Genomic DNA, 57671 nt, shown 5'->3' on the forward strand with positions numbered 1-57671 from the left:
CGAAGGGCTTTTCAGGGTTGCCGCTACTCTTCGAGCGACCTGCTGATACACTGCGTTGGCACCTTTGGCACGGCAAAGTGATGACCGCCGCGACAATCCTCAAGGTTCTTCAGATCGATTGCGATCGTCTGCACGCCGAAACCCGAGAATTACGAGAAGCGGCCAAGCGGGTCAAAGCCCGGTGCCAGGACCTCTATTCCTACCTTGCGAACAACTTCGACGCGCTCGTAGACTACGGCCATCGACACCGGAATGGCCTCGCAGTTTCGTCGTCCCGGGCAGAAGGCTGTGTTGATGACATCGGCAACACCCGCATGGGCAAGCGGCGGCGCATGAGATGGTCACCGCGGGGCGCGCAACGGGTTGCCGTCACTCGGGCCGCTGTCCTTGACAGAAGGCTAGGCGTCTCAAAGCGGGCCGCTTAACCACCAAGTTTTGCCCACTCCCAAACCGTCGGCGGCATGGCTCAAACCGTCTATCGCGGTGTCGAACGGGCGCGCTCCCGCTTCATTCTGACGATGGCCGCCAATAACCTGGCCCGACTGCCCAGATTGCTGGGAGCATGAGGCGGAAGCACGCCGCCACGTGGGCGCCTCAGACCCGTCGACAGGTGTGAAGATCACCAGACCGGCACCGTTGAAGGGACAGCGTTCCGGATCAGCGACTAATTCAGCAACCTGTTAAGGATGGAGTTGGGCTTTGCCACTTGCGACGTGGCGAAGCAGCGCTGACGGTGGATGATCGGCGGGATCGCCACCCATGCGGTAACCGACCGGAGCTTCGAGACCGATGCCAAGTTGTTCGCGGGCTGGCTCTGGCCGGCGAAGATGCCAAGCCTGCGCAATTCTCTGCATCGTCAGCACGAATGCCGCAGCTTCCGGCTATCTTCAATTTGCGACACGCCACATCCGATATCGCCCCTGCCCGGTCATCTCGCGGATCAGGCCGCTCGCTTCCATCCAGGCAAGGTTGCGCTGGACGGCGGTGCGGCTGGCCCCGGTCAGGGCCTCGGCCATTGGGGCAGAGACGAGGGGCCATTCGGTCAGCGCGGCGCGCAAGGCTGGGGGTGTCTTGCCCGAGAGCGGGACCATTGCAGCTTCTGCCCTTGCCGCCCATGCTTCGATATCGTCGAGGTGCCGCATTGCGGTCAGGCATGCGGTTTCCATCCCGTCGAGCCAGCGGGCGAGACGGTCAGTCGGCGAGCCACCGGCGCGTAGCCCCCCTGCCCCGCCCATGGCCAAAGGCGCAAAGATAGCGCCCCTGCCCTCGCTGGCCGCGATCCGCGTCGCCGTGACCGCCGCTTCCATCTGCTCGCCGTGCTGCCCAAGGCCAGCAAGGCTCCAGAGATGAAAGCCCATGCAGGCGCGGGCGATCGGGTGCAAATCGGCTGCTTGCGCCACCAAGTCCAGCCAGTCGCTCGCGCGATCCGCGAACGGTTCGACTTCATCATCCAGGTTCTTGGGATCACGGCGGTCAAGGAATGCGGAAAGGCCCATCTCGGGCCCCGGCCCACCCGTCAGCCGCCGCACCGCCCATCCGACACGTGCCAGCGCCGCCGCGTCGTCCTGGACACCGGACAGGCGTAGCGAGATCCAGAGCGCCAGCCGGTCCAGACCGATGTGATCACCCGCGAACCAACTCAGATTGGCCGCCTCGATAAGGGCGAGTCTGTGCCGCCAGCCCTCCGGACTCCGCTTCAGCCGCTCGTCCAGCGCAGCGAGTCTGCCTGCGACGCGGGCGAGCTTCGCGGCATGGCCCGCCTCAGCCTTCCGCCAGTCGTCGAGAACCGCGGTCTCGCGTGGTACTGCCCGTGGTCCGGGCGCCAGATCGTCGGGCTCCTCGTCCGCCGGGCCCGGCAGGAACCAGATGTCGCATTTTCTTCACCATTTCAGCACATGATTATTACGTGATTTCTGGATGATACGGGGTAAGCACACATCATTTTTCAGCTTAAGGCTTCAATTTTGGTTCCGTATTTCAGCAAGTGGCCGCCCTGTTGGCGCATGACCCAGCCGGTCTCGGAAGTTTCATATCGATGACGTCCGGCGAAGCGCATGCCTCGGATGAAGCGTGGGCCAAGGCGACGCGTACCGCGCGCGAGTTGGACCGGATTCTTGACGGAGCGGCGCCGGTGCGTGAGGCCGTGATGCGCGCGGCATCCGAGCTGCGGCTCTCGACACGCCAAGTCTACAACTATCTGGCGCGGTATCGGGAAGAGCGCAGGGTATCGTCCCTTCTGCCGCGAAGGAGTGGAACAAGACAACCAAGGATCAACCCCGCAGTCGAGAACATCATCGCGGTGACCCTGCGGGAGATGTGGTTGCGCCCGGAGCAGCCGGACCTTGCACCGATCGTTGAAGAGATCCGCACCCGCTGCGCAGAGGAAGGGCACACTCCACCCGCCTATGTCACTGTCGCCCGGCGGATCCCCATTCTGTTCGCCCCGGAAGAAATTGCCCGCCGCCGCCTGTCGGATGGTAAACACCTGCACCGGCTGAAGCCGCGACCGGGCTACATCCGGGCTAACCACGCGCTCGACGTTGTCCAGATCGATCACACGCCGGCAGACATCCAATTTGTTGAGGTGATTGATGACCACGGTGTCTTCGTTGGTCGTCCCTATCTGACCATCGCTGCAGATGTGGCCACGAGCGCGATCATCGGCTTCTGCCTGACCCTCGAGCGGCCGTCACGACTGTCTGTCGCGCTTTGTCTGGCGCACGCGATGTGCTGCAAGATTGACTGGCTGGCAGAACGCGGTATCGATCATGCTTGGCCGATGCACGGTCGCCCGAAGCAAATCGTCGTCGATTCCGCCAAGGAGTTCCAGAGCAGCACCTTCAGCAGAGGATGCGCGGACTATGGCATCGCCATACGCATGCGGAACAAGGGCACCGTGCATCGGGGCGGAGTCGTGGAACGCCTGCTTGGGAAAGTGAACACCGCGCTACGCGCCTTGCCCGGCAAGACGGGGCGTTCCATCGCGGATCGGGGCGACTATGCTTCGGAAGCGCGGGCACGGCTCAGCTTCGCGGATCTTGAACGCTGCATCGCGCTCGCGATCATCGACCACAACCTGAGCCAGAATGCGCGCAGGCTGACCGTTCCGGCGAAAGAGTGGGAAGATCGGTTCCAGCCGAAGGACCGGCCTATCGATGCGCCTGTCGATGTGCTGCTGAATTTCCTGCCACGCAAGACGCGGAAAATTTCACCTCAGGGCTTCAGTCTCTTCGCCATCGACTATTTCGAGCCCTGGCTTGGCCCGCTGGTTGCGCGTCGTGACCGGCTGGAGCCGCTCGATCTGTGCTATGATCCTCGCGACATCAGCCATGTCTACGTCAAGGATCCGGATACGCAGGCCTGGCGGCCGGTCAGGCGACGGGACGGACTGGCCGAGCCGATCACGCTTTGGCAGCACCAGGCGGATCGACAGCAGCGGCGTGAAATCCAGCGGCGCCCTGTGCAGGAGGCATCAGCCATCCGACGCGAAATCGCCGCAACTGTTGCCGCCGCCAAAACCCCCAAAAGCCGTTTGAAGGAGATGACCCGCGCCCGGCATGCCACCGAGGCAAAGAAGCCTTATGCCGACTTCGCTACGCCTTCCGCCTCGGCCCAGGCAAAGCTCGACCCGGATCGTCCGCGGCGGGTCTTCCCAATCGAGGATTGGTAAGGTGCCGGACCACCTCATGTCCGCCACCGTCCCACTCTTGCAGGCCGATGACGCAGTGCGGATCGCCCATGTGCGCGCGCCGCGCTGGATCAGCCATCCGGCGGCCGGCGCGGCGCATGACGCGATGCGACTGCTGCTTGAGCGACCGCCATCCCTGCGCCCACGCGGTTTGCTGCTTGCCGGTCCCTACCATAACGGCAAGACCATGATCGCCGAACGCTTCGCCGTCGAACATCTGCGTGTTGCCGAGCAGCAAAAGGTGTGGGTGATTCAGACCCGGGAAGGTGCAGGGCTGTCGCATTTCTATGCCAGCATCCTGTCCGGATTGCGCGCGCCACAAGCCGCTGGCTGGCGCAGCCTGGCCCGCGCCGGCGATCAGGTCGATCATCTTCTGGAGCGCCTGAAGCCGCGCCTTTTGATCTTCGACGAGTTCCACAGCGCGTTGCGCGGGCGGCGCGAGGATGTGAAGGCCATCTTCTCGTTCTTGCGGCGGATCGCACGAGTGCATGACATCTCACCCGTCCTTGTCGGCGAAATCGCGATCTACGATGCGGTGCATGACACGGACGAAATGGGCTCACGCTTCGATACGATCCCCATTCCACGCTGGGCGTATGACGAGGATTTCGCGACACTTCTGGACAGCCTTGAGGTAAGTCTGCCGCTAGCCAATGCCTCCGATCTGTCGCGCGAACCCTTGGCAAAGATCATCCACGATCTGTCAGAGGGGCTGATCGGCGAGGTTATCGAGATAGTCACCAGGGCGGCAGTTGCGGCAATCTCGCGCGGTGAGGACCGGATCACGGGCGCAACCCTGTCGGACCTTGGCTATGTGCCTCTCTCGAGGCGCCGCAATTCCGCTTTGCGTCACGAGATGACATGAGGTTTGGGCCGACCGGGATCTCCGTGACGCCTGCAGAGCGGTATGAAAGTGTGGCGGGAAACCGTTGGCCCATGAGCATTATGCCCGCACCAGGTGAACTTCTGTCGAGCTGGCTGCACCGCCTCGCTTACGCAAACGGCATACCTCCGCACTATTTTGGTGCGCTTCTCGGAGCGCCAGGTCAGAACTGGTCGGCACGTCTTGATCGAGCGATGCCAGATCGCATTCTGCAGTTTCTGGGAGAACATACCCACATACCCTTGGAAGACATCGCGGCTCTGACCATTGCTCCTGACCCCTTGGCCCGGTTGCGTTTGCCCCTGCGGGCATCGCCTCAGCAGAGTTGCGCACCAAAGACGCAGGCGACCTGGCTGCAATTCTGCCCGGCCTGTCTGGCGGAAGACGAAACGCCCTATTTTCGCCGAGGCTGGAGCCTGGCGACACGCGTTTCTTGCTTTCACCACGGTTGTCGGCTTCGAGACAGGTGCCCGTCTTGCGGGGGCGGATTGGCTCCGTTCAGCCAGAAGCGTCTTGTGCCGCATCAGATCTGCGCCCGGTGCGGCGCGGCCCTCTGCAAACGCACCCGTCCTGCCACCAATGGGGTTCGGCGTCTTGAGCGCCTGATCGACGATCTGCTTCGTTTGCATGCAGCAGGGCATCGAATGGCAGAGGGGCGATCACTCCCGGACCTTCTTGGATCAGCCTGCTTTCAATTTGGTAAACAGCGCATGTCCATCGCGCGCCTCCCTCATCGAGATCGCTATCATCTGCTTCGGCAATTGACGGAAGGGCGGTCGACGCCTTTCGGAACGCGAAGAAGTCCCGCGATCTCTTATTGGAAACGCGTCGTTCAGGCTGCGCCAGCTTGGAGCGGACTGGTCACATCTTTCAGCGTTGCCGTCCTGCCTCGGCCCAAAGCTGGGCCTTGCTCTACCACCGCTGGCCCGCATTTGGCGGATCTCGTTCAGGCGGCCGCGCGGCTCGATCAGCAGCGGCAAGCGCTGTAAAAATTCCCGGTGAGTTTCAGGCGCGCGCGGCCAGCCCGGCATCATTCAGCTGTTCAGCGTCTGGCAGGTCGCGCAAGCTCTCCAGCCCGAAAGCTGCGAGGAACGCGTCTGTGGTCACGAAGGTATAGGGGGCACCACGACGCGGCGCGCGCGGCCCAGTTCCAATCAGACCCTGCGCATGCAGCCTTCCGATCAGGTCCCGGTTGATCTCTTTGCCAAAGATGTCTTTGAGCCCATCGCGGGTGATCGGCTGGTGGTAGGCGATGGCCGCCAAAATCGCGACGTCGAACTCGTTCAGGTCCAGCAACTGGTCTCCGACATCCGCTGCGGCGCGGATCGCAGGCGCGTAAACAGGCCGCGTCCGGAACATCCACCCCCCTGCGACCATGGCAATCTCGAACGCCCGCCCTTCCAGATCAGCGGCAAGGTCTTCCAACAGCAGATCAACCGAAGTCCCCTGCCCCACTATGCGCGCCAGATCCTCGCGCGGTACAGGCGAGGCAGAGGCAAACAGCACCGCCTCGATCCGGCGCATCCATTCCCGCCAGCGCAACTCCGGTGGCAGGTCGAGCAACTCGCGATCAAGCTCAGCTTCTGGTCGATCCTTCGACTTCCTTTCTGGTCGCATGTCCGAACCGCGAAACCGGTTCCCACTTTCGCTGTCCATGCTCATGGCTACACCCCGTAGAGCCGGAATGTGTCGCGCCCGGTTAGCTCACGGACCGCGCCGAGATCGACAAGCCGGTCACAGAGCCGCCGCGCCGCGCGGTCCGGCAAAGGCAGGGCACTGGGCGCCACGGCGTCCTGCGTCAGGAATATTTTCACCGCCGCCCCTGCCCCCTTGGCCCGAAGCTTTGGTGCAACTCCTTTCAAAAGCGAAGCCCGACGCGCGAGATCGACAGCCAGACGCGCGGCCTCGACCGCGGATGCGGTCACTGCGCGATGACAGGCTAGGCGCAAATCGTCACCCCGCTTGCGCAGGTCTGTGCGTTTCAAACCCGCGGCCAGCAGCGGCACGACACGATCCCAACCAAGCGCCTGGGCGAGGGCGGCGTCCGCGAGGATCAACGCCGGGACTTTGGCACGGGGTGCCTCCGTCAGGACAGCATCCAGCGCTATCGCGGCACGGGTCACCGGCGCTCCCTTCCCCGTATCGAGCCATGTAGCAATCTGGCCCAACTCCAAGATCGGCAAGGCTCGGCCCAGAGCCTTGATCGACACCGGCCGCTCCACCGCGCGACGCCAGGCAAGGTAAGTTTCCCCCGCGGGACCAGGTAGATCGCCAGGGCGCAGAAGATGAATCGCGTCGCGCAGCTCTGGGGCTCTTTCCGGCCGACCAGAAAACCCGGCACATGCCTCGGCCGCTCGCAGCGCCAGCCGATCCCGCAACAAGGCTTTGGGGACCTCTTCGCGTCCCAACACAAGATGCAGGTGGTTCAGCGCCGCGCCCGATAAAAACGCCACATCTTCAAAGGCTTCAGGACGTGCCGAGGTGACCCATGCGGGCATCCGGGGTAGAGTGTCTGTGTCGATGGAGTGTTCCGGTCGGGCAAATGTCATGACTGAAGCCTAAACCATCGCGGCGCTTTGCTCCAGAAAATAGCACAGAAAACGCCTCGCTCTATCTTTTGCCATGATGTCCGATAATCTTGCATTATCAGACGTAACACTGATATGCTCGGAAACATGAGCAGTCTCACGAATAACGGCACCAGAATCGAGGATTCCGACGCGTCTGACGCAGAGATTTCGAGCTCAGCGTCCTATGACTCGCTGAACAGTGACGAACACGACGAGAGAACCTCTCGGGACCGAGCCTCAATCGCTCTGCCCGCTCATGTGGCCGGCTCCGGCGCGCTCGACCGGCTGATCGACACCGCGCGCGACTACGCCGAGGCCTCAACAGCTGAGAACACCAATAAGGCCTACTCGGCCGACTGGAAACACTTCACCCGTTGGTGCCGGTTGAAAGGGACGGATCCCCTGCCCCCCTCGCCCGAGATGGTCGGGCTCTATGTGGCGGACCTGGCCGCCGCGACTGGTAAGGCCCCTGCTCTCTCGGTCTCCACCATTGAGCGGCGCCTCTCCGGCCTCGCTTGGAACTACAGGCAGCGCGGGTTCACTCTTGATCGCAAGGACCGCCATGTCGCCACCGTTCTGGCCGGGATTAGGCGCAGACACGCGCGTCCGCCGGTTCAGAAGGAAGCGATCCTGCCCGATGACATCCAGGCCATGGTGGGCACCCTTCCCTATGATCTCCGCGGGCTTCGAGACCGGGCGACCTTACTTCTGGGCTATGCTGGAGGTCTCCGTCGCTCCGAGATCGTGAGCCTTGACGTGCACAAGGATGATACACCGGACTCCGGCGGTTGGATCGAGATTTTCGAAGATGGCGCTCTGCTGACGCTGAACGCCAAGACCGGGTGGCGCGAGGTCGAGGTCGGGCGCGGCTCAAGCGACCAGACCTGTCCTGTCCACGCACTTGAGCAATGGCTGTATTTTGCAAAGATCGACTTCGGGCCGGTCTTCGTGCGAACATCGCGGGATGGCAAACGTGCGCTCGAGGCCCGCCTTTCCGACAAGCACGTCGCACGGCTGATCAAAGCAACCGTTCTGAAGAGCGGCGTCAGATCCGATTTGCCGGAAGCCAAACGGCTGGCAATGTTCTCGGGGCATTCCTTGCGTGCCGGGCTCGCCTCGTCGGCAGAGGTTGATGAGCGTTATGTTCAAAAGCAACTCGGACATGCGTCGGCCGAGATGACCCGGCGCTACCAGCGCAGGCGCGACAGGTTCAGGGTGAACCTGACCAAAGCCGCAGGGCTGTGAAGCTCAGGAATCTTGACGCGTTGGTGAAGCGCTAAGATGAAATTCCAGCACTTCAGTTTCAGCTTACTGCTTCAATTGAAATCAGGAACTAAACGCGACAACCAGAGATCCTCGTCGTGAGCCTCTTCATCCTCCTCGAATGTGATGAGGGCGTCATCGAAATCATCAGTCAATGCAGACGGTTGCGGCTTCATATGTGCAAAATACTAATCTTTTGCACATTACCCAAGTGATTTTATGACGGTTGCCTTCGCTCTTTATATAGTATGCCCGCGCGACTGCTGGCGGAACCTCCCAGATCGCGCTCAGCGCAAGGAAACCAAGGGATTGTGCACCAGCACGACGAGAGAACACTTGCTTGCATTTGTTTATAAACGGTCGTTTATTGACGATATATTAAATTGCAAACGGCCCAGTTTCATGCCCCTGATTGGCTATGCGCGCGTCTCCACCGAGGATCAGACCCCCCTGCCCCAGTCTGAGGCACTGCAGTCTGCGGGATGCGCCGAGATCTTTGAAGAGCACGCCTCGGGCGGCAATCGCGCGCGGCCCGTGCTTGCACGTGTGCTGGAGCGGATTGGCAAGGGCGACACGCTGGTCGTCGTGCGGATCGACCGGCTTGCGCGGTCTTTGTCGCACTTGCTTGAGGTGATCGAAAGACTGGAGGGCAAGGGGGCGTTCTTCCGCTCGCTCCAGGACCCGATTGACACTGCCTCGCCCCAGGGCAAGTTCACGTTGCAGGTTCTGGGCGCTGCGGCTGAGTTCGAACGCGCTCTGATCCGCGAGCGTACCAAAGCCGGACTTGCCTCGGCACGCTCAAAGGGCCGCGTCGGCGGCAACCCAGGTCTTCGCGCCAAGGACCCTGAAGCGCTGCGCAAGGTGCGGTTGGCACGACAGGACGGCTACATGGAGCGCTTGCACGAAACAGCGCAGGATTGGGTGCCCCATGTACGCCGCCTGCGGCCGGATATGGCCTGGGAAGACGTGCTGCGTATCATCAATGCTCCCCTGCCCCACGACCGCCACTGGACCCAAAGCCGTTTGCTCCGCGCCGTGAAGGCATACGTGGGGGACGGATTCCTGCCCGCTGAAGTGCTTGGACGCGCTGGACGTCGCGAAACCGACGATCGCCTGCCTGCGATTGTCGCCGCAATCAAAGGTGCTGACCCCGAGATCACCTTGCAGGCAATCTGCGACCGACTCGAATCCATGCGTGAGCGCACCCCTCGCGGTCGAACCAGCTGGCAGCCTTCCTCAGTCAGAATGCTGCTGGAGCGTGCAGAGCGCCTCGGCCTTTTGTAGGCGCTAATGGTCGGCAAACCACCCTGTTCGCTCGGCCCAAATCTTCCAGAATCATCGCCTCAATTGGACGAAAACCACGTAAATATCCAACAATGCCTTGGGGTTAGTTCGCGCGAGCAGAAAATATCTCGAAGGATGTCGGTTTCGCCAGACACGGTTTTTATCGTTGGTAATCAATGCTTTATCTAGCGTAAGCCCTGCGCGACCAAATTGGTGCTGTGGATAACTTTTCCACTACATCTAGATTCTTCTTGCCGGACTCAGATGTTCGTGGCATCTCCATTCTGACGGTAAAACGCGTCAGACGTGGCTTCGACCGTCAGAACGACAAAGAGCCTTAGCAAAGGCCATGAGAGGCGGCAGAACATGGATGATCGAAATACGGGCTACGCGCAAGGCATAGGCTCTTCCGACATCGGAGCATTTGCAGACAGTCTTGCTGAGTCGCTTGACCGGCAGATGAAAGTTGCGTTCGAACCAGAAGAACGCAAGTCCTTGCGCCGCTTCAGCTCGACCGAGGTCGCCGAGTTGCTGCGCGTTAGTACGTCGAACCTGCGCAACCGCCACAAAGATGGCAGCTTCCCAGAAGTTCACACTGACGGTCGCGGTCATAGGTTCTACACGGCCGAAGAAGTTGACGACCTCCGCAACATTTTGGCGCGGACAGGCAAAAATGCTGACGCGTACAAACCTGGCCGCCGAGACGGTGACCGTCTTCAGGTCATTTCGGTCGTGAATTTCAAAGGCGGCAGCTCGAAGACAACAGCGACGATCCATTTGGCACACAGGTATGCCCTGCGTGGCTACCGCGTGCTTGTGCTGGACCTCGACCCGCAGGCCAGTTTGACGACATTTTTCGGCTTCCGGCCTGAGCTCGAATTCGCCGAAGGCGGCACAATCTACGACGCATTGAGATACGATGATCAGGTTCCGCTCTCGGAGGTCATCCAGAAAACATACTTCCACAAGCTCGACATGGTCCCGGCTGGCTTGATGTTGTCCGAGTACGAAACCGAGACAGCGAATGCCCTTGCGCGCAGGGTTCAGCCGATTTTTGCAGAGCGTCTTGCTCTGGCGCTAGAGGAAGTCGACTCAGACTATGACATCGTGCTGATCGATTGCCCTCCGCAGCTGGGCTTCCTGACATTGACAGCATTGGCAGCGTCCACGGGCTTACTTGTGACTGTCGTCCCCGGCATGCTCGACATCGCTTCGATGAGCCAGTTCCTCAAACTCGCTTCGGAAACGGTCAAAGCCGTCGAAGAGGCGATTGGACGACATGTCACTTGGGACTTCGTAAAGTTCCTGATCACACGCTACGAGCCGTCGGACGGACCACAAACGCAAATGGCCGGGTACCTACGTTCAATCCTTGCGGGCCAAGTCATGACTGAACCGATGCTGAAGTCGACAGCCATTTCTGACGCCGGCATGACTCAGCAAACCATCTATGAGGTAGACCCGAGCCAGCTCATTCGGAAGACCATTGATCGGGCTTTGACCAGCGTGAACAGCGTTGCCGATGAGCTGGAGCAGACAATCCAAATGGCATGGGGGCGTCGCTGATGGCTCGAAATATCTTCAACCAGCCACCGAAAGACGAGAAAGAGTCGGCAGCCCCCTCCCCTGCCCCGGTCAAATCCTCGAAGCTACCTGGCTCGGTTGGCGGATTGCGGGACTCTCTCCGGGAAATCACTGCCAACTCAATCCGAGATATCGAACCCGACCGGATCGATATGGATGGCCTCCGGGATCGCCTGATCCTGGAAGATAGTAGCATTGAAGATCTCGCCGAAAGCATTCGCAAGCATGGTCAGCAAGTGCCGATCATGGTTCGCCCCTCTGACCAACCGGATCGATACCGCATCATCTACGGGCGTCGCAGACTTGCAGCCATTCGAAGAGTTGGTGGAACCGTCAAAGCGATCGTTCGAACGCTCGATGATGATGCTTCTCTGATCGCGCAAGGTCAGGAAAACAACCTGCGGCTGGATCCGTCCTTCATTGAAAAATCTCTTTTTATCAAAGAGATGCAGGAGGCCGGTTACAAGCCTGGCGTCATTCAGGACGCCCTAGGCCTCACCCGGCAAGGTGTGTCGAACCATCGTGTAGTCATCGAGCAGCTGCCTGACGAACTTGTCCGGCTTATCGGCCCGGCTCATGGCGTAGGTCGACGCCAATGGGGTGATCTTGCTGCACTTTCAGAGAAGGTTCCGCTTGTCGACATTGCGCGTGAGACACTTGCCTCTCTGCCTGACACCACTCCAAGCTCGGACAAGTTTCAAGCCGTCTATGTTGCTTGCTCCAGCAAGGCGCGTGGCGCAGCCGACCAAAGCGCCCGTGGCCAAACGACCGTGGTAAAGGACAATAGTGGTAGCCCTGTCGGCACACTTTCAGTCGATGGCAAGTCGATCGCTATCAAGATCACCCGCAAGGACAACCCGGAATTCGGCCAATGGCTCGAAGATCGCGCGGAAACCACGCTGCGACAGCTTTTTGAACAATGGCAGAATGAGAGAGGCTCGGGGAGCTGATCCCCGGTCATAACCAAAAACACGAGCAGAGGAGAAAGGCGAAGACCAAAAAGAAAAGAGCCCCCCAAGGTTTCCCCCGGAGAGCCCTCATCATCTGATTAGCACCTGTGATGTAGCAATCTCCGACATACCGGTCAAGAGTCACCGATTCGGTGGACGTCATTTTGTTGCCTTTTCTCGCCAAGAACAGCGGGAAGAGCCGGGGAAGTTGTGGGCCGCAACGGTCGTCGTTCAACAAACATGGCATTCACAAAGCTTTCCGTTCAGACCTTTGGCGTCGGCAAGGGCACCCCCGCCACGTCAACACCTGAAACCGACATCTGGGCAGTCTTCCGCGCGCTCAGAGATACTCGCAGCCTGTTCGGTCTCCGTCCAGGACATGTTCAAACACTCCAAGCGATGCTGAGCTTTCTCAAGCCTGGGCATGGAGACACAGTCTTCGCTTCCAACGACGAGATCTGCCGTCGAGTTGGCGGGATCGATGAACGAACCCTCCGTAGGCACATCGATCGCTTTGTTGAACTCGGTTTCATGAAGCGCCACGACAGCCCAAATCGCAAGAGATACCGAGTGAAGTCCTCCGAAGGTCAGTCCATTAGCTATGGGTTGTCGCTGGCTCCGTTGCTCGCGCGTGCCGGCGAACTACTTGCGACAGCCCAAGCGATGGAAAACGCTCGTCGGGATCGCGTGTTTTTGCGAAAGCAAATCCTAACCAAACTTGCTCAGATCGACGAAGCTGACCCCGAGAACGAACTCACTCATCAGGTACGCCGAGTTCTTCGGAGGAAGCTCTCGATCGCGGAGTATCGTACTTTGCTCGGCGAACTGGAGGCTCAATGCAAACAGATGTCCACCGCGGTGGACGCACCAGAAACAATGAAACTGCCCGCCAATGACGGGCAAACTGTCCGCCACCACTCTAAGTCTAAAAAAGAACAAAAAGATTTAGAAAGGGGGACCAACAGCCAAACACCTCCCCTGCAAACGCTCACAACAGTTTGTGACCAGGCTACATCGTTCGCAACGAACTCACTTAGGAACTGGCACGATGTCGAAAGTCACGCGAGAACGCTCGCTCCAATGATGGGAATCCACGAAAGCACCTTCGAAAAGGCTGCTAAGAAGATAGGCTCTCAAAAAGCATCATGCGCCATCTTCATAATTCTCCAGATGAGCAATCGCATCCGAGACTTTGGAGCGTATTTCCACAGCATCACGCTCGGTCGCAGAGAAACTGACTTCAACCCATCACTGTTGTTGGAGAGGCTTTCTCGTTCTGGGACAGCAACTGCGTGATGTCCACCGCGGTGGACATGTCGAGAGGTAGAGATGGGCTGTGAAAGGGGTGACGGGAAGTGAGATCGGGAGAGTGGCTTCCGGCGCCCGTCGCGGAGAAGATCTGATGGCCAAATCTGCCCAGAAAGTCACCCTGTCCCCGTCCCGGGACATACCCTTCGACAAGCTCGTGCTGAGCCAGTCCAACGTCCGGCGCATCAAGGCCGGTATCTCGGTGGAGGAACTGGCCGAAGACATCGCCCGCCGTGGGTTGCTGCAGAGCCTGAGCGTTCGGCCCGTTCTGGCGGATGATGGGGCCGAGACCGGCAAGTTCGAAATCCCCGCTGGCGGCCGACGCTTCCAGGCCCTGTCTCTCCTGGTGAAGCAGAAACGCCTGGCCAAGACCACGCCCATTCCCTGCATCGTGCGGGATGCCAATTCCACCATCCTCGCCGAAGACGACTCGCTCGCTGAGAACATGCAGCGTGCAGCCCTGCATCCGCTCGACCAGTTCCGCGCCTTCGTGGCGTTGCGGGAGAAGGGTCAAGGCGATGAAGAGATCGCAGCCGCCTTCTTCGTCACGCCGCAGGTGGTGAAACAGCGCCTGAAACTCGCCGCCGTGGCCCCTGCCCTGCTTGAGCTCTATGCCGAGGACGAGATGACGCTGGAGCAGCTGATGGCCTTCACGGTCAATCCGGATCATGAGCGCCAGGTTCAGGTCTGGGAGGCGATCCGGTCATCCTGGAACAAGGAGCCCTATCAGATCCGGCGGATGCTGACGGAAACGTCGGTGCGCGCGTCTGACCGTCGGGCCGCCTTTGTCGGCGTCGAGGCGTACGAGGCTGCTGGCGGCACCATGTTGCACGACCTCTTCCAGGGCGACGACGGCGGTTGGCTGGAAGACCCGGCCCTGCTCGACCGACTGGTCAGCGAGAGGCTTCAGGCTGAAGCCGAAGCGATCGCGACCGAGGGCTGGAAGTGGATCGAGGTCTCTCTCGACTTGCCCTATGGCTACAGCCACGGCTTGCGTCGGCTCAATGGCGACCCGGCGCCGATGACAGATGACGAAGGCGCGGCCCATGCCAAACTGCTTGCCGAGTACCGGGCGCTCGAAGAGCAATACGAGGGACAGGATGAGTTCCCCGAAGAGATCGACGCACGTCTTGGCGAGCTGGAAGTCGCGATGGAGAAGCTCGAGGCCAGGCCGCTGATCTTCGACGCGGAGGAGATCGCGACGGCAGGGGCCTTCGTGACGCTTGATCGCTATGGCGAGCTTGCAGCTTATCGGGGCTTTGTCCGGCCCGAGGATGAACCTCGGCAAGATGCCGACGTCCACAGCGGTGAACAGGCGGCAGGCGGGCAGGGCGCTGAGCTTTCAGCGGGGAGTAATGTGGATGGTATCGGCCATGGCACGGTGATCACCTCTGCTGGTCAGGCGCTTGGCGCCAACGTGTCCGACGACGAGGACGATGGTGCGTTGAAGCCGTTGCCCGAGCGGCTGGTCATGGAGTTGACGGCGCACCGGACATTGGCACTGCGGGAAGCTGTCGGGCGTTCTCCCGACGTCGCCTTGACGCTGCTGCTCCTGAAGCTCGTCAACGACACTTTCCGGACATCCAGTTCGGCCGGCAGCTGCCTCGAGGCTTCGGTCCGTCACGTCTACATGTCGGCGCAGGCGAGCGATCTGAAGGACAGCGTGGTGGCCAAGTTGGTGGACGATCGCCATGCGGAGTGGGAGGCCGACTTGCCGCTCGGCGACGATGCCGCGCTCTGGGACTACCTGACCTCCCTTGATCAAGGGAGCCGGCTGTCGCTGCTCGCGCATTGCCTCAGCTTCGGGATCAACGCGCTCTATGAGAAGGTGAACCCCTATGGTGCCGGTATCTCCGCCAGCGGTTTGACCAAGCGGATGGCCCAGTCCGACTTGGTCGCACAGGCGGTCGATCTCGACATGGTCGAGGCGGGTTGGGAGCCGACGGTCGATACCTACCTGAACCGCGTGCCAAAGGTCCGGATCCTCGAGGCCGTACGTGAGGCTAAAGGGGAGGGGACGGCGCAACTCCTCGATCACCTGAAGAAGGGCGAGATGGCGACCGAAGCCGAGCGTCTGCTGAAAGGCAGCGGTTGGTTGCCAGAGGTTCTTCGCCGTCACGACCTGGTAGCACTCGACGGTGCGGAAGGGCAGGGGGTGCCTGAGCCCGTTTCCGACGCCAGTCAGACCGAGGATGTCGACCTTCCCGCCTTCCTCACCGCTGACCTGCCGGGTGATGATGCGTCGATGATGGCTGCCGAGTGATCCGCGCCATCCGAGGGCGGGGAAACCCGCCCTCAATTACATAAAATACAACAATATCAATAAGATGAATGCAAAATGACGCATTCAGGATGAGGAATCATGTCTGCAACCACCATTCTCGAAACCGCGCCCCTGGGCGCGCTCATTCGCTACACCGATAGCACAACGAAACCGCCCGCCCGGTTCACAAAGAAGCTCGCGGCCTGGGAACGCTCGAACGGCGTTGGACGTCTCGTCAAGAAGGAGCCGCCGCGACCCTATCCAACCTGGACGGCGCCGGCGTCGTTCACGCTGCACGAGGGGAACTTCTCCTCGGACGGGGTCATTCTTGTCACCATCATGCGAACGCATTCGGCTGACAGTGCGTTGACCTTCGAGGTAGCAGAGGAACCGAAGCCCGGACAGGTGCGCGTCCTGGTGGATTTTGGCGGCTGCACGGAACTGCTCCACCTGGCCGAGTCTGTCACGGCTGCCGAACTCTGGATCGCCAAAGAAGGCTATCGCAACGCGCGGCTGGAGATCGTCGGCAGCGAGGACGGCGATAGGGCAGGGGGCGCGGAGCTTGCCGCCTGAGCCCATGTAGAACCCAAGGGGCCCGCCAAAGCGCGGGCCTCTCACCCATCACGACCCTTTCCCGCGAAATCGCGGGGCACCATAGGATCCAATCCAACACGGAATGAGGTCTTCCTTGAAAAGCCTGCCCGGGAGGCTGGCAGCGATAGCATCAGCGGAACATACGGCTCCAGTCAGCGGTCGCACCATCCCCCGCTCGCCATTCCCTTCCTTGCCCCGAATCCTGTCTTCGAGATCAACCCGCGAGGGGTCGGACTACGGGCGAACCCGTGCCGCCGGGTGGATTCGGACGAGCCGAACGCACCCGGTGATGTCAGCCAGTCTTCGGGCCTGCGGGGTCCTGTCGCGCGGGGGATGGTCCTCCGCCTCCAAGACAGGAGCCAAACAGATGTCCCGCAAAGATGCACACGCCTTCGCCGCCTCCCTCGCCGCCACGCTCATGGTCTCGATCGTCGTCTTCCAGGCCGGTGATGGAACCTATGGCGCCGTCCCCGCCGATGAAATCGACGGGGACGAGGTCGTGATCGTCTCGGAATACGATCCCTTCGGGTGAGGCCTTGGCCTCACCTCCTTTGGGCCCCGTGCGCGGCGCAGGTGCGCCCCTTCTCCTATCACCGACAAAGAGATCGGCGATGCCGATCCTAAGAACGTCGGTATGCGACCCGGTGTGAACCGTGTTGCTCCCTGATCGCATTGCCTTCCATCGTGACCTCTCCATCGCGCGTGTTCCCTCCTATGTCGAGCGTTTGCGCGAAAACGACTGACCAAGCGACGGTGGAGACGGCTCAGTTGGTCTCAAGAAGGCGCGCGATCTCGGCCGCATTGGCCCGGATCCATGCCAAAAGGTCCCGGGTCGCGATGAGACCCGCCTCGACCTTGTGTTGTTCGTCCTCGAAGGGGCGCATCGGGTTCACGCCGGGCGTCCTGGCGCGAATGGAGAGGCTCTGCCCTGCGGTTTCCACTTGATAAGAGGTCCCCTGCAGCAGCGCGCTTGAACGCAACACCGCGACTCGATTTGCCTGCTTCGGGAACTGGACGTTAGTGTACTTCCAGGCTTCTTGTTTTCCAAATTCGTGCCGTAGCCTCATGTTGGGAAGCGCCGAGATATGCATTGCTTCGAAGATGCGTGTGGTCGCCTTGGGGCCATCAGTCGAAGGCCGAACTTTCAAATCGGGCAGGATTTCCGATGCCAACTGCTCGTAGGCGATCCCGAAGTCCTTCTTCTCGGCCACTGTGCTCGCCACCCAGCCACCCGACGCCCGTTTCCCGGCCAGGGCCTCCAGGAGTTCGATCCTCACTGATAGCCGCCGAGACAGCTCCCCTTCGTCGAGATCCACGAGCCGGCTTTCCAGGAAAGCGATGATCTCCTCGATCGTGACATCTGCCGCGAACGCGCCGTTGTGCTGTAAGCTTGGCATCTTGCCGGCCGGGGCGACGAGCACGGCGGCCGCCCTCTTAGGCCCCAGCTTGAGTAACTGCGCCTGGACCTCGCCGAAATATGACTCGGCCTGGCCGGTTTGGAAGTTGTCGGCGACCTTGCTCTCCAGTAGCACACAGGCTTGCTGATCGCCGCGGGAGAACCAGCCCAACTCTACATCGGTTTGCCGACCGTCGAGGCTGGCGCGGACAGGGCTCTTGCGCACGCGAATATCTCCGGTCTCCGGCGGCAGGAAATCAGCCGTGATGCGGCTCAGAAGCCAGTCGCGAAAGTCGTCGGAGGACGAAAGTTCTTCGACCAGAAAGTTGTCCAGGTCCCTCTCTCGGACGCTGTCCCGATATGCATTTTCGTTTAACATACAACCCTACCTATTCCCTCAATGAAGTGAGGTTTGCCCGGCCCGGCCATCCTGTCAAACGCCGAGGCATCGCTTGCTCATTTTCTCCGAGCAGTACGCTCCAGTCATTTCAAATATAGAGGGTTTCGGGAGGCTCGCTCCGGTGGACGATGGCCAGCAGGCGCGGGCAAGCGGCCAGTTGTGGCGCTGCCTTGGTCAGGTAAGACGCACAGAAACTGATAACCAGCAGTTCCCCGCGCGGATGTCAGAAAAGGGGCCATCGCGTCGCTAATTCCCTCAACGTATTGCTGCCTCACTTGCGATGTTGCCGACCACCAACGCCTTCACGAACCACCGCGGTTTGCGACGTCAGCCAGACCAGGTGGGTGCTGGATGCTCAGAATGCTGGTATCTCGCCGTTTCTGGCGAATGCGCTGTTTTCGTTTTGGAGCCGACAGTTTCGGCGAGGTAGTAGCCCTGGTTCTGGGCAAGAGCTTCATCTAAGGCGCGGGCTTCTGCCTTCTGCCAATCTTGATGGGTGGAGATCGCCTTGGCGACGTCCTCCTGAATTTTCGTCAGCTCGCCGAGCGACAGTGCCGCGAGATTGTAATCAGCCATTGGTGCGTGCCGGGTCTTGAATGTTCCGGTATCTATAGCATGTCGCGGCAGGGCCCTGCATTTCCTAGCAGGCAAGGGCAGTGCGACGAGAGCTGGTGATAGCCACTTTGGCCGCTGGTGGGGTGCTGGGCTTTGGGTCAAACAGTCAGATTGGCAAGGGGACATGGTCTGGCATGGGCTCCCCGCATCTCTCTGTCTCCTGGGCCATCCCTTCGACTGACAAACCCCTAATCCCGTTCGGTCTCCTGCGCGCAACCCCGCGTCAGTCCGGGCCGTGTTGGCCGCCGTTGGCGTCCTGCCCGCTCCACCCCGGTCCTCTGGGGGTGTCCGGTGTCCATGCTGTCCACCGTGCACGCGTCGCCCGACGGGCTTTTTCAGGGTCTTGTCGAAGGGACGGTCCCGAAGACAGGAAACACAGGAGCTTATCATGCAGAACATCGTCATCCTCGCCGGCAACATCGGTCAGACCCCCGAAGTCCGCACCACCCAGAGCGGCACCAAGATCACCAACTTCAGCCTCGCCACCTCGCGCCCCCGCCTCTCGGAAGGCCGTGTGATGCGCGACGAGAACGGCTACCGGGTCATGGACACCGAATGGCACCGTATCACCTGCTTCAACGGTCTCGGCAAGACGGTCGCTGAGCATTGCGAAAAGGGCATGAAGGTCCTCGTCCACGGTCGCATCCACTACACCAAGTGGATCGACAGCATGGGGAACGACCGCTACGGCTGCGAGATCATCGCCGAGAAGGTCGACTTCCTGAGCCGCCCGAAGTCGGCCGAGAACGAAAACCCCGAGCTGGTCGACCGCGACGATGAGATCCCGTTCTGAGGAACGGGGTCTCCCTCTCGGGCCTGGCGGGGCAACCCGCCGGGTTCGCCGTGCGCCGCAAGGCAGCTTCGAGTCCATTTTTGCCGCCGCCGCGAGCCTTGGATTTGCCCCGTAGGTTCCACTATTCCGGTCGCGCCACAGTGATCGCGTCTGACATGTTCGCGCCCTCAGCTCGTCGACTGTCTGCTTCGCTTCCTAACGCCGCCCACCAATTGCAGCGTCAAAGCCGCGAGCGAGGCCGAGAAGGCGAAGAAGGAAGATCCGCATGCGCGACAGAATTGCCCGGGGAAGATGCTCAAGCTAAGGGGAACGCTTGGGAACTTAGTAGCGGATACTCTCGGCCGTACATCCGCACTCTGGACGTGGCGCAAGATCTACAAACGAGAGTTCGTTGGTCAGGAAGTTGAATTCTCCCCGGCGGTTCCACATGGCTGGACGGAGCCTGTCAGACTTGACCGCAAGACGTAGGACTTCAGATGCCGCCAACGACGAGGTTATCCCAGTGAGCGGGGAGAGACTTCCCAGATTGCGCTTCGGGCGCCACAGTCTTCGCACACCTTGCAGAGACTCGTCTTCGAGTTCATCCAGTGTGATGCGCGAACAGTTGATGCACGCAGACACACCGGGACTGACCGTCATTCCAATCAGGCTCAGGTGAAGGTTGTACCCGCCTGCGATGACATATGGGACGCGTCGATCCTGACAGTATTCGTTGATCCATTCACTCGTGAGGTCCACCGACGGCTCGTCGGCGCAATTTACAATCACGTCTGGTCTTGCCTCGGAAAGCAAAGCGCGGAGTCCGTCTGCATCGCATACATTCTCTTTGACTCTCCGAACCCGAACCCGTTGTGATATCCGATGTAGGGCGGATGAGATGGCCTTGACCTTTGGTTGACCAATGTCCTCATGAAGGAAGATCGAGCGGTTAAGGTTGGACTCCTCCACTTGATCGCCGTCAATCACGGTGAAGTTTTCGAGGCCGGAATGAGCAAGCTGCACTGCGGTCCAGCTACCCACGGCACCACAGCCCAGAATGGCAACCCTTGTTGAGCGGAGCCTTTCGAAGGCAGCAAACAGTTCTGCGGCAGGAAAGTAGTCTCCAAGAAAATTCAGGACGCGGTAGTGCTCCGTGGCGTCAATAGTGTCTCGAACCGCCCTCGGTTCAACGGCGCACCGCTCGTGCAGAACTTCCATGAGATGCGATACCTGTGACACCGAAGCTCCGTGCACCTCGCAGATCTCCTCAAGGCGCTGGCTGCCATCAAGCCCCCTGATGACATCGGCGATTTCTGATCTCAGCCGAAATCGCATGGATCTGCGCGTAGAAGACTGAAATAACTCAAAGATCCCATCGCCGACCGGAATCAAGGAGACGGACGGTCGCAATAACCAACGTGAGCCGGGTGAGAATTCAATCTGCACGTGCCTGCAGCCTTTCAAAGTCGCCGCAGGTCGGGCATTCAGGATTTCTTTCTACCTTGAAACTGTCGATACTGTATTGATCGAACAGGAACTCACCTCGGCCTTGCTCGACGTCCCCACCATTTTCCGAAAGGAGCCGAACGATCTTCAGGACCGCGGCCGAGGCGGCAAATGCCGACAACGACGGCAGGCCACCGAAGCCTCGACGGCGATCAACGACGGGATGGGAGATTGGTTTCCAACCGCGCAATGTCTCTTCAAAGTGTATTGCATAGCAGTCGGAGCAAGGTGTTTGGCCGGGAACAATCATCTCGCTGAGACTTGCGAGGTGAGCGTCAAAACCACCAGCAACCAGCAGGGGCAGACCCTTCTCCACACAGTATCTCGATAGCTTTATGCTTGTCGCGCCTATGTATGGCTCGTCCGCAGTGTTTATGATCAGGTCTGTATCCGCTCCGATGAGTTCTTCGACGTTCGTTTCTATGTCGAGGGGGGATTGTATGGCGCGTGTTTCTGGCTCGAGCGCTTGGCTATGAACGAATCTCTCGGCAACCAAAGCCTTTGGTTCGCCGATCAGTCGGTGATCGAAAATTGCATTTCGTGTGCGATCGGCGGGCTTCAATGTCTTTGGATCAACAAGGATGAAGCGCTGGAAGCCGATCTGAACAAGCTCTCTGAGAATCCAACTGCCGACCGCGCCAATACCAATCAGTGCGATCCTGCAGTTCATTATTCTCTTTAGGAGGGCCGTGGCCGCAGCTTCGGACTCTTCAATGTCGAGAAAGAAATTCAGCTGTCGAGAATAACGCTCAACTTGTTCGGGGCAGAACGCATTATGCATCCAATCCTTCCGGACAAGGATCCCCTTTCCATAAAGATATTGAATGAAGTCAACAAATGACGAAGGGTGCTTGCTGTCCAGCCTGGATGCCTGTGCTTCATACCGTGCATCCAGCTCCATGACTGACGCGGAGCCGTCTAGCCACTCGAGGCACTCAATCAAAAGCGGCGTCACCTTGAGGCGTAGCCGCTTCCTCGTGGACAGAAAGACGAAGTGAACGACGTCATCTGGGGAAATATAGACATCCACCCCGTCCCTGAGCCAGAGACGAAGCGATCCGAATTGGTCATCGTCACCGCAGATCAATACTGGATCTGACCGCCTCGTACATCGAGAAACTTGGCCCAGTCTTCATCGCTCGCGACAAATGTCGCGTCCGCGCTGCAGGTGCGCGTGCAGCAGTCGGAGCGCCCGCCAGAACATTCCTTCGTGTACGCGGCTGCGTTCGTCATGCCCTCGGACGCTTCGATTTCCTCAAAGCCATGGTTTTCAAAGGTGTACTTGCTCGTCATTAAAGGCACTCCAGACCCGGATCCTATTATTTCCATGATGTTACGTTTGACAGATGTTTCGGTCAACTCGCAACCGGGGGTGAGGTCAAAGATGATGGGATACAAAGCGGGAAACAAGGTCTGGCTTGTCCGCATTGCCGCCATGCGCGCTCCGGGTGAAGAGCGAGAGGAGTGCCGGTTTCCCGGTGACAGGTTGATGGCTGGGAGAGTGGCTCCCGGCGCTTGTCACGGAGGAATGCCTATGGGTGTTGTGGAAGTACTGGATCCGGTTCAGCCGGCGCGGGCTGGTGGCTGGAAAGTGGATGTAAGCCGGGGCGAGCGGAACGGGCGGGTGTCGTCCGAATGGTTCAACCGGCCGGATGACGAGCGGTACCTGTCGCTTGACGATCTCTGGGCTAATGTGAAGGGTCGCTCTGAGCGCAGCCGCAGCCGGGTGGTTCAGACAGCCGACATCCGTGTCGAGGCAACGCGCGACAGCTCCGAGCGATTGCACCTGGTCTTGCCGAAGGGGGATGAACCGGTTGCACCCACCCATTGGGCCTTCGGCCAGCTCGCCAGCATTGTCGGCGCTCCGGCCTCTTACCTACGGCAGCTGCCCGCGCCTCTGGCGGGGATCAACCTGCAATACGGTTTGACCAACCACCGCGCCGAGCAGGTGAAGACTTTCGAGACGGAAGACGGCCGGACCGAACTGCGCGCCGTGACCGGCCCCGACTATGGCCGCATCCATGACTTCGAACTTGTCGAGGCGGTGCAGCGCATCGCGGGCAATGGCACGGGTGACACACGCTGGAAGGTGCCGGGTGTGCTCGACTGGTCGACCGGGGTCTACAATCCCGATGTCGAGATCAGCCGCGACACGACCACGCTCTACGCCTCAGACCGCGATGTCTTCTTGTTCCTGGTCGACGATCGCAATCCGATTGAAGCGGGCAAGCTGGCGGACGGCTCGCCCGACCTCTACTTCCGGGGATTCTACTGCTGGAACTCCGAGGTGGGGGCAAAGACCCTCGGCATGGCGAGCTTCTACTTGCGGGCGGTGTGCCAGAACCGGAACCTGTGGGGCGTCGAGGATTTCCAGGAGATCAAGATCCGCCACTCGAAATACGCCGCCTCGCGCTTTGCACATGAGGCGGCACCCGCGTTGACGCGCTTCGCCAATTCCTCGCCCCAGGGGTTCGTGAACGGCATCAAAGCGGCGCGGCAACAGATCGTGGCGCGCAGCGACGAAGATCGTGCGAATTTCCTGCGCAAGCGCGGCTTCTCGAAGACCGAATCCGGCAAGATCATCGAGAAGGTATTGATGGAAGAGGGCCGCCCGCCCGAAAGCATCTTCGACTTCGTGCAGGGCATCACGCGGCTTGCGCGCGACAAGACCCAGCAGGATGCGCGGCTCGACATGGAAGGGCGCGCCAAGAAGCTCCTCGACCGCGTTGGTTGAGGTGGCGACCGGAGGCGATATCGCCTCCGGTCTCGTTCCTGTTTCATCGATCTGCTACTGTGCCCGACACGTTTAGGTGTTGGAAGTACGCGCATGGAAGAAATTGATTGGTCAGATCGTGCATTTTATGATGACGGTGAATGGGTTACCTGGTCGGAAATCGACGAGCAGCTTCGCTACAAGGAGTGGGGCGCTAAATACCCGAACGCGATCCGGTCTATGATCCCATATTTTGAGGATCTCCTGTCCCTCGCGGAAAGCTATCACCTCGAGACCGGCCTTCACCTCTCTGTCTACGGCGATATCGGTGAGCTGTTTGGTGCTATCACGTACGGTATCAAGTTGAACAAGACCTATGCCCAGGGTGCTGACGGAAGACTTGGCAATGATCATGTCGAGGTCAAGACCATTACGCCATTCAAGACAAAGGATGTGGTTGTGGTCGATACCAATGGGCATTTCAACAAGCTCTTGGTTGTAAAGATCAACGAGGATTTTCAGGTCTCGGGTCGGATGATCGACCGAAAAGATCTCCCAAAGCGCGAAGGGCGCTACTTGCGGGTTCGATGGAGCGATTTACCAACGCCGAAATGATCGACCCGATCAGCGACAGAGAGCCCGAGGGGGGCGGTTTGGTCTTTGACGGTTTGAAGCGGGGAGAGAGGCTCTCTGCACCGTCGGAGATATGCCGATGTTCGACCTTCCTCTCCAAACTCAGCCGGAAACGCAGAAAACAGGTTTGCCGCCGAGCCTCCTGACCGTTTTTGCAGATCAAGACTTGCCGTTCGCACTCACGACGGCTTGCCGTGCGCCCGCGGCTCTCATGTCCGGGCAGGCACACCCCAAGGTACTGGAGCGGTTTGCCACGCTGGCCGAGGCCATGCAGGGAGCAATCGTTCACGCCGAAGATATCACACCTGAAGACGCGCCGCGCATCCTGGCAATCCTCGATCGGGAGGGCCGCCTCGTTCTGGCCGGGGCTACCAATGATGGCGGGGTCGCATGGTGCCACCCGGTCTCGGATGCCGCCGAAGCCCGCGCCGTCGTGTCCGAGGCCAGCCAGACCCGCGCGCATGCCATACGAGCGGCCGAGTGGCATGAACATGGCCTCGCGCGACGGCTGCGGCACCACGCCGACGTTCTCGATGCCCGTCTTGTCGATCCGCTCTGGCGTGTCTTCGCGTCTCGCGCACTGCAGATCGCGGCGTGACGCCCGAGAGTCAGAGAAGGGCAGGGGAGGATGTGAGCCTAGGAGGACGAGAGAGAGCCTCGGGGTTCAGATCCTTTCGCTCATTTCGGAGTTTCCAATGTCCAAGATCGAACCCACCCTGGCCGCGCCGATGGCGCCGTCCAAGATTGATTTCGCCGCCGTGCTGGCTCGGCAGTCCGAGCGTGACGCGCGCATCGCAGCTTTGCGTCCGGCCAACAAGGAGCGCCTCTTCGATGGCCTGACTGCCGCGGGCATCACCCATGTGACCGTGAGCTTTGACGGCTATGGCGATAGCGGCCAGGTTGAAAGCATCGCAGCCTACGCTGGCGACGCCGAAGTCACTTTCCCCAAGACCCAGATCGCCTATGCCGCATTGACCTGGGACGATCCGGAGGTCGAGATGCGGGCGCTTTCGCTCGAAGATGTCGTGGAGCAACTGGCCTACGACTTGCTCTCCGACACCCATGGCGGTTGGGAAAACAACGACGGGGCTTACGGCGAATTCTGCTTCGACGCGAGCGCTCGCTGCATCCACCTCGAGTTCAACGAGCGCTTCACCTCGTCCGAACTCACCACCCACGATTTCTGAGGGGGCGGCGATGGCACATCCCTATCACCACGCCCTGTCATCGGTGAAGAAATGGGGCGGTACGGTCGAGGATTACCTCGCCGTGCATTCCTGGTTCGACCAGAGCAAGGAAATCACAGCCGACTTTCGGCACCGGGCGCTGCGCCACCATGCGGAGGGCATCTTCATGGCCGAGACGATTTTCGGCCCGACCATCACGCTCTCGACCGGGCGCGTCATCCCGACCCGCTGGGTCGGCGAGCAGCATGTTAAGGAGGACCTCGGCTTCATCCCGAGCTTCGCCGATTGGGTGAAGGCCATTCGGCCCGAGCCTTGGATGGGTCGGACCGAACGGATCGAGGCACAGGTCGATCCGCATCTCGTCTCGCCCGTGGTCGAGGTCAGCTGACATGACCGATCCCACTTATCTAAGTCTCGGCTTGCCGCCGACCGCTTCGCCACTGGCAGTGGTTCGCGCGGCGGTCCGAGCGCTCCACCCCAACACGCGCGCACTGCGCGGCTTCCGGGCCGCACGCAAACGCTTCTACCGGCAGATGCTCTCCGCGCATGCCGCGCGACAGGCAGCGGACGACAAACCGACCGGCTGATCGCTCCCGGCCGACCCTTCCAATCCAGTACTCGGCCTTCTGGCCGGGTCTTCCCCATTCAGGAGGTCCCCATGGCGGATTACTTCACCCATTTCTCGTGCCTGATCGACGTCGGCAGCCCTGACAAGGCTGCCCGTGCACTCGCGCTGTTTCACGATCTGCGCGCTGCGGATCAGGACGCCGACGACCCGGAGGTTGCGGGCTTTGATCTCGTGCGCCAGGACGCGCCCGAGGGCAGCAGCCTCTGGATCCATGATGACGGGAACGGCGATGTCGAAGCCGTCATCCGCTTCGTCCTGCGTATTGCTGAAGAGCTCGACCTCACCGGCCCTTGGGGGTTCCAGTATTCTCTGACCTGCTCTCGGCCACGACTCGACGCCTTTGGTGGCGGCGCGCATGCCATCGATCTCGGCGCGCGCAAATCCATCGGCTGGTCCAGCACGCAAGAATGGCTGGCCGCCGCATTGAACGGGGAGGACATCGATGCCTGAGGTGATCTGCACCACCGTCTACCAGTTCCCCGAACTCTCGGATGCCGCCAAGGAGAAGGCGCGCAGCTGGTATCGCGAGCTTGGCCCCCATGACGATTGGTGGGACGCGGTCTATGAGGATTTTGAGCGGGTCTGCGAGATCCTCGGCATCCGCCTGAAAACCACTCCTGTCCGCATGATGGGTGGCGGGGCGCGGGCCAAGCCTTGCATCTGGTTTTCCGGCTTCTGGAGCCAAGGCGACGGGGCCTGTTTCGAAGGCTACTGGTCCCACGCCAAGGGCGCCGCCGCGCGCATTCGGGACTACGCGCCCACGGACGCGACGTTGCACGGCATCGCCGACCGGCTGCAGGCCATCCAGCGGCGGAACTTCTACCAGCTCGCCGCCGAGGCCAGCCACCGTGGCCGCTATTACCATGAATACACCATGTCGGTGGACGTCACGCGCGACAGCCCGACTTGGCAGCCGCCGACCGAAGACGCGGAAGACGTTGTGACCGAGGCGCTGCGTGATCTGGCCCGCTGGCTCTACCGCCAGCTTGAAGCCGAATCCGACCACCTCACCTCGGACGAGGCCATCGACGAGGGGATCATCGTCAATGAGTATACGTTCACGGAAGGAGGGCGGCGGTTCGGGTAAAAGAGATCAAAGCACAAGGTTCATTTGATCTTTACAGCAGGTCCATATGGACTATATTGAAGCCAATGGAGGACGCCATGTACGTTGCAGAGAAAATCCGGGAACCCGCACAGATCAACGCCGTCGCGTTGAAAGCTTATGCACGCGTGGCCGATGCTTGGGGTCTCAGTCTCAAGGAAGCGGCTGGCCTTGCCGACATGTCAGAGAGCACGTGGAAGCGCGCCAAGAAGCCGGATTTCGCCGGAGAGCTCACCAAGGACCAACTGCTGCGGCTCAGCGCTGTAATTGGCATCTTCAAGTCGCTGGAACTCTACTTCTCGGAGCCTCTGGCAAAAAGCTGGTTCACCCGACCGAACAAGGGGCCGCTCTTTGGTGGAAGCCGACCAGTCGACACCGCCATCGACGGGGGTTTGCCGCAGATCCTCGCGGTTCGGACCTATCTTGATGCGTTGCGTGGTGGGGCATGAAGCAGACCGAGATTTCTGATCGCGGTCTCGTTCGTCTCCTGCCCGCCACCTACCACAAGCCACCATCGCTGCGCGGTCTCGTCGATACCGATGACGAGATGGAGGTCTTGGCAGAGATCGAGGGCCTGACCAGTGGGCGTCTACAGGCCGAACGCGGGCGCAACCCGCATCTGGACCCGCGCGAACTCGCTTGGCAACGCCGCAGCCGCGATCTGCGCATCTATGGGGACAGTCACGTCAACGCAGCCTTCACTTACACCCGCGTCGGCGGAAACCGCTTCAACGCCGAGGAGCGCGGCGCGTGGTATTGCGCATGGGATGTGATGGTTTCTGTCAGCGAAGTGGCCTGGCACCGCACACGCGAACTCGGCTTTACCGGCAGCTTCCAGGACAGCGCCCGCTATGTGGAATTGCTGGCCGACTTCATCGGCGTCTTCGATGACATGACCGGTGAGGCAGGTCATCCGGCGCTGCATCCGGATCCGGCTGTCGGGTATCCCGAGGGCCAAAGCCTGGCACAGCATCTGCGTCGGGGCGGATCCAAGGGCCTGATTTACCCTTCGGTCCGGGCTCCTGCATCGGGCGGGAATTGCCTGGTCTGCTTCGAGCCCCGCGCAATTCAGAACGTTCGTCCGGGCGCGTCTTGGGATCTTGTGTGGGATGGGACACCGCACTACTCGATTGCGGCTGTCGGCTGACAAGTTACAGCGCATGCGCCTTTGGGGGTCCGAAGAAATGAAACAGGCAAACGACAACAGCGCGGACGTCACTAACTTGAAGCCATGTGACCATCAGCCGTTCTGTGAGGCGTTGGACTGTCCGCCCCCACCGACCGACGCACTACGAGCAGCGTTTCGTAGGCGGAGGGAAACTCTGGTGGATTCTTGCGCCGACAAGCCATCCACCAGCTGACACCGGTCACCTGTTCCCGTCGATCCACTTCGACATGAGCCCCTTGTCGCGGAAGCATTCGTCCGGAACGGCGCGCCTTTTGATCCGGGCGAGTTTCTCAGCGAAGGCCACCTGCTTGGACGTGGGCAGCCGGTCCATGTCCGATACCGGTTTCAGCTGGGCCTGAGCCTCGATCCAGGCGCTCAAAGATCGCCGGTCTTGCTGAACCTCCCAGGGCAGGAGCGTCCGGTTGCGCAGGGCGAGCGACCGCGCATAGGCAATCTGCTTGGGCGTTACGGGCAGGGCGTGCTTGGTGCTTTCCATGGTGGAACCCCCTTTCTGACTTGGCTCTGAACATAGAACATAACAAGAACAAAATCAAGCCAAGCGTCGGGAACACCTTGGTGCGAGAGGGAGAGAGGGGCCGGGAAAGATCAGGTCCGAGGCTGCCCGAGAGAGGGTGTCCGGGCCTGATCCTGTCCTTCATTCCGGAGTTTCCCGATGACCCATCTTGCCCCTGTTGCGCAGGCGTCCTTGCCTGCGCCCGTTGTTCCGTTGGCAGCAAATCCTGCCCCTGCGATCGTTGCTGTTGCTGAAGCGCTGCAGCCCGATCTGGCGCAAGGGCTTCAGATCGACGCGCTGCGCCTGCGCCGCGAGATGGAACATGCTTTTGGCGGTTCCGATGCGACCGGTGCTTGGGACTGGAAGCTCGCCTATGAGGCGGGCGAGGTGGCGCTGGTTCTGTTCTTGCGGAAATTCGGTCGGGCGCTGCTTACGCGTGCCGGCTCGCCTGCGGCGCTCTTGCCGATCCTCGCCAAGGTGGCAGGCCTCTTGCCCACGCACACCCGGCGGTCGGAAGAGATGGAGCGCTTTCAGCAATTCTCGACGCCGCTGCCCATGGGACTCGCGGCACTGTCGGCAGCGCAGATCACGCCCCACGACCTGGTCCTCGAGCCTTCGGCTGGCACCGGCCTTTTGGCGGTCCTTGCCGAGATCGCGGGCGGCAGCCTCGTTCTGAATGAGTTGGCCGACACCCGCGCCGATCTTCTTGGCCTGCTGTTCCCGGGCCGCCCGGCCACCCGGTTCGATGCCGCGCAGATCGACGATTACCTCGGCGAAGATGTCCGCCCAAGCGTCATTCTGATGAACCCGCCGTTTTCGGCCCAAGCCAATGTCGATGGTCGGTCGACCGAGGCGACGGCCCGGCATCTGCGCTCGGCGCTTGCCCGGCTGGCGCCCGGCGGGCGGCTCGTCGCCATCACCGGAGCCGGTTTCGCACCGGATGCGCCCGCCTGGGCCGAGACCTTCGGCCGTCTGACCGAGACGGCCCACTTCGTCTTCACAGGCGCGGTGTCGGGCGCGGCTTTCGCCAAGCACGGCACCAGCTTCGAGACTCGCGTCTCTGTCTTCGATAAATGCCGCGGCGGCGAGCCGGGTGGCATCACCGCAGACCTGCACCAGCCCATCTCTCCGGACGTGGCGCATCTGATGTCCCGGGTCACTGCGGAAGTTCCGCCGCGCCTCAAGTTGGATCCAGCTCCTGCTGCGGCGCAGGGCCACTCTTCTCGCTTCCCGGGAAATTCTCACCTCACCACCCGCAAACCCGTCAGCCGATCCCGCGCGACCTCCTCAGTTCAACCGGCGAAATCAGACACACCGATCGAGGCCGAGGACCTAAACTACGCAACTCGCGACGTCGCCGAGGACGAAGATGCTGCGCGTCTTTCGGATGCGATCTACGAGACATTCCGTCTGCAGGCCATCGACATCCCCGGCGCGGCCGCGCATCCGACCAAGCTTGTGCAATCGGCGGCCATGGCCTCTGTCGTGCCGCCGAAACCCAGCTATCGCCCCAGGCTGCCCCCGGCCGTCCTGCGCGATGGCCTGCTGTCCGACGCGCAGCTTGAGACGGTGATCTACGCGGGCGAGGCGCATGGCGCGCATCTCGCCGGGTCTTGGACCGTCGATGAGACCGGAGACATGGTCTCCGCTGCACCGGAGGATGCCGCTTCCGTCGCCCGCTTTCGCCGGGGCTTTTTCCTCGGCGATGGCACCGGGGCGGGCAAGGGCCGTCAGTCGGCCGGGATCCTGCTCGACAACTGGGCCCGAGGAAGACGCAAGGCGCTGTGGATATCAAAGAGCGACAAGCTGCTGGAAGATGCGCAGCGCGACTGGTCCGCACTCGGCCAGGAGCGGTTGCTTGTCACGCCCCTCTCGCGCTTCGCGCAGGGCCGCGACATCCCGCTGACCGAGGGCATCCTCTTCACCACCTATGCCACGCTGCGCTCCGAAGAACGCGGCGCCAAGAAGTCCCGCGTCGACCAGATCGTCGACTGGCTCGGGGCGGATTTCGACGGGGTGATCCTCTTCGACGAAAGTCATGCCATGGCGAATGCCGCCGGCGGCAAAGGTGAGCGGGGCGATACCATGGCATCGCAGCAGGGCAGGGCGGGTCTGCGCCTGCAGCACAGGCTTCCGAATGCCCGTGTGGTCTATGTCTCGGCCACGGGCGCGACGACCGTCCACAACCTTGCCTATGCGCAACGCCTCGGCCTCTGGGGCGGGGAGGATTTCCCCTTTCAAACCCGGTCGGAATTCGTGGAAGCCATCGAGGCTGGCGGTGTCGCGGCGATGGAGGTTTTGGCCCGCGACCTCCGGGCGCTCGGTCTCTACACGGCGCGGTCGCTGTCCTATGACGGTGTCGAATACGACATGCTCGAACATGCGCTCAGCCCCGAGCAGCGCGGCATTTACGATGCCTATGCCGGGGCCTTCGCCATCATTCACAACAACCTGACCGCGGCCTTGGAGGCGGCGAACATTTCCGGCGACAGCGGCACGCTCAACCGCCAGGCCAAGTCCGCAGCGCGGTCAGCCTTCGAGAGCGCGAAACAGCGCTTCTTCGGCCATTTGCTCACCTCGATGAAGACCCCCACGCTGATCGCATCCATCGATGCAGATCTGGCTGCGGGTCACGCGGCGGTCATCCAGATCGTCTCGACGGGTGAGGCACTGATGGAACGCCGCCTGTCGGAGATCCCGACCGAGGAGTGGAACGACATCCGGGTCGACATCACGCCCAGGGAATATGTGCTCGACTACCTCGCCCATTCCTTCCCGATCCTGCTCTACGAGCCCTTCACCGACAGCGAAGGTAATCTCTCCTCGCGACCCGCAACGCGAGACGGCCAACCGGTGGAGTGCCGCGAAGCCGTCCGCCGTCGTGACGCGCTGATCGAAAAGCTGGCTTCGCTGCCACCGGTGCCTGGTGCGCTCGACCAGATCGTCCAGCGCTTCGGCACCGATCTTGTGGCCGAGGTCACGGGGCGTTCACGGCGCATCGTGCGCAAGGGCGAAGGGCATTCGGCACGGCTCGTGGTGGAGAACCGGGCCGGAGCCGCGAACCTCACTGAGACCCAAGCCTTCATGGATGACGAAAAGCGTATCCTGATCTTCTCGGATGCCGGCGGCACCGGGCGCAGCTATCACGCTGATCTCGGGGCGAAGAACCAGCGCTTGCGGGTCCACTACCTTCTGGAACCCGGATGGAAGGCAGATGCGGCGATCCAGGGCCTCGGGCGCACCAACCGGACCAACCAAGCGCAGCCGCCGCTCTTCCGGCCGGTCGCCACCGATGTGAAAGCGGAGAAGCGGTTCCTCTCGACCATCGCGCGCCGCCTCGACACGCTTGGCGCCATCACGCGCGGCCAGCGTCAGACCGGAGGCCAGGGGTTGTTCCGTCCCGAGGATAACCTCGAGTCGCCCTACGCCCGCGACGCCCTGCGCCAACTCTACCGCCGCATCTATCGCGGCGATCTGGCCGGATGTTCGCTCGGGGCTTTCGAGGATGCGACCGGGCTCAGCCTGACCGATGATAACGGGCTGAAGGATGACCTGCCGCCGATCACGACCTTCCTCAATCGCCTGCTGGCGCTGACGATCGACATGCAGGCCGTGCTGTTCGCGGGTTTCGAGGAGCTGCTCGATCAGAGAATTGAGGGCGCCATCGCCGCCGGGGTCTATGATCTCGGGCTCGAGACCCTGCGTGCCGAGAGCTTCCGGGTGGCCGACGCACGCGTCATCTACACCCATCCTGGCTCCGGCGCCGAAACCCAGCTTCTCACCATCGCGGAAAAGCGCCGCAACACGCCGCTGTCGCTGGTTGATGCGCTCGACTGGCTGGATGATCCGAAGGCGCGTCTTCTCATTAACAGCCGCTCGGGCCGGGCTGCCGTGCAGGTTCCCGCCACCAGTCACATGCTGGACGATGGGACCATCGAGCCGCGCCTGCGCCTGATCCGCCCGCTTGATGCCAGCACGGTCCCGGCCAAGGTCATGGAGGACACCCACTGGCTCGAGGCCGACCGCGCGGCCTTCACTGCGGCGTGGACTGCGGAACTGGCCGAGGTGCCGGAGTTTTCGGGCTCCACGCTGCACATCGTGGCAGGTCTGCTGCTGCCGATCTGGAAGCAGCTTCCCCAGGATGAAACCCGCGTCTACCGCCTGCAGACCGATGACGGGCAGCGCATCATCGGCCGCCGCGTCTCGCCTGCCTGGGTCGCGACCACGCTGGCCGCCGATGCGCCCAAGCTCTCGGCCGCGCAGGTCCATGCCCTCGTTCTGGAGGGCAAGACCGTGGTGTGCCTGTCCGAAGGGATGGAATTGCACCGCTCGCGCGTCATGGGCGCGAACCGGATCGAACTGTCGGGCTTCTCGGAGGCAGCCAAGGATCGGCTCAAGGCCGATGGCTTCTTCTCGGAGATCATCAGTTGGAAGCTTCGGCTGTTCTGCCCGACCGACGCCGATGGTGTCGCGATACTGGATCGTCTGCTTGCACGTTGTCCTGTCGCAAGGCTACATGATCGCGGAGGTTGTTAACCCATGTATTCCGAGACCGAAGACCTCGTGCGCGATCTGGCAGAAAATGCCGAAGGCGTCTGTCGTGCCTACCTTCCCGCCGGACGGCGGGAAGGATCCTACTGGATCGTCGGCGATTTGCAGAACAACCCCGGCCGGTCACTCTTCGTGCGGTTGACGGGCCCTGCGTCGGGACCAGGGGCAGCGGGCAAGTTTACGGATGGGGCCACAGGCGAGCATGGCGATCTCCTGGACATCATCCGCGCCCGGACGGGGATCACGCGCTTCCCCGACCTTCTCACCGAGGCCCGAGCGCATCTTGGCCGTCCGCAGCCGGTCGTCCCGGATAGGCAAGAGCCGAGGAAGGCCAAGACCCCCGGTGGCACGCCAGCGGCGGCGGCGCGCTTGTTTGCTGCCTCGAACCCGATCACAGGCACGCTTGCTGAGACCTACCTCCGTTCCCGAGGCATCACCCAATTTGGGGCGAACGGCGCCTTACGCTTCCACCCGAAGTGCTGGCAGCGGGAAGAGGGGCAGACCCGGAGCATCCCCAGACCGGCGATGATCGCGGCGGTTACCGATGGGGCAGGGGCCGTGCAGGGCGTGCATCGCACCTGGCTGGCGCCTGACGGACAGGGGAAGGCGGCAGTGAATCCACAGCGTCGGGCTATGGGTCACCTCCTCGGCAATGCAGTCAGGCTGACCCCGCAGGACGACATCCTCGTCATCGGCGAAGGCATCGAAACCATGTTGTCCCTGTCCGAGGCGATTCCCAGCCTGCCCGTCTGGGCGGCGCTCTCGTCGGGACACCTCGGGGCGGTCCTGTTGCCGGAGGGGCTCAAGCGCCTTTACGTCGCGATCGATCGCGATCCGGCCGGGCAGCGCGCGGCAAAGAAGTTGAGCGCCAGAGCCTCCGAGGTCGGGGTGGGCGTGCGGGTGCTGGAACCGCGGCTCGGGGATTTCAACGATGATCTTCGGGCGAACGGCAAGGACGCGCTGCGCCAGCATCTGGCAGGTCAGATCGGGCCAGAGGATCGGCATCGCCTGCCCAGCTGAGCTGCATCGCGCAGGGGGGGCTGGGAGTGCGTGGCAGGGGGCTGCATCCCAGTCGTGGCTCTGGATCGTCGTCCTGACCCCATCCAGGTCCTTGCGCATCCACCCGTCACCCGAGCGGCCTTCAAGAGATGGGCAGGCCGTCAAAGCGGTTGCCCCTGCAAGGTCGGCAGGGAACCTATTTCCGCCGGCGGCAAAGCCGCCTTTGCATCGCGAGACAAATAGCTTCCCTGCGGACCTCCTCCACGCTGTTCCGGCCCCGGTGAAGCCGGGGTGAAGGGGCAACCGCCCCGACGGCTCGGGTCTGCCCATGAAGGCCGCGCGGGATGACGCGCGGACGAGACAGGCCCGGAGGTAAGAAACCGATGACGATCCAGACCCACGACGACGCGTATGAACCCGCCCATAGCGCATCCCAGACCGCCCATGCACTCGACGAGCTCCAGCTCTACGGCTATCGCTCCTTTGACGAGCCCGATCCGCGCCCGATGCCCGATGGGCAGCGCCTCGCCGTCGCCGTCGCCGACATCTTCGACGCCCTCGTCGCGACCCTGGAAGACACCCGCATGGAACCCGACCTCGAAGAGGTGCTCTGGGGCCAGGTCAACCTCTTCCACCGCGCCACGGCCCGGATCGAGCGGACGCTCGATGAGAACGAGCAGGCGCAGCGCCGCCTCCAGCGCGAGCAGGACGGCTCCGAAGTGAAGTCCGTCGAACTCGAGCGCCTGACGGCCGAAGGCCTGACTCTCGTTGAACGGCGCAACTGCATGGACATGATGCGCGATCACGCCGCCACCGAGTTCGTCCATCACACGGGATCGACCTGGCGCCCCCGCACCGGCTCGATGGTGAACCGCCAGCACATGACCGCAGCGCTCATCGACAGCCGCGATTTCCTGGCCGCCAAGCGCCGCGCCGAGACCGAGGTAATGCTTCCCGCAGGCCCCAAGGTCGCCCTCACCGGCGGGACCGATTTCAACGATCATCGCCTGATCTGGGGCAAGCTCGACCAGGTCCGGACCAAGTATCCCGACATGGTCCTTCTGCACGGTGGCAGCCCCAAGGGCGCAGAGCTCATCGCCGCCAAATGGGCCGAGGCCCGGGGCGTGACGCAGGTGGCCTTCAAGCCTGACTGGACCAAGCACGCCAAGGCTGCCCCCTTCAAGCGCAACGACGCGATGCTGGAGGTGCTCCCGGTCGGGGTCCTTGTCTTCCCCGGAACCGGTATCCAGGAAAACCTCGCCGATAAAGCCAAAAAGCTGGGCATCCCGGTCATGAAGTTCGAGAAGGGGGCGTGAGCCCCCGACTTCAATCCGGGACAGAACATTGTGGAAACGTCGAAGAGCGCTTGATATTGTGGTCTGGAGAGGGGCACCAACAACATGTTCGACACATCGCAGCAAATGGAAGTGTTCCCGACGACGGTCGATCTCAAGCGGATCGACCCGTCTCTCAACATGCGGCGCTTCTATCGAATGAGCGTTCAGCCGGACCTGTTTGGCGGCGCATGCCTTGTGCGGGAATGGGGCCGTATCGGGTTTCGAGGGCAGATGCTAATCGAACAGCACCCGGACGAGGGGCATGCTGTGACCGCCCTATTGAAGCTCGCAGCCACGAAGCATCGCCGAGGATACTTGCGTTCTAGCTAGCTGATCCTTTGTGGTTTGATAGTCCAGTGCCAGTCCCTGGGGTATCGACGCCTGAATGGTCGACTTCCAAGGCAACGTCTTGAAATTCGATTGATAATCTCGGTGTCACTCCCTAAGGTTGTCGCAGGCCCAGAAAATGGGCGCGCATAGTTACAATGCGCATTGGGATACCGGGAGGCTAGGGTGGATAACGACAGGTCAGAACTTCGATGGGGAGTCGAGCAACGTCTCGAGTTCATAGAGTTCCGCTTGTTCTGGGAGGGGCATGTAAACCGGAGTGACCTCATGGATCAGTTCGGTGTCTCGGTCAACCAAGCGTCCACTGACCTGAATCGCTACATCGGCTTTGCTCCGGCGAACATGGTCTACGACAAGAGTGCGCGGACTTATGTGCGAGGCAGTGCTTTCCAACCACAATTTCTAGAACCTGATGCCAGTCGCTATCTAGCTCAGCTACGGTCCGTGGCCGAAAACATTCTTGACCGTGAAGACTCTTGGATCGCTAATCTTCCGTCCTTTGCCTCTGCGTCGACGCCGGTCCGTGGTGTTGACCCCGTGACGCTTCGGTCCGTTGTGGGAGCGATCAGGCGATCCGAAGAGATAGAGATACGATACCAGTCCCTTTCCAGCCCAGATCCGCGGTGGCGTTGGATTGCGCCTCACGCGATTGCCTTCGATGGATTTCGCTGGCACGCCCGCGCGTTTTGTCTAACCGACGAGTGTTTCAAGGATTTCCTTCTTTCCCGGATGATTGGGATTCGTGGCTCACGCGAAAGCGGGAAAACGGCCGATGATGATCTCGACTGGAATTCAGAAGTCGTCCTCGAAGTGGCTCCTCATCCCGAACTGTCAGAAACGCAGGCTAAGGTCATTGCCCTCGACTACGGGATGCGTGGCGGCAGCGCGAAGATAAAGGTGCGCCGCGCGCTGCTCTACTACGCGCTGAGGCGCTTGGGATTGGATACAGATCCCGCCGCCCGGCGCCCGCAAGACCAACAGATTGTCCTGATGAACGCCCCCGAAATCGGGCACTCGATACCGAGCGTCTCGGCGTCCGTGAGCGGAGGCGTAAGCGGATGATCGAGGCACTTGAACGCGTTGTTGACGATCTTGCTGTGGTGAACAGCAAACTATTGCTGCTGATAGGCGCGCCAAATTCCGGGAAAAGCGACTTGCTTCGCCAACTGGCTGGACGTCGAAAGCTGCACATCCTCAACATTGGAGCTGCCCTCGGGCGAGAACTGCTGACAATCCCGAGCCCCAGGAGACACCTTCAAGCAGCCGACCTTCTGAAAGGGTTGGCGGATGAGTTTTCGCGGGAAGGGCTTCTCCTCATGGACAATCTCGAACTCCTGTTCGATCAGGAGTTGAAGCTAAGTCCGCTCGATTTGCTCCGGCGGCATTCTCAGGCGCGACGCGTTGTTGCGGCTTGGCCGGGGACGCTCACAGACAACAGGCTGTCGTATGCCACGACAGGACATCCAGAATATCAGGACTACAGCTGTGATGGCGTGGTTCCGTTCAGAGTAAATTGAAAGGAAATCTCGAGATGGCAATGCGTTACGGCGATCTCATTCAATTTGAGCCCATTGAATCGGTTATTCAGCTTCTCGATGCAGATCGTCCTGATGAAGCCAAGAAGCTTGTGTCCACCTATGTCATCTCGGATGACATGGCCGACCGCATCGCCAAGCTCATGATCCCGCAGCTCTCCTTCGATGAGGCTGTGGACCACAAAGGCGTCTTGGTGGTCGGGAACTACGGCACTGGTAAGTCGCACTTGATGTCGGTGCTGTCACTTGTCGCTGAAGATGAGGCATATCTGCCGATGATCCAGCACCCCAAAGTGGCGGAGGCTGCAAAGACAATTGCGGGCCGCTTCAAAGTGCATCGGATTGAGATTTCGAGTCAGATGTCATTGCGCGACATCATCACCCAACAGCTTGAGGTGTTCCTGGAAAAGCACGGCGTGACATATGCATTCCCGCCTGCCGACAAAGTTATCAATAACAAGGCTGCGTTCGAGGAGATGATGTCGGCTTTTGCGGAGGTTCACCCTGATCAAGGTGTTCTCCTCGTTGTCGACGAGTTTCTCGAATACCTGCGGTCGCGAAAAGACCACGAACTGGTACTCGACTTGTCCTTCCTCCGCGAGATCGGAGAGGTTACCAAACATCTCCGGTTCCGTTTCGTTGCAGGCGTTCAGGAAGCGATCTTCGATAGCAGCCGCTTTCAACATGTGGCGGATAGCCTGCGGAGGGTGAAGGACCGCTTCACTCAGGTTTTGCTGGCAAGACAAGATGTCAGTTTCGTTGTCGCGGAACGTCTCTTGAAGAAGTCCGCGGACCAGCAGGACAAGATCCGCGCTTACCTTGCGCCATTCTCGAAATTCTATGGCTCAATGAATGAGCGGATGGACGAGTATGTGCGTTTGTTCCCAGTACACCCAGACTACATCGGGACGTTTGAGCGCCTGGTCTTCACCGAGAAGCGGGGCGCGTTGGTGACCTTGCGTGATCAGATCCAGGCAATCCTTGATGATGAAGTCCCTTCAGATCGGCCCGGTCTAATCGGCTTCGACAAGTTTTGGGACACTGTCGCAACAAACTCCGTCTTGCGCTCAGATCCGAATATCGGGCCAGTGCTCAAGGTCTCAGAAGTGCTTGCGGAGAGGGTCTCCAAGGCGTTCACCCGGCCGGCCTACAAGCCGATGGCGCTTCGCATCATTGACGGCCTTTCGGTCCACCGCCTGACGACGGGCGGGGACATCTATGTTCCTGTCGGACCGACGGCCGAGGAACTGCGCGACACGCTTTGCCTGTTTCAGCCGGGTATTGAAGACATGGGTGGCGACCCGTCTGACGACCTACTCACCGCGGTCCAGACCACGCTTCGAGAGACCCTCAAGACGGTGAACGGTCAGTTCATCTCCAAGGCGCCAGACACCGAGCAATACTATCTCGACCTGAAAAAGGACGTCGATTACGACGCGCAAATCGAGAAGCGCGCCGAGGCTCTTTCGGAGGATGCGCTCGATCGCGCTTACTACGGCGCCATTCGCCAACTCATGGAGCGCACGGACGAGTCCAGCTACGTGACGGGACACCAGATTTGGCAATACCAGATCGAGTGGCAGGAGCGTCGCGTCGAACGGATTGGCTATCTGTTCTTTGGCGCGCCGAACGACCGGCCGACCGCTCAGCCAGAGCGGGATTTCTATTTGTACTTCATCCAGCCCTTCGATCCCCCGCGTTTCCGTGATGAGCAGAAGCCCGACGAGGTCTTCTTCCGTCTGAAATCACCAGACGAAACCATCAAGCGATTGCTGAGCTTCTACGCCGCCGCCCAGGAACTGGCCTCCACGGCAAGTGGTGGCGCGAAAGGCGTGTATCTCGACCGCGCTCGCGATGCGCTGCGCGAAATGAGCAAATGGCTGCAGGAAAAACAGCTGGAGGCATTCGAGGTCACGTTCCAAGGCAAGTCCAAGACACTTCGTGACTGGACCAAAGGCATTTCACTCAGGGACAAAGCGCGCTTGGGGCCGGACGAGCGCATCAACTTCCGCGACGTCGTCAACGTGATCGCGGGGATCGCGCTAAGCAGCCGGTTCGCCGATGTTTCGCCCGAATACCCAACATTCTCGGCGCTCGTGACGGAGTCCAACCGAAAGCAGCTCATTGGAAATGCGCTTCATGCTCTCACAGGGAGCAACCGTACGAAAGACGCTGTGATCGTCCTGGATGGCCTCGAAATGCTCGATGGTGATCGCATCGATCCGGTTCAATCTCGATACGCTCAGGAGGTTCTCGCGCGGCTGAAGGCCAAAGGTCATGGGCAAGTGCTTAACCGCAGTGAGTTGCTCGTTGGAAATGCGGATATCGAATATTTCAGCCCAGACAAGTACCGGCTCGAGACCGACCTATTGGTTACGGTGCTTGGGTCACTGGTCTATTCCGGTGACATTGTCCTCGCGATTACCGGGGACAAAATTGACTCCGGCAAGATCGGGCTTCTCGCGGATCGTCCGCTCGATGAGTTGAAGCAGTTCAAGCATGTTGAGGCGCCGAAGGAGATCAACGTTGCCGTGCTCCGGTCACTCTTCGAGATGCTGGAGTTGCCGCCGGGTCTCGCGCAGCAAGCAACTCAAGGCTCGGATGAACCGGTCAAGGCGCTTCAGGAGGAAGTCAGCAAGCTCACAAAACGTGTGCTTGCAGCATCCACTGACATGGCGAACCGGCTTAGCTTTTGGGGCCAGCCTCTCCTGCGCGAGGAAGAGATTCGCGACTGGAGATCGAAGCTCGACGAGCTCAAGGCCTTCTCGGAAAGCCTGTCGCCCTATAACACGGTCGGCAAGCTCAAAAATCTGCGCATTGGGTCTGACGATATCGCAGCCCAGAAAAAGAACCTTGAGGTTCTGAACTCCGTGGAAGGACTCATCAGCCTGATCGGCGAACTCGGGAACACGGCAAGCTATCTTGGCCAGGCCGAGATGGTGCTGCCGTCTGACCACGCATGGGTGAAGCAGGCTCAGGACACGCGCAAGCAGGTCCTCGATGCATTGTCGACGAGCCGAACTGGACAGAATGGATCCGAACACCGGCAGACGCTCGCCAAGCTGAAAAAAGACTACGTGACGGCGTATGTCAGCCTGCACAGCAAGGCGCGTCTCGGGGTGTCCGAGGACAAGACGAAGACCGCGCTGCGCAAGGACTCTCGGCTCGTCGGCATGCGGGCTCTGGCGAATATCTCGCTGATGCCGACAAGCCAGCTCACCACGTTCGAGGAGAAGCTCGACAAGTTGAAGAGCTGCGCCTCGCTGATCGACTCCGAACTGGCGGCCAGCCCGGTTTGCCCGCACTGCAACTTCCGCCCGGCGAATGAGCAGGGCGACATGCTGCCCGCGGCCAATGTGCTCAAACAGCTCGATGATGAGCTCGATCAATTGCTGGACGGATGGGTGCAGACGCTTCTCGACAACCTCGAGGATCCGATCATCCAGTCCAACTTTGAACTGCTGAAGGAAGGGTCGCGCAAGATCGTCACCGGCTTTGTCGACAGCAAGTCATTGCCCGATCCCGTCACGCCCGAGTTCATCAGCGCTGTGCAAGAGGCGTTGTCCGGTCTCGACAAGGTCGTCGTGTCGGGCAGCGACATTCGGCAGGCCCTGCTTCAGGGGGGGTCGCCCGCGACGCCCGAAGACCTGCGCAAGCGGTTCGAGGCGTTCCTGACCGACCGCTGCAAAGGCAAGGACACGACCAAGCTGCGCTTCGTGGTCGAGTGAACTTCCGCCAACCAATTTTGAGATGAGACGAACCGATGACTGAACAACTGAAGATGGATGGCGGCAAGAACGGCGGGCCGGTCGAATGCCTGGGTATGACGTTCCCGAACGATGATGCACGCCGCGAGCACTTCCTGAAGCTCCTGGCCGAGAAGCTGAACGAGCCTGAGTTCCGTTCGATTGCGGGCTTTCCAGATGCGGACGACGCATCAATTCTAGAGCTATCGGATCCCCCGTACTACACCGCTTGTCCAAATCCTTTTGTCGAGCAATTCATCCAGACGGTGGGACGGCCGCACTCTACGGACGAGGACTACTCGAGCCTCCCATTCATAGCTGATGTGAAGGAGGGAAAGAATGATCCGATCTACAACGCGCATAGTTATCACACCAAGGTTCCGCACAAAGCAGTAATGCGCTACTTGCTGCATTATACAAAGCCGGGTGATCTCATTCTGGACGCCTTTTGCGGAACCGGGATGACTGGTGTTGCGGCCCAACTTTGCGGAGATCGTTCAGTTCTTCAGTCGATGGGTTACCAAGTTCTTGATGATGGTACAGTCTTGGAACAGCAAGACGAAGATGGTCAAAAGAAGTGGCGACCAGTTTCTCAACTAGGTGCGAGAAACGCGATCCTTTGTGACCTATCTCCGGCTGCCACCTTCATCGCATCCAACTATAACAAACCTCTTGATCGCAATGAATTCACTCGTGCGTCGAATAAGCTGTTGGCAAAAGTGAATAATGAGCTGGGTTGGATGTACGAAACCAGCCACGGAGACAACGGTCCAAAAGGTAAGATCAATTATGTCGTTTGGTCTGATGTGTTTTTGTGTCCTGAGTGTTCTGAGGAAATGGTCTTCTGGGACGTCGCGGTTGATAGGGAAATCGGAAAAATTCATGATAAATTCAACTGCCCTCACTGCTCTTCGGAACTGGACAAACGCTCTGTAGAGCGCGCTTGGCTATCGTCGCTAGACCCTCATACTGACGAACCTATTCGTCAACCAAAACAGGCCCCTGTGTTGATTAACTATAGCGTTGGTACGCGCCGGTTTGAGAAAGTACCCGATGCGAACGACTTTGAGAACTTTAGAAAAATTGAGGAATACGAGCTTTCCTATTGGGTGCCGGTAGATGAAGTACAAGATGGTGACAAAACAGGTGAGCCAAAGCGACTTGGTATTACGAGGGCGCACCACTTCTATTCCAAAAGTAGTTTGGCTTGGCTAGCGGCTTTGCGGTCTCATGCGGGAAGACTAGACCACCGTTTTCTGGTAACGTATTCAATGCTCAATACTCTGAGCAAAATGTATCGTTATGTCGTCAAGAAGCCTGATTACAAAGGGCAAGGTGGAGGAATCCTGAGCGGTACGCTTTACATCCCTTCCCTAAATCGTGGACTTAGCGTCACTTCATCCTTCAAGAGAGGCGCGTCGCGGCTATCAGCTATTTTCGACGAGCGCAGACCTCGGAGCTCCATAATTACAACGGAATCGGCAGGGGCGCTTCGTGCCCCTGATAACTCTGTGGACTACATTTTTATCGATCCTCCGTTTGGAGCGAACATAATGTACTCGGAGTTGAATTTTCTCTGGGAGGCGTGGCTAAAAGTACGAACGAGTCCAGAAGAAGAGGCGATTGAAAATAGATCGCAAGGCAAGAATCTGGATGCCTATCGCTCACTCATGATAAAATGCTTCCGTGAAGCTTTCCGTGTGCTAAAACCCGGTCGCTGGATGACGGTTGAATTTTCCAACACCAAGGCCTCCGTTTGGAATGCAATTCAGTCAGCGTTGCAGGAAGCCGGCTTTGTTGTTGCCAACGTGGCGGCGCTCGATAAGAAGCAGGGAAGCTTTAACGCGATAAATAACAAGACTTCAGTCAAGCAAGACCTTGTTATTTCAGCTTACAAGCCAAGCGAAGATCTTGAACGGAAATTCGACGCTGGCGAGAATGGCGAGAAGACAGCGTGGGACTTTGTGGAGTCACACCTTCGCCATCTTCCTGTTTTTAAGGCTCAAAACGGATTGATGGAGTTTGTCACTGAGAGAGATCCAAGAATCCTTTTTGACCGGATGGTGGCTTGGTTTGTAAGGCACAATGAGACAATTCCCTTGTCGAGCCAAGAGTTCCAAGAAGGAGTGCGCCAACGGTTCTACGAGCGTGATGGAATGTTTTTCCTCGCTGATCAGGTTGCGGAGTATGATCGGAAGCGGTCAAAATATGAACAACCTCCGCAGATTGAGATGTTCGTTTCCGATGAGCGCTCGGCGATTGACTGGATTAGCGACTTTCTCAGAAAACGCCCGTCGACCTACCAAGAAATTCATCCGGAGTTTATGGCACAGCTAGGTGCCGGCTGGAAAAAGCACGAAGAGAAGCCGGAGCTTTCGGCGTTGCTCGAAGACAACTTCCTGCGCTTCGACGGCAACGGCGACGTGCCGAGCCAGATCCACAGCTATCTCTCGACCAACTTCAAGGATCTCCGGGGTCTTGAGAAGGAAGACCCGCGCCTGAAGGCTAAGGCGAAGGACCGCTGGTATGTGCCCGATCCGAACAAGGCGAAGGATCTGGAACAAAAACGCGAACGGTCGTTGCTGAAAGAGTTCGAAGCCTACAAGACCGCGAACAAGCGCCAGCTCAAGGAGTCGCGCCTCGAGGTCTTGCGGGCCGGCTTCAAGACGGCCTGGGCTGCGAAGGACTACAATACGATCATTGGTATAGCCGAGAAGCTGCCGGACGAGACGCTACAAGAGGATGAAAAGCTCCTGCTCTGGTACGACCAGGCGCTGACCCGTACGGAGGCTGATGCGTGACGCATGGCTCTCAAGACTTTGGCATTGGCGCGTGGTGCTGGCATGAACGACATGCCGCACCCTGCCGCGTCGTGGACCGGGAGGAGATGTGGGGCGAAACCGCATACCGCGTCTGGCTCCCGGGCAAGGATGCCGTTGTCCGTGCCAGGTCTCGGGAGCTAGGGCCACTCGACGCTGTCCGAACGACAGTCGACCAGATCCTGCATACGGCCGCCGCGGCAAAGCTCCTGGATGCGCTGGAAGACAATCTGCTTCTGGCGCCGATCCAGTCGAGCGTCGTTCCTTTGCCGCATCAGCTCTACGCCCTGAACCGCGCCATGAGCCGGGATCGGATTCGTTATCTGCTTGCGGATGAGGTGGGGCTCGGCAAGACCATCGAAGCCGGTCTGATCCTTCGGGAGTTGAAGCTTCGCGGCATGGCCAAGCGGATCCTTGTTGTCGCGCCCAAGGGTCTTGTGCGGCAATGGCAGGCCGAGATGCGCCTGCACTTTGGTGAAAACTTTCAGTTCATCGAGCCGTCAGAGCTTTCGGCATACCGTCAGTTCCGCGATGATGAGGAGAATCTCTGGCGGCTGCACGATCAGGCGATCTGTTCGCTGGATTCCGTGAAGCCACTCGAAGGGCGGCGCGGATGGAGCGCGGAGCAACTCAGCACCTACAACCGTGAACGGTTCGAAGACCTGATCTCGGCCAACTGGGACCTTGTGATCATTGACGAGGCTCACCGAATGGGAGGCAGCACGGATCAGGTTGCACGGTACAAGTTGGGCGCGGCACTTGCCGAGGCCGCCCCGTACCTTCTCCTTCTGTCGGCAACGCCCCACCAAGGCAAAACGGATCAATTCCACCGTCTGATGCAGCTGCTGGATCGGGACTCTTTCCCCGATGAGAACAGCGTCTCGAGCGACCGCGTGCGCCCGTTCGTTGTGCGGACAGAGAAGAGGCTTGCGATCGATGCTGAAGGCAAGCCTCTGTTCAAGCCACGAATGACCCGCATTCAGGCTGTCGCCTGGCTTGGCCGACACAAAGCACAGCAAGGGTTGTACGAAGCGATCACTGAGTATGTTCGCCACGGCTATAACCAAGCCATGGCATCGAAGCAGCGGCACATCGGCTTCTTGATGATCCTTATGCAGCGTTTGGTGACGTCCAGCACCGCAGCTATCCGCGCAACCTTGGAAAAGCGCCTCCTCGCTCTGGACGACGACCAGCGACAGCTTCAGCTCTTTTCCACCGAAGGTGTCGGAGACTGGCATGAGCTAACGGGTGATGACCAGATCGATATCGCCGTGGCCTTCGATGCCTTGGATGACGAGCGAAAAGACGTTGAGGCACTCTTGTTCCTCGCTCGTGAGACAGAAGCGCAAGGAACAGACGCAAAAGCCGAAGCACTCCTTGAGCAGATCTACAAGATTCAGCAGGAGGAAAACGATCCTGAACTCAAGGTTCTGGTTTTCACCGAGTTTGTTCCGACCCAGGCCATGCTCGCGGAATTTCTCGAAAGCAGGGGGTTCTCGGTTGCAACGCTCAATGGGAGCATGGACCTTGAGGCGCGTGGCCGCGCGCAGCGGGCATTCTCGAAGGATGTGCGTATCCTGATCTCGACGGACGCTGGCGGGGAGGGCCTCAATCTTCAATTCTGCCATGTCATCATCAACTTCGACATGCCGTGGAACCCGATGAGGGTCGAGCAGCGTATTGGGCGCGTGGATCGCATTGGGCAACCGCATATTGTGCGAGCCATCAATTTCGTACTCGAAGACACCGTCGAGCATCGGGTGCGCGAAGTTCTCGAAACAAAGCTCGCTGTGATCGCCGAGGAATTCGGCGTGGACAAAGTTGCCGATGTGATGGATTCGGTCGAGGCGGAGCCACTGTTCGACGAACTCTTTGTTCAGGGGATCCAAGACCCGGCATCGATCGAAACAGAATGCGATGCCGTTCTGACGCAGCTTCGATCCTCGTTGGCAGAGAACCGGAAGAATAGTGATCTGCTCGCCGACGGACATGAACTAGAAGCCGATGATGCGCGCAAGTGGCGAGACCATCCGGCACAGTTTTGGCTGGAGCGGGCAATCACAACTGGCCTCCCTGCGCGGGGGGGTGAAGCCAAGAAGGAAGGCGATACCTGGCGGATACGGTGGGCCGATGGCACAGAGTCATCTTCGGTGTGTTTTGATGCCCGCACCGCGGGAGATCGGCCCGAAGTAGAGTGGGTCACGCTGGAAGATCCAAGAGCGCAGGCTTTGATTGCCGATCTTCCGCGTTGCATCGCCGGTCAACCCGTCCCCGCTGTCCGCATAGCAGGCCTGCCTGATAGTGTGAAAGGCGTTTGGTCGCTTTGGGAAGTCAGTCTGGCAGCTGACGATTTCAGCCGCCGCCGCTTCCTATCCGTTTTCGTCAATGATGAAGGGCGCGCCTTCCAACCGACGGCAAAACGCATTTGGGACGTGCTTCTGACGGAGCAGATCGAGCCGATTGCTGCGCCTCAGATCGAGGCGCCGCGCGACTGGTTCGAGAGATCGAAAGGGGCTGCGGTCACGCAAGGAGAGCGGGTGTTCTCCGATCTTGTGACAGAGCACAAGGCTCGGATCGAGGAAGAACGCGAACGCGCACTCTATGCTTTCGAAGCTCGACACCAGGCGATTGGCAGAGTGGGGCTTCAGACTGTTCGTGATTATCGACGGAAGCGGCTGCAGAAAGAACATGAAGCTCGGATGGCGCAGCTCGATGCTGCGGCATCTTACTCGCCCGATCTCAATGCCCTCCTCGTGTTGCGAATTGGCGAAACGGTGGCTGGTGCACGATGAGTATTTGGGCCGATCGTATCCTGCGGGAGTTTCCCGCAGATCTGTCTCGCTTCTGGATCGCCTTGGATCCGGATGGCCTGCTCTTGGATGAGACCATTCTGCTCGGGCTCCGCGAACGCGATTTTGAGGTTCTCCCGTTCGAAGATTCTGTTTCGTTTAGAACCGAGTATGAAGAGCGTTATCGATCCGCATGGGATGTGGGTCAGAAAGGCACCGCGAAGGCGCTCATCCTGCAGTGGCGGGGCGCGGACATCAATTCCATCCCTTGGGACTACATCAGGGCAGCACGACAAGTCAGCCTGAGCTTGGCTGATCTTTTCCCCAATCTGAATTATGGTGTCGTCCGCAAGCTTGACGCTGAACACCATGAAGGGCTGTTCCAAGCCTACCAGAAGCATGTGACGCAGCTGCTCGGTGAGGCTGAGACCAAGAATTTTGTCCTCACGCACATCTTCAGGCTTAGCCCTTATCTGCTGAATCGACCGGAGGATTTCTGGCGAGAAGCTCTGCGGCTTCACTATCGCGGGGCTGGCCTTCCCAGCCTATTTGCAAACCATGTCGCAACCGTTCTTCGGGACACATCTCTTGGAAGTCTTCCGATTAGTGAACTGCTCGCCTCAAAACCCTTTATGCTCCGCGCAATACAGGAATCTTGGGCGCGTTTCGTCGCAAAATATGGCGTTGAACCTGATGCCCGCGGCAGGGATCAGGAGCCGGTCGAAGGCCATGCGTATGACGTGCCATTTGATCACCCCGACGTAAGGGTGATCATAGATACCATGTTCCTCGAGGGAGCCCTTCAGCCTATTGAGGCAAGTGTCCGTCCTGAGCACCTTCCCGATTGGATACAGGTTGGTCTGATAGATGACCCTCAGGCACTTGCGCATCTGGTGTCGGAGGGAGCGAAAAGGAACGTGGCGAGTCTACCCTCGGAGGGGGCGTCGCATCGAGATTGGGTAGAGGCGGCGCGCCGCCTTGGAGAACTCATCTACCGCTTCAACGAACTGAAAGCGGCGGACGCAGATAACCTGCAGGGGCAGCTCCAGAGTTTGCAAAGAGAGGCCGATGCCCGCCTCAAGGATTGGGTGCTTCAGCATTTTGCCGACTTGCCGTCCCTACCCGTCGCAAAAGCGCCGGTGATGGTACATCACGTGCCGCGCTATCTCGCGATGCGCAGGGGCTTTGGCGAAGATCGAATTGCTCTTCTTGTCTTTGATGGTTTGGCATTGGACCAGTGGGCCCAGATCAGGGACCACCTGTCGACCAAGCTTCCCGACTTTTCCGCCGACGAGGGCGGCTGCTTTGCGTGGCTGCCGACTCTGACGTCAATCTCTCGCCAGGCGCTCTTTTCGGGCCTCAAGCCACGGGAGTTTCAAGGCTCAATGGATTCGACGGCACAAGAGTCGTCTCTCTGGACGAAGTTCTGGCAGGAAAACGGCCTCCGGAAGCCAGAGGTCGTTTTCCAGAAGGGGCTCAAACGTTCCGACCAATTGGCTCTACTCGAGGACGTACTTTCAAAGCCGACGACCAAGGTTGCGGGCCTCGTCGTTGATATGGTCGATGAAATTGTCCACGGAGCAATGCTTGGGAAACGCGGGATTGCTGGCCAAATTCGCGAGTGGTGCGATACCGGCTTCATTGAAAAGCTGTTTCTCATGCTTGCTCAGCACGGCTATCATATCTACCTGACTGCGGACCATGGCAATGTTGACGCCGACGGCATTGGACGGCTCAGCCAGGGCGTTGTCTCCGAGATGAAGGGTGAGCGCGTCAGGGCCTATCGCAGCGAGGACCTTGCTGCATCCGTCCCGCCCGATATCGATGCATTTCAGTTTAGCGGTCCAGGGCTTCCGTCCGACTTCTTGCCAGTTTACGCGAATGAACGCGGCGCGTTTGTGCCAAGAGGGAACAAGATCGTTGCTCATGGAGGAATGGCGTTAGAGGAACTGGTTGTGCCGTTTGTGAAGATAAGAATGAAGAAAGAAGAACATGCGACCGACAGCACCTCAGATAGGATTTGACCGCTTCATCCGCCTCGAGTGGGCGAAAAAAGCGCTGGAAGTCAGGGCCGGTCTCGCTGACATCAGCGAGCTCGATGCTCTGTTGGATGAAGCCCATTCAGGGCCTGCGGCTAGGAAAAAGACCAGAACTGTACTGAACCGCCTTTGGTTAGAGCCGCGAAAGGATCTGGAGCCTTTTGCTCAACGCGGCGTGGAACTGTTCCAATCGGCGCCATCTACCTCGCCGGCGGCCCTGACATGGGGCATGGCTATCGTGACATATCCCTTCTTCGCCAAAGTGGCCGAGATTGTTGGCAGATTGACTTCGCTTCAAGGCGACTGCACGACCGCTGAAGTGCATCGTCGGATGGCAGAAATCTATGGCGAACGTGAGGGGACCAGACGGATGACCAATATGGTCCTTCAGTCTCAGATAGACTGGGCGCTGCTTGATCGAAGCGACAACGGCAAAACGTTAACCCGGAAGAAAGCCTGTGCATTGGAGGGATCGGACCTCGTACGTTGGATGACAACCGCCGTTTTGGAAGCCGTAGGTCGTCCTGTCGGACTCGGAACGCTAGAGGCCCAACCGGTGATTTTTCCCTTTGGCCTTGGCGACAATCTTGGCTTTGTTCTCTCATCCGCGTCTGATCTTGACCTGCGCGCGGATAGTGCCGGAAACCAGTCTGTCTCGCTCAGAGAATAGGCAACGCCTTTGGCGCTGTCTCACTTCTACGGCAATCATTGTAGCTGGTTCGACGCCCGTGGATTCAGGTTCAACCAGTATCTCGTATGGCGTCGCTCACCAGTTCGGCTGAGCGCACCTTTCTCGACTAGATCCTGCAGATCGCGGGTTGCGGTTGCGCGTGAAGTTCGGGTGATTTTGAGATAGTTGTCGGCGCTGAGGCCGCCTTTGAAACCGCCAGGGCCTTCCTGAAACATTCGAGCGATGGCCTTGGCCTGGCGTTCGTTCAAGTGGTCTCTGTGACGATCGTAGAAGTGTGCCTTGCTGATGAAGAAGCCGACGCGGTCGAGTGTTGCCTGTTGGGCCTTCAAGACAACTTCCGCGAACCAGACGAGCCAATCGGTCACGTCGAGCGTTCTTTGATGCTGCTCAAGCTGATCGTAGTATGCCTTGCGCTCCTTCTCGATGGTGAAGGCGAGCGAGATGAGGGTCGGCTGGCCAATGTTCTGCGCCAGCGACTTTTCAGCGAGGGCGCGACCCAAGCGGCCGTTGCCGTCTTCGAATGGGTGGATACTCTCGAAATAGAGGTGGCTTAGCCCTGCGCGCGTCAGCGCTGGAAGCGGCTCTGCTCCCCCCGGCCCGGTCTTGTTGAACCAATCCGCGTATCGCTCCATCTCAGGCATGACCCGCTCCGAAGGCGGCGCTTCGAAATGGATCGTGGGGCGGTCAAGGCGGCCGGAAACGATTTGCATCGCCTCGGCGTGTTGTCGGTAGGCCCCGATGGTTTCCAACCGACGGTCATGGGACAGGAGCATCCGATGCCAGCGGTACAATGTCTCATGGGTCAGCGGCTCTGCAAAACTGGAATAGACGTCGACCATCATTTCCGCGACGCCCTGTTCGCGCGGTTTGGCAGGGTAGCTGTCCGGATCGAGGCCCAGATGGCGGCGCAGCGAAGACTGGACACTGAGCCGATCAAGGATTTCACCCTCGATGGCGCTCGTCTGCATCGCTTCCTCGCTGAGCAGTTCGATGCGGAGTTGCTCGCGCTCCGGCTGGCTGACATGATGGACCGCGCCGAGGATTTCTCCGGACGACAGCAGAAACGTCTGCTCAAACGGCTCCAGAGCGGAGGCATCATACCGGAAATCCGGCCAATCGGGCAGCGTCCAGTTCCAAGCCATGAGTTATAGACATCCTTTCTATAACTCACATCTAGACCACTTCTGAGGCATAGAAGTCAACTCTATCGCTCAAAGGACCTGCGCGATGGGGTGACCCACAAACCGACGCGAGGCCTTGAGCTATGCCTTTTCAAGGTGCGTCAGACCTTGCTGACGCGGTCTGGGGGCCTTCGGATCGGCGGGGTTTTGTTCCCGCGCTTGAATGAATGGTTCATAGCGAACGTCCGCTATGGCGCCGTCGAACCAGGCAGGCTGCACGTCACCATTGTTCCATTGGTAAAGGTAGCCAACCAGATTTTCAGATGTCTTGCAGAGGATGCGCATGATCGGTTCGCCAGTCAGGCGGGGCTTCGAATTCATAATGCGTTCCTCCTAAATGGACCTCGCAACTCGTCACTACTGAGGTCTGAAATTCCTGTTAGCTGGTGTTAGGACTAGGTTTCTGCAACTGCAAGATGAACCGTTCCAGGTGGGCGAAAATCCACCGGCGAAATGCAAGTTATCTTTTCAGATAGGTATCTTACGGTTCATGCGGCGATGCAGCGCGAACCGCAATTTCTTCCAAGATTTTGTCGATCTCGCCCCATATGCGTGGTTCCACTTGGCCGCGGATCAGAGCCCATTTACTCAAGACGTCGAGGGGGTCGTGGTCCCGGAGGAGGACACCCAGGCTGGCCGCATCTACTGCCAGTGATGTCCGGGCCTGCCACTGCGTGTTTCGAGTGCGCCGCTCCTCCGCGACTGGCGCGAAGACCGGCGACAGTTGCCAGCCTTTGACTGCACGGCGCAGGGCGGCACGCACCACATGTGCTGGCTCAACACCACAAGTCTCTAGCGCAGCTTCCTGTCGTTCGAGTGCGTTGACCCTGATGTCGATCTTTCGGGTCGGGCTCAATGCGCGCGCCGATACGGGAGCTCTCAGGCTGGTATGCGGGTCAGAGCTTTCCGCGGTGACTTGGTGCGGCGCCACGGTACCTCCCGGCACAAGCTCTGGCTCGTGCCGATCAGCGTCAACGTCAGTGGCTGGGGTGCCTGTCTTTGTTGCTGTGACCTGTGCCTCATCTTCCTTCCCGGGAATCTCGCGGTCACCCTGTTGCAGGGTGGCGGCGTAGGCTGGGTCTGGCCTAGTGATGGTCGGGATCTTCTTGCGCAATCGACTGTCCTCACGCAGCAAGAATATTGTTGAGGATGTCCGTCGCCTCCTCGAGCGCCTCGACGACATGACGTACATGTGGACGCATCAGAGGGTTTGGATCAGATTGCTTTTCCAGCGCCAAGGCGTGGAGAAGCCCCTTCTGGTCCATCTCCTTGTAGGTGTTCCGCCGCATCATGACGGTCTCAATCACCGGAAAACGGGTGAGCGCTTCTTCAATCAGGGCCGCGTCAGCACGGGTCGTTTTCGGGTCAACCATGTTGAGGACGACGTGGTGGCGCGGAAGGCTGGAGGGGTCGTCAACGCGGGATTTCAGCTTCTCATACCAATCGGCAGTCTGTGCGCCGACATCGAAATCAGACGTCGACAGCATGACAGGCGTCACAATGTGGTCCGCAAGCACCGCAATGCCGTCTGACCATTCGGCACCGACCCCTGCGGTATCGATGAAGATGAAGTCTGCCGTGCCTGCCATGTAGACCTGATCGATCTGGTCCTCGACACCCGCCACGCTTTCGACGGTGGCCGAGCAGAGAAGCGGCGAACTCAGCCCACCGGCTTCCGCCCGAGCATGCCAGGCCCCGAGTACTCTCGTGCTGTCGGTGTCGATCAACATCACTCTGCGTCCGGCGGCGATCGCGGCGCTGATCAAGGCGCGCGAAAGCGTCGTTTTTCCACTGCCCCCTTTCCGGGCCATCGCTGCGACCACCACAAGATTTTCGTTCGGCATTCTGATCCTCCGCAAAAATAGTGAATCGCAACGATAATACCAAAATGTCGCTAAACGCATGAGGCGGAGGGGTCAAGCAGAAGTCGGGATGCGACCCGCGTTTGGCATGCAGCGGACGGCGTTGTGCGATGACCGTGCGACGTCTGCCGTGGCGCCTTCAGCATTCGTCGCGGGGCACCGCACACCCTCCAAATGTCGGGATGCGCTCGGCGATGTACTGCGGACGGAATGCAGGTGACGGATAGCGCGCTCCAGACGGCGGGAGGCAGTCTCGCGTATGTCGTTCTGCGGGTGACGCGAGACGGTCAGCACGCAGCAAAACCCGTCTTGCGGGGTGCAAGAGACGGGGTGCAAACGACGCGATGCGCGATGCGGGGACCGCATCGCGTGGTGCAATGAGCGCGAAGCGCGATCCATTTGACTAAGGACGGGAAATCGCCCCTACAGGGCGATTTTCTACATTGAGTACAAGCCCTTATGGCCGACTCCACTTGCGTTGGGAGTCGGCGGGCTTGTACGAAGTTGGCAAGAAATAGGAACGTTAACTTCAAAATGCCCCGCCGTCGCAGACTGTCAGAGATCGAACGATCGACCATCGCCCAGGAGCGCCGGAACGGCGTCTCCGCGGCGTCATTGGCCGCGCGCTACGATGTCAGCCTGAAGACGATCTACAACGTGGTGAACCACCGGGATGAGCGTCAGACAGCGAACGGCAGCCGATCGCGGGTTGTGGGGATCCGGGTCTCGGACGACGACCTGCGCCGGTTCGACGCGGCGCTGTCGCGGCGTGGGATTGCGCACCGCTCGGATGCCATGCGCCGCCTGATGCTGGCGGCCGAAGGTGTCTTCCTGCCCGACGACGAGATGTGTGACGAGTTGCGCAATCTCGGCGCCGCGCTCAACCGGGTCGGCAACAACGTGAACCAGATCGCGCGACGTCTGAACGAGGCCAAGGTGCGGGGCGAGAGACTGTCCTACCCGGCCTCAAGTCACCGTGACGTCCGCGCCCTTGCGGGTCTGGTCTTCGATCTGGCCGATCAGGTCCAGGAGATGTCGCGTGCGCGGCGCAGCCTGCTGGACCTTGAGATCAGCTCTGCCCTGGCGGGCCTCGCCGGGAGGGATGCGCATGGCGCGGAGTGATCGGGCCCGGGGCATCGACCCGGCGCTCTTCGACCGCGGCTGGAGCCGGGTTTCGGGATCCTGGCAGGGGCTTTCCAGGGGCGCGCAGATGGTTCGGGCCGCGCGCGGCTATTCGCCAGCGATCTTCAAGGCGATCTCGAAAGGGGGCTGTCACACCGGAGCGCAGCTACGGGCGCAGCTCACATATCTCACGACGAAGTCGACCCATATCCTCGACAGCCGCGGCACCCATGACGGGAAGAAGCAGCTCTCGGAAGCCGAGATCAACCGAGTGGCGCGGCGGTTCGAGAACCAGTGGAACGAGCGCCACAGCCCCAAGCTCGGCCACACATCGCATCTGCTGATGGCATTCCCGGTTGGAACGAGCGGCGACGAAGTGCGCGATATCACCCAGGCGGTCTGCGAGAAGTTCTTTCAAGGTGAGGGGTCGCAATTCGACTATATTGCTGCAATACACCAAGATCGCGCGCATCCACATGCGCATATCGTTCTGAACCGCCGCAGCAAGGATGGCGAAATGTTCTTTCTCGGGAAGGATCATCACTTCAACTACGACGCCTTTCGCGAGGCGATGGTCGAGGCGGCCCGGGTTCATGGGATCCGCCTTGAGGCGACGCGTCGTCTGGATCGCGGCGTCACGACCTACGCCGCCGAGACCTTCGAAATCTACAAGGCCCGCAACGAAGGTCGTCCCCCAGTCGAGCGCCAGAGAACCGGTGCTGACCTGGCGGCCGCTCTGGAAACCGTCAGGCACAACGCGTTGATCTACCGCGGGCTCGCGGCGGAGGCGTCACGTTCGAATTTCGAAGACGTGGCCGAAGCGCTCGAGAGGGCCAGCACCATCCTTGCCAGCGGCGGTCAGATTCAATCTGACGGAGCCATCTACATGTCCCAAGACGAAGCAGCGTTCGACACGCTGATCACCGAGTTTTCTCAGAACATTCGCCAGATCGAGGCGGCGATCGACAGGGCGCCGGCGGCCGAGCGGCCGGTGATCGAGCGCAAGCTGACCGATGTTCTGGCCTCGGTCGCGCATTTGAACCCGCTCGGGGATCGCTCCGCCGCCCTGGTCGATGCTCCGTCCCGGGACGGCATCTATGCAAGGCCGAACTTAAGTGAAGAACACCTCGCGCGTCTTGACGATGGAGAGGTGGCACCAAAGCTGGCCGAGGCGTTGCAAGGCACGGGCATCGATGCCGAGGCTGTGGCCGCGCGCCTGCGGGAGGGGGCAGGCAATGCCGCATTGGAGCGCCAGTGGCTGGCACAGGATCTGCAGGGGATTGCCAAAGCAAGCGACCTCGATCTGGATAAATCTGCGGACCGGGAAGAAGCGCTCGACCGGCTGGAAGCCGTGCATGTTCGGCTGGGCGATGTTCTGACCGATGTACGCGTCCTGCGCGCGCCAACCGAGGTCGACGAGGTGGATGACGCTGAGGCAGCGCTTGGTGAGCGGTTGACGACACCTGGGAGCGATCTGGCGCAAGATGGGTCCGACATCTTTGCCCCATCGGAGCGGCAGGCGTTCAGAGCGCTGGTGGCGCAGTTCCGCCGGACGGATTTCGATCATCCGTTCTCCGACGACCCCTCGGTGCGGCGGGCGGGCGCCGTGGAGGTGGAGGAGGCCCGCGCCGCGTTCGATGCCTACGCGCAGAGATCTCCGCAGCATGCCGAACTGGCCTCGATGGCTTGGGAACAGATGACTGACAGTCGAATGCCGCCGCAATATGCGGTATCGGCGCAGGACCGCACGCTTCATGCTGGCGACATGGACCTCGCCTTGCGGGATCCTTCGGATCATCTCGGTCCGATCACGGAAGAGCTCCGCATCCTCGCCCGCTATCGCACGGAAATGCCGGATGACGAATTCGGGCAGGCCGTCGAGGACGAAATCAACCACCTTCGTTCGCTCGGCGCGTCGCGTGCCTATATCAGCGAACGCAGTTTCGAGATCGAGGACCAGGCGCGACAAGACTACGCCGAGCGCCGGTATCTGGAAGAGACAGCGCCAACCGTCATGGCCTTTGTGCGAAACGCCGACGTCGAGGGCCCGCTCTCCGAGGCAGAGCAGCAGGACATCGTCCAGCAGATAAACGAGCGACTAAGCCCCGACGCAATCGACGCGCTGCGGGCGGGAAATGCGGACGTCCTGGACAAGTTCACCGAGGATCCGCTGCGCCAGCTGGAACTCGCCAAGACCTATCTTCAAAGCAGCGAGGTCACCGCGCATGGCCCGGCCATGGAGCGCGTTCTCGATGCTCTGGCCGAAGAGCAGATCGAGGCGCAGCGCGCGCGCCACGCCGCGGCACATGGTGAGAAGGGGATCACCCATGGATAAAGGCAAGATTGCCCTAGGAGTTTTGAGCCTCGTGCTGGTCGGTCTCGCCATGGGCTATGTCGTGGCGACCGGCTTTGTCATGTTCCGCTATGGGCTTTCTCCCTCGCGTTTCGACGTCACCCTGCTTGCCCGCGAATATCGGGGTCTGTCTCAGTCTGCACCGAAAGACTTCCTCTGGGTGAACCTCATCCTGGGCGGCTTCGGCCTGGCATCGCTGATGCTGAGCGTCACGCTTCTGGGGGATGCATTGACCCGCTTCGGGACGACGCATTGGCAGACTCGCAGCGAGATGAAGAGGAACGGTTTCTTTGCCAAGCCCGGCGGCGGCTTCCTTCTGGGCAAGCTCGGCTCCCCGAATTCCAAGCGCCCGTTCCTTGTCTCAAAAACCTTCCCCCACGCGCTGATCGTGGCGCCTACAGGCCGGGGCAAGGGCGTGGGGTTCGTGATCCCGAACCTTCTGACCTACAAGGGCTCGGCCGTGGTGCTCGACGTGAAAGGCGAGAACTTCCGCGAGACCTCGCGCTTCCGCGCCATCATGGGGGACAAGGTTTTCCGCTTCGCGCCGACCGACTGGGACCGACCGACACATCGCTATAATCCGCTGGCGCGCATTGCTGCCATGACCAACCCCGACCGGCAGCAGATGGAGCTGAAACTCACCGCGAAGCTCTTCCTGCAGACCGACGATGAAAAGCTGAGCGGGCTTTTGGCCGGGGGTATCGACCTCTTCGTGGCGGCCGGCCTTCTGGCCTTCGAGCGCGGCGTGCCGACCATCGGCGAGATCTATCGCATCACAGCCTCGGGGGGCGACAAGCAGAAGGAATACCTGAAGCGTTCACAGGAGGTGAAGAACAAGTCGGCCAAACTGATCTTCGAGCGTATGGCATCGACCAACAACGACACCCTCACTTCCTACCTCTCCCTCCTGATGACATCGGGTCTCGACACTTGGGACAACCGCGCGATCGACGCGGCCACCGCGACCTCTGACTTCTCATTCCGGGATATCCGCCGCCGCCCACATGCGATCTATCTTGTGGTCGAATCCGAGATGATCCGACCGCTTGCCCCGCTGATCCGTCTCTTTTTCTCGGACCTGATCGCTTCGCTGCAAGCACAGGAACCTGGCGATGACGAACCTTGGCCGGTCATGATCATGCTCGACGAGTTCGACCGGCTCGGGAAGATGCCGATCGTCGCCGAGAGCATCAAGACGCTGCGCTCGTTCGGCGGCAACCTCGCGATCGTGACCCAGACCATCCCCGCGCTCGATGAGATCTATGGCGAAAACAC

Annotated in this window: 49 protein-coding genes and 2 pseudogenes (1 of these 51 running past the window's edge); 38 read left to right on the plus strand and 13 right to left on the minus strand. The window is 60.2% G+C overall.

Annotated features, from left to right (window positions below; translation table 11 throughout):
• Positions 1-425, plus strand: a pseudogene (locus tag FVF75_RS17020) (ISKra4 family transposase); the annotation flags it as partial.
• A gap of 9 nt (positions 426-434) precedes the next feature.
• A pseudogene (locus tag FVF75_RS17025) lies at positions 435-566 on the plus strand (IS5/IS1182 family transposase); the annotation flags it as partial.
• A 321-nt stretch (positions 567-887) separates the two neighbouring features.
• Here FVF75_RS17025 and FVF75_RS17030 read toward each other — a convergent pair.
• Entirely contained in the window at positions 888-1868 is a 981-nt protein-coding gene (locus tag FVF75_RS17030) for a hypothetical protein (protein WP_148380003.1), read from the minus strand.
• Positions 1869-2035: 167 nt separating this feature from the next.
• Between FVF75_RS17030 and FVF75_RS17035 the strand changes: the two genes are divergently transcribed.
• The 3 genes from FVF75_RS17035 to FVF75_RS17945 all read left to right on the plus strand — a co-directional run bounded on the left by FVF75_RS17035 (position 2036) and on the right by FVF75_RS17945 (position 5560).
• Positions 2036-3670 carry a Mu transposase C-terminal domain-containing protein gene (locus tag FVF75_RS17035; RefSeq protein ID WP_067627162.1) on the plus strand — a complete coding sequence of 545 codons (1635 nt, stop codon included), beginning with the start codon at positions 2036-2038 and terminating at the stop codon, positions 3668-3670.
• A 16-nt stretch (positions 3671-3686) separates the two neighbouring features.
• Positions 3687-4553 carry a TniB family NTP-binding protein gene (locus FVF75_RS17040; RefSeq protein ID WP_009573528.1) on the plus strand — a complete coding sequence of 289 codons (867 nt, stop codon included), beginning with the start codon at positions 3687-3689 and terminating at the stop codon, positions 4551-4553.
• Positions 4554-4633: 80 nt separating this feature from the next.
• A complete protein-coding gene (locus FVF75_RS17945; RefSeq protein ID WP_425463241.1) occupies positions 4634-5560 on the plus strand; it encodes a TniQ family protein in 927 nt (308 codons plus the stop codon).
• 16 nt (positions 5561-5576) lie between these two features.
• On the opposite strand, the gene scpB is transcribed toward FVF75_RS17945, so the two are convergent.
• Together scpB and FVF75_RS17055 are read right to left on the minus strand one after the other, a co-directional pair.
• A complete protein-coding gene (gene scpB, locus FVF75_RS17050; RefSeq protein ID WP_148380060.1) occupies positions 5577-6188 on the minus strand; it encodes an SMC-Scp complex subunit ScpB in 612 nt (203 codons plus the stop codon).
• A 47-nt stretch (positions 6189-6235) separates the two neighbouring features.
• On the minus strand, positions 6236-7120 hold the full coding sequence (locus FVF75_RS17055; protein ID WP_148380005.1) for a DUF1403 family protein: 885 nt from the start codon (positions 7118-7120) through the stop codon (positions 6236-6238).
• Between the two features lie 126 nt (positions 7121-7246).
• Here FVF75_RS17055 and FVF75_RS17060 point away from each other — a divergent pair, with 126 nt between their 5' ends.
• The 8 genes from FVF75_RS17060 to FVF75_RS17635 all read left to right on the plus strand — a co-directional run bounded on the left by FVF75_RS17060 (position 7247) and on the right by FVF75_RS17635 (position 16919).
• The gene (locus FVF75_RS17060) at positions 7247-8386 is read left to right on the plus strand and encodes a tyrosine-type recombinase/integrase (protein ID WP_043939875.1); all 1140 of its coding nucleotides are present in this window, start codon (positions 7247-7249) and stop codon (positions 8384-8386) included.
• Positions 8387-8806: 420 nt separating this feature from the next.
• Positions 8807-9688 (plus strand): recombinase family protein, encoded by an 882-nt coding sequence (locus FVF75_RS17065; protein ID WP_148380006.1) that lies wholly within the window; start codon positions 8807-8809, stop codon positions 9686-9688.
• Between the two features lie 366 nt (positions 9689-10054).
• Entirely contained in the window at positions 10055-11254 is a 1200-nt protein-coding gene (repA, locus tag FVF75_RS17070; protein WP_148380007.1) for a plasmid partitioning protein RepA, read from the plus strand.
• A complete protein-coding gene (gene repB, locus FVF75_RS17075; protein WP_148380008.1) occupies positions 11239-12222 on the plus strand; it encodes a plasmid partitioning protein RepB in 984 nt (327 codons plus the stop codon). Before repA ends, repB begins: the two co-directional genes overlap by 16 nt.
• 240 nt (positions 12223-12462) lie before the next feature.
• The gene (repC, locus tag FVF75_RS17080; protein ID WP_148380009.1) at positions 12463-13518 is read left to right on the plus strand and encodes a plasmid replication protein RepC; all 1056 of its coding nucleotides are present in this window, start codon (positions 12463-12465) and stop codon (positions 13516-13518) included.
• A gap of 106 nt (positions 13519-13624) precedes the next feature.
• The gene (locus FVF75_RS17085) at positions 13625-15793 is read left to right on the plus strand and encodes a ParB/RepB/Spo0J family partition protein (protein WP_148380010.1); all 2169 of its coding nucleotides are present in this window, start codon (positions 13625-13627) and stop codon (positions 15791-15793) included.
• A 99-nt stretch (positions 15794-15892) separates the two neighbouring features.
• Positions 15893-16366: a hypothetical protein gene (locus FVF75_RS17090; RefSeq protein WP_148380011.1), complete on the plus strand. Its 474-nt coding sequence runs from the start codon at positions 15893-15895 to the stop codon at positions 16364-16366.
• Between the two features lie 388 nt (positions 16367-16754).
• A complete protein-coding gene (locus FVF75_RS17635; protein WP_009574204.1) occupies positions 16755-16919 on the plus strand; it encodes a hypothetical protein in 165 nt (54 codons plus the stop codon).
• A 232-nt stretch (positions 16920-17151) separates the two neighbouring features.
• Here FVF75_RS17635 and FVF75_RS17095 read toward each other — a convergent pair whose 3' ends face one another.
• A complete protein-coding gene (locus FVF75_RS17095) occupies positions 17152-18162 on the minus strand; it encodes a hypothetical protein (protein WP_148380012.1) in 1011 nt (336 codons plus the stop codon).
• A gap of 348 nt (positions 18163-18510) precedes the next feature.
• Positions 18511-18759, minus strand: coding sequence for an H-NS family nucleoid-associated regulatory protein (locus FVF75_RS17100; RefSeq protein WP_148380013.1), 249 nt, complete (start codon positions 18757-18759; stop codon positions 18511-18513).
• 427 nt (positions 18760-19186) lie between these two features.
• On the opposite strand from FVF75_RS17100, the gene FVF75_RS17105 reads away from it, so the two are divergent.
• Positions 19187-19591: a single-stranded DNA-binding protein gene (locus tag FVF75_RS17105; protein ID WP_008335991.1), complete on the plus strand. Its 405-nt coding sequence runs from the start codon at positions 19187-19189 to the stop codon at positions 19589-19591.
• A 321-nt stretch (positions 19592-19912) separates the two neighbouring features.
• On the opposite strand, the gene FVF75_RS17110 is transcribed toward FVF75_RS17105, so the two are convergent.
• The 3 genes from FVF75_RS17110 to FVF75_RS17120 form a co-directional block, all read right to left on the minus strand.
• On the minus strand, positions 19913-21016 hold the full coding sequence (locus FVF75_RS17110; RefSeq protein WP_148380014.1) for a HesA/MoeB/ThiF family protein: 1104 nt from the start codon (positions 21014-21016) through the stop codon (positions 19913-19915).
• Positions 21006-21977: a HesA/MoeB/ThiF family protein gene (locus FVF75_RS17115; protein WP_144435637.1), complete on the minus strand. Its 972-nt coding sequence runs from the start codon at positions 21975-21977 to the stop codon at positions 21006-21008. The genes FVF75_RS17110 and FVF75_RS17115 overlap by 11 nt, the downstream gene beginning before the upstream one ends.
• A gap of 182 nt (positions 21978-22159) precedes the next feature.
• Positions 22160-22369 carry a hypothetical protein gene (locus tag FVF75_RS17120; RefSeq protein ID WP_112324410.1) on the minus strand — a complete coding sequence of 70 codons (210 nt, stop codon included), beginning with the start codon at positions 22367-22369 and terminating at the stop codon, positions 22160-22162.
• Positions 22370-22610: 241 nt separating this feature from the next.
• Here FVF75_RS17120 and FVF75_RS17125 point away from each other — a divergent pair, with 241 nt between their 5' ends.
• The 10 genes from FVF75_RS17125 (at position 22611) to FVF75_RS17170 (ending at position 28489) form a co-directional block, all read left to right on the plus strand.
• Positions 22611-23810 (plus strand): DUF932 domain-containing protein, encoded by a 1200-nt coding sequence (locus FVF75_RS17125; protein ID WP_148380015.1) that lies wholly within the window; start codon positions 22611-22613, stop codon positions 23808-23810.
• A gap of 93 nt (positions 23811-23903) precedes the next feature.
• Positions 23904-24404 carry a hypothetical protein gene (locus FVF75_RS17130; protein WP_038147453.1) on the plus strand — a complete coding sequence of 167 codons (501 nt, stop codon included), beginning with the start codon at positions 23904-23906 and terminating at the stop codon, positions 24402-24404.
• A gap of 97 nt (positions 24405-24501) precedes the next feature.
• Complete coding sequence (locus tag FVF75_RS17135) at positions 24502-25020, plus strand: DNA repair protein RadC (protein WP_148380016.1); 519 nt, start codon at positions 24502-24504, stop codon at positions 25018-25020.
• 97 nt (positions 25021-25117) lie between these two features.
• A complete protein-coding gene (locus FVF75_RS17140) occupies positions 25118-25609 on the plus strand; it encodes a DUF6878 family protein (protein WP_148380017.1) in 492 nt (163 codons plus the stop codon).
• Between the two features lie 10 nt (positions 25610-25619).
• Positions 25620-25997 (plus strand): DUF6915 family protein, encoded by a 378-nt coding sequence (locus FVF75_RS17145; protein ID WP_148380018.1) that lies wholly within the window; start codon positions 25620-25622, stop codon positions 25995-25997.
• A 1-nt stretch (position 25998) separates the two neighbouring features.
• Positions 25999-26196 carry a hypothetical protein gene (locus FVF75_RS17150; RefSeq protein WP_008335997.1) on the plus strand — a complete coding sequence of 66 codons (198 nt, stop codon included), beginning with the start codon at positions 25999-26001 and terminating at the stop codon, positions 26194-26196.
• A gap of 71 nt (positions 26197-26267) precedes the next feature.
• A complete protein-coding gene (locus FVF75_RS17155) occupies positions 26268-26687 on the plus strand; it encodes a hypothetical protein (protein WP_148380019.1) in 420 nt (139 codons plus the stop codon).
• Entirely contained in the window at positions 26680-27324 is a 645-nt protein-coding gene (locus FVF75_RS17160; protein WP_148380020.1) for an antitoxin of toxin-antitoxin stability system, read from the plus strand. Before FVF75_RS17155 ends, FVF75_RS17160 begins: the two co-directional genes overlap by 8 nt.
• 65 nt (positions 27325-27389) lie before the next feature.
• Positions 27390-27791: an MbcA/ParS/Xre antitoxin family protein gene (locus tag FVF75_RS17165; RefSeq protein ID WP_028095451.1), complete on the plus strand. Its 402-nt coding sequence runs from the start codon at positions 27390-27392 to the stop codon at positions 27789-27791.
• On the plus strand, positions 27788-28489 hold the full coding sequence (locus FVF75_RS17170) for an RES family NAD+ phosphorylase (RefSeq protein WP_148380021.1): 702 nt from the start codon (positions 27788-27790) through the stop codon (positions 28487-28489). Before FVF75_RS17165 ends, FVF75_RS17170 begins: the two co-directional genes overlap by 4 nt.
• A 220-nt stretch (positions 28490-28709) precedes the next feature.
• Here FVF75_RS17170 and FVF75_RS17175 read toward each other — a convergent pair whose 3' ends face one another.
• Positions 28710-29006, minus strand: a complete 297-nt coding sequence (locus FVF75_RS17175; protein WP_148380022.1) for a hypothetical protein — start codon at positions 29004-29006, stop codon at positions 28710-28712.
• 177 nt (positions 29007-29183) lie between these two features.
• Here FVF75_RS17175 and FVF75_RS17180 point away from each other — a divergent pair, with 177 nt between their 5' ends.
• The 11 genes from FVF75_RS17180 to FVF75_RS17230 all read left to right on the plus strand — a co-directional run bounded on the left by FVF75_RS17180 (position 29184) and on the right by FVF75_RS17230 (position 49857).
• Positions 29184-33560, plus strand: coding sequence for a strawberry notch family protein (locus FVF75_RS17180; protein ID WP_148380023.1), 4377 nt, complete (start codon positions 29184-29186; stop codon positions 33558-33560).
• Between the two features lie 3 nt (positions 33561-33563).
• A complete protein-coding gene (locus FVF75_RS17185; RefSeq protein ID WP_148380024.1) occupies positions 33564-34595 on the plus strand; it encodes a DUF7146 domain-containing protein in 1032 nt (343 codons plus the stop codon).
• A gap of 362 nt (positions 34596-34957) precedes the next feature.
• Positions 34958-35890, plus strand: coding sequence for a DUF2493 domain-containing protein (locus tag FVF75_RS17190; protein ID WP_148380025.1), 933 nt, complete (start codon positions 34958-34960; stop codon positions 35888-35890).
• Positions 35891-35974: 84 nt separating this feature from the next.
• Positions 35975-36241 carry a WGR domain-containing protein gene (locus FVF75_RS17195; protein WP_038069160.1) on the plus strand — a complete coding sequence of 89 codons (267 nt, stop codon included), beginning with the start codon at positions 35975-35977 and terminating at the stop codon, positions 36239-36241.
• Between the two features lie 183 nt (positions 36242-36424).
• The gene (locus tag FVF75_RS17200; protein ID WP_148380026.1) at positions 36425-37321 is read left to right on the plus strand and encodes a BrxR family helix-turn-helix transcriptional regulator; all 897 of its coding nucleotides are present in this window, start codon (positions 36425-36427) and stop codon (positions 37319-37321) included.
• Positions 37318-37776 (plus strand): BREX-3 system P-loop-containing protein BrxF, encoded by a 459-nt coding sequence (brxF, locus tag FVF75_RS17205; protein WP_038069156.1) that lies wholly within the window; start codon positions 37318-37320, stop codon positions 37774-37776. Before FVF75_RS17200 ends, brxF begins: the two co-directional genes overlap by 4 nt.
• Before the next feature lie 14 nt (positions 37777-37790).
• A complete protein-coding gene (locus tag FVF75_RS17210) occupies positions 37791-41522 on the plus strand; it encodes a DUF6079 family protein (protein ID WP_222861238.1) in 3732 nt (1243 codons plus the stop codon).
• 35 nt (positions 41523-41557) lie between these two features.
• Positions 41558-44341: a DNA methyltransferase gene (locus tag FVF75_RS17215; RefSeq protein WP_148380027.1), complete on the plus strand. Its 2784-nt coding sequence runs from the start codon at positions 41558-41560 to the stop codon at positions 44339-44341.
• Between the two features lie 86 nt (positions 44342-44427).
• Entirely contained in the window at positions 44428-47151 is a 2724-nt protein-coding gene (locus tag FVF75_RS17220) for a DEAD/DEAH box helicase (RefSeq protein ID WP_246138132.1), read from the plus strand.
• A complete protein-coding gene (gene pglZ, locus FVF75_RS17225; protein ID WP_148380029.1) occupies positions 47148-49172 on the plus strand; it encodes a BREX-3 system phosphatase PglZ in 2025 nt (674 codons plus the stop codon). Before FVF75_RS17220 ends, pglZ begins: the two co-directional genes overlap by 4 nt.
• Entirely contained in the window at positions 49141-49857 is a 717-nt protein-coding gene (locus FVF75_RS17230) for a hypothetical protein (protein ID WP_148380030.1), read from the plus strand. The genes pglZ and FVF75_RS17230 overlap by 32 nt, the downstream gene beginning before the upstream one ends.
• A gap of 35 nt (positions 49858-49892) precedes the next feature.
• Here FVF75_RS17230 and FVF75_RS17235 read toward each other — a convergent pair whose 3' ends face one another.
• The 4 genes from FVF75_RS17235 to FVF75_RS17250 all read right to left on the minus strand — a co-directional run bounded on the left by FVF75_RS17235 (position 49893) and on the right by FVF75_RS17250 (position 52903).
• Positions 49893-51020 (minus strand): Fic family protein, encoded by a 1128-nt coding sequence (locus FVF75_RS17235; protein ID WP_148380031.1) that lies wholly within the window; start codon positions 51018-51020, stop codon positions 49893-49895.
• Positions 51021-51140: 120 nt separating this feature from the next.
• Complete coding sequence (locus tag FVF75_RS17240) at positions 51141-51380, minus strand: hypothetical protein (RefSeq protein ID WP_148380032.1); 240 nt, start codon at positions 51378-51380, stop codon at positions 51141-51143.
• A gap of 160 nt (positions 51381-51540) precedes the next feature.
• Positions 51541-52173: a hypothetical protein gene (locus FVF75_RS17245; RefSeq protein ID WP_148380033.1), complete on the minus strand. Its 633-nt coding sequence runs from the start codon at positions 52171-52173 to the stop codon at positions 51541-51543.
• Positions 52174-52183: 10 nt separating this feature from the next.
• A complete protein-coding gene (locus FVF75_RS17250) occupies positions 52184-52903 on the minus strand; it encodes a nucleotide-binding protein (RefSeq protein ID WP_065267420.1) in 720 nt (239 codons plus the stop codon).
• A gap of 552 nt (positions 52904-53455) precedes the next feature.
• On the opposite strand from FVF75_RS17250, the gene mobC reads away from it, so the two are divergent.
• The 3 genes in view from mobC to FVF75_RS17265 are tightly spaced (each overlapping or abutting the next) and all read left to right on the plus strand, a layout consistent with a single transcriptional unit that may run on beyond the window.
• Entirely contained in the window at positions 53456-54043 is a 588-nt protein-coding gene (gene mobC / locus FVF75_RS17255) for a plasmid mobilization relaxosome protein MobC (protein ID WP_066707428.1), read from the plus strand.
• Positions 54030-56378 carry a relaxase/mobilization nuclease domain-containing protein gene (locus FVF75_RS17260; RefSeq protein ID WP_148380034.1) on the plus strand — a complete coding sequence of 783 codons (2349 nt, stop codon included), beginning with the start codon at positions 54030-54032 and terminating at the stop codon, positions 56376-56378. The genes mobC and FVF75_RS17260 overlap by 14 nt, the downstream gene beginning before the upstream one ends.
• Positions 56371-57671, plus strand: the 5' portion of a protein-coding gene (locus FVF75_RS17265; protein ID WP_148380035.1) for a type IV secretory system conjugative DNA transfer family protein. The gene runs 646 nt beyond the window's last position; 1301 of the gene's 1947 nt are visible here — the first part of the coding sequence; its start codon is at positions 56371-56373; the stop codon falls past the right edge of the window. The genes FVF75_RS17260 and FVF75_RS17265 overlap by 8 nt, the downstream gene beginning before the upstream one ends.

Origin of the sequence: Maritimibacter fusiformis, from assembly GCF_008086115.1 — a bacterium.
Classification (GTDB): domain Bacteria; phylum Pseudomonadota; class Alphaproteobacteria; order Rhodobacterales; family Rhodobacteraceae; genus Muriiphilus; species Muriiphilus fusiformis.

Coding starts and splice junctions, on each gene's coding strand:
- FVF75_RS17160 (WP_148380020.1), top strand. CDS start 26,680: ATGCCTGAGGTGATCTGCACCACCGTCTACCAGTTCCCCGAACTCTCG.
- brxF (WP_038069156.1), top strand. CDS start 37,318: ATGATCGAGGCACTTGAACGCGTTGTTGACGATCTTGCTGTGGTGAAC.
- FVF75_RS17190 (WP_148380025.1), top strand. CDS start 34,958: ATGACGATCCAGACCCACGACGACGCGTATGAACCCGCCCATAGCGCA.
- FVF75_RS17175 (WP_148380022.1), bottom strand. CDS start 29,006: ATGGAAAGCACCAAGCACGCCCTGCCCGTAACGCCCAAGCAGATTGCC.
- FVF75_RS17635 (WP_009574204.1), top strand. CDS start 16,755: ATGTCCCGCAAAGATGCACACGCCTTCGCCGCCTCCCTCGCCGCCACG.
- FVF75_RS17125 (WP_148380015.1), top strand. CDS start 22,611: ATGGGTGTTGTGGAAGTACTGGATCCGGTTCAGCCGGCGCGGGCTGGT.
- FVF75_RS17250 (WP_065267420.1), bottom strand. CDS start 52,903: ATGCCGAACGAAAATCTTGTGGTGGTCGCAGCGATGGCCCGGAAAGGG.
- FVF75_RS17220 (WP_246138132.1), top strand. CDS start 44,428: ATGTGGGGCGAAACCGCATACCGCGTCTGGCTCCCGGGCAAGGATGCC.
- FVF75_RS17065 (WP_148380006.1), top strand. CDS start 8,807: ATGCCCCTGATTGGCTATGCGCGCGTCTCCACCGAGGATCAGACCCCC.
- FVF75_RS17090 (WP_148380011.1), top strand. CDS start 15,893: ATGTCTGCAACCACCATTCTCGAAACCGCGCCCCTGGGCGCGCTCATT.
- repA (WP_148380007.1), top strand. CDS start 10,055: ATGGATGATCGAAATACGGGCTACGCGCAAGGCATAGGCTCTTCCGAC.
- FVF75_RS17150 (WP_008335997.1), top strand. CDS start 25,999: ATGACCGATCCCACTTATCTAAGTCTCGGCTTGCCGCCGACCGCTTCG.
- FVF75_RS17230 (WP_148380030.1), top strand. CDS start 49,141: ATGCGACCGACAGCACCTCAGATAGGATTTGACCGCTTCATCCGCCTC.
- FVF75_RS17145 (WP_148380018.1), top strand. CDS start 25,620: ATGGCACATCCCTATCACCACGCCCTGTCATCGGTGAAGAAATGGGGC.
- pglZ (WP_148380029.1), top strand. CDS start 47,148: ATGAGTATTTGGGCCGATCGTATCCTGCGGGAGTTTCCCGCAGATCTG.
- FVF75_RS17055 (WP_148380005.1), bottom strand. CDS start 7,120: ATGACATTTGCCCGACCGGAACACTCCATCGACACAGACACTCTACCC.
- FVF75_RS17170 (WP_148380021.1), top strand. CDS start 27,788: ATGAAGCAGACCGAGATTTCTGATCGCGGTCTCGTTCGTCTCCTGCCC.
- FVF75_RS17040 (WP_009573528.1), top strand. CDS start 3,687: ATGTCCGCCACCGTCCCACTCTTGCAGGCCGATGACGCAGTGCGGATC.
- FVF75_RS17100 (WP_148380013.1), bottom strand. CDS start 18,759: ATGGCTGATTACAATCTCGCGGCACTGTCGCTCGGCGAGCTGACGAAA.
- scpB (WP_148380060.1), bottom strand. CDS start 6,188: ATGCGACCAGAAAGGAAGTCGAAGGATCGACCAGAAGCTGAGCTTGAT.
- repB (WP_148380008.1), top strand. CDS start 11,239: ATGGGGGCGTCGCTGATGGCTCGAAATATCTTCAACCAGCCACCGAAA.
- FVF75_RS17215 (WP_148380027.1), top strand. CDS start 41,558: ATGACTGAACAACTGAAGATGGATGGCGGCAAGAACGGCGGGCCGGTC.
- FVF75_RS17140 (WP_148380017.1), top strand. CDS start 25,118: ATGTCCAAGATCGAACCCACCCTGGCCGCGCCGATGGCGCCGTCCAAG.
- FVF75_RS17195 (WP_038069160.1), top strand. CDS start 35,975: ATGTTCGACACATCGCAGCAAATGGAAGTGTTCCCGACGACGGTCGAT.
- FVF75_RS17945 (WP_425463241.1), top strand. CDS start 4,634: ATGCCCGCACCAGGTGAACTTCTGTCGAGCTGGCTGCACCGCCTCGCT.
- FVF75_RS17035 (WP_067627162.1), top strand. CDS start 2,036: ATGACGTCCGGCGAAGCGCATGCCTCGGATGAAGCGTGGGCCAAGGCG.
- FVF75_RS17105 (WP_008335991.1), top strand. CDS start 19,187: ATGCAGAACATCGTCATCCTCGCCGGCAACATCGGTCAGACCCCCGAA.
- FVF75_RS17180 (WP_148380023.1), top strand. CDS start 29,184: ATGACCCATCTTGCCCCTGTTGCGCAGGCGTCCTTGCCTGCGCCCGTT.
- FVF75_RS17260 (WP_148380034.1), top strand. CDS start 54,030: ATGGCGCGGAGTGATCGGGCCCGGGGCATCGACCCGGCGCTCTTCGAC.
- FVF75_RS17135 (WP_148380016.1), top strand. CDS start 24,502: ATGTTCGACCTTCCTCTCCAAACTCAGCCGGAAACGCAGAAAACAGGT.
- FVF75_RS17240 (WP_148380032.1), bottom strand. CDS start 51,380: ATGAATTCGAAGCCCCGCCTGACTGGCGAACCGATCATGCGCATCCTC.
- FVF75_RS17060 (WP_043939875.1), top strand. CDS start 7,247: ATGAGCAGTCTCACGAATAACGGCACCAGAATCGAGGATTCCGACGCG.
- repC (WP_148380009.1), top strand. CDS start 12,463: ATGGCATTCACAAAGCTTTCCGTTCAGACCTTTGGCGTCGGCAAGGGC.
- mobC (WP_066707428.1), top strand. CDS start 53,456: ATGCCCCGCCGTCGCAGACTGTCAGAGATCGAACGATCGACCATCGCC.
- FVF75_RS17120 (WP_112324410.1), bottom strand. CDS start 22,369: ATGACGAGCAAGTACACCTTTGAAAACCATGGCTTTGAGGAAATCGAA.
- FVF75_RS17210 (WP_222861238.1), top strand. CDS start 37,791: ATGGCAATGCGTTACGGCGATCTCATTCAATTTGAGCCCATTGAATCG.
- FVF75_RS17235 (WP_148380031.1), bottom strand. CDS start 51,020: ATGGCTTGGAACTGGACGCTGCCCGATTGGCCGGATTTCCGGTATGAT.
- FVF75_RS17185 (WP_148380024.1), top strand. CDS start 33,564: ATGTATTCCGAGACCGAAGACCTCGTGCGCGATCTGGCAGAAAATGCC.
- FVF75_RS17155 (WP_148380019.1), top strand. CDS start 26,268: ATGGCGGATTACTTCACCCATTTCTCGTGCCTGATCGACGTCGGCAGC.
- FVF75_RS17085 (WP_148380010.1), top strand. CDS start 13,625: ATGGCCAAATCTGCCCAGAAAGTCACCCTGTCCCCGTCCCGGGACATA.
- FVF75_RS17130 (WP_038147453.1), top strand. CDS start 23,904: ATGGAAGAAATTGATTGGTCAGATCGTGCATTTTATGATGACGGTGAA.
- FVF75_RS17095 (WP_148380012.1), bottom strand. CDS start 18,162: ATGTTAAACGAAAATGCATATCGGGACAGCGTCCGAGAGAGGGACCTG.
- FVF75_RS17115 (WP_144435637.1), bottom strand. CDS start 21,977: ATGGAGCTGGATGCACGGTATGAAGCACAGGCATCCAGGCTGGACAGC.
- FVF75_RS17165 (WP_028095451.1), top strand. CDS start 27,390: ATGGAGGACGCCATGTACGTTGCAGAGAAAATCCGGGAACCCGCACAG.